At 59.6% G+C, this 57210-nt stretch carries 51 protein-coding genes and 1 tRNA gene; 18 read left to right on the top strand and 34 right to left on the bottom strand.

All coding sequences use genetic code 11. The features are described from left to right. Positions 1-21: 21 nt before the first annotated feature. The 10 genes from pqqA to rpsU form a co-directional block, all read right to left on the bottom strand. Positions 22-96, bottom strand: a complete 75-nt coding sequence (pqqA, locus tag JFT58_RS00255; RefSeq protein ID WP_003194766.1) for a pyrroloquinoline quinone precursor peptide PqqA — start codon at positions 94-96, stop codon at positions 22-24. 158 nt (positions 97-254) lie between these two features. After that, positions 255-2630 (bottom strand): pyrroloquinoline quinone biosynthesis protein PqqF, encoded by a 2376-nt coding sequence (gene pqqF, locus JFT58_RS00250; protein WP_080757750.1) that lies wholly within the window; start codon positions 2628-2630, stop codon positions 255-257. A 48-nt stretch (positions 2631-2678) separates the two neighbouring features. Continuing rightward, positions 2679-3473 carry a carbon-nitrogen hydrolase family protein gene (locus JFT58_RS00245; protein ID WP_054896786.1) on the bottom strand — a complete coding sequence of 265 codons (795 nt, stop codon included), beginning with the start codon at positions 3471-3473 and terminating at the stop codon, positions 2679-2681. Positions 3474-3483: 10 nt separating this feature from the next. Next, a complete protein-coding gene (locus JFT58_RS00240; protein WP_054896787.1) occupies positions 3484-5187 on the bottom strand; it encodes a flavin monoamine oxidase family protein in 1704 nt (567 codons plus the stop codon). A 147-nt stretch (positions 5188-5334) separates the two neighbouring features. Further along, on the bottom strand, positions 5335-5781 hold the full coding sequence (locus JFT58_RS00235) for an Lrp/AsnC family transcriptional regulator (RefSeq protein ID WP_054896788.1): 447 nt from the start codon (positions 5779-5781) through the stop codon (positions 5335-5337). A 109-nt stretch (positions 5782-5890) separates the two neighbouring features. After that, positions 5891-5967 (bottom strand) — tRNA-Ile (locus tag JFT58_RS00230). Between the two features lie 15 nt (positions 5968-5982). Continuing rightward, a complete protein-coding gene (locus JFT58_RS00225) occupies positions 5983-9726 on the bottom strand; it encodes a bifunctional diguanylate cyclase/phosphodiesterase (RefSeq protein ID WP_054896789.1) in 3744 nt (1247 codons plus the stop codon). Between the two features lie 134 nt (positions 9727-9860). Beyond that, complete coding sequence (gene rpoD / locus JFT58_RS00220) at positions 9861-11708, bottom strand: RNA polymerase sigma factor RpoD (protein ID WP_054896790.1); 1848 nt, start codon at positions 11706-11708, stop codon at positions 9861-9863. A gap of 67 nt (positions 11709-11775) precedes the next feature. Then, positions 11776-13746, bottom strand: coding sequence for a DNA primase (gene dnaG / locus JFT58_RS00215; protein WP_032895025.1), 1971 nt, complete (start codon positions 13744-13746; stop codon positions 11776-11778). A 442-nt stretch (positions 13747-14188) separates the two neighbouring features. Next, on the bottom strand, positions 14189-14404 hold the full coding sequence (rpsU, locus tag JFT58_RS00210) for a 30S ribosomal protein S21 (protein WP_002551877.1): 216 nt from the start codon (positions 14402-14404) through the stop codon (positions 14189-14191). 203 nt (positions 14405-14607) lie between these two features. On the opposite strand from rpsU, the gene tsaD reads away from it, so the two are divergent. Next, positions 14608-15633 carry a tRNA (adenosine(37)-N6)-threonylcarbamoyltransferase complex transferase subunit TsaD gene (tsaD, locus tag JFT58_RS00205; protein ID WP_003194748.1) on the top strand — a complete coding sequence of 342 codons (1026 nt, stop codon included), beginning with the start codon at positions 14608-14610 and terminating at the stop codon, positions 15631-15633. Positions 15634-15664: 31 nt separating this feature from the next. Here the strand turns inward: tsaD and plsY are convergent, their stop codons facing one another. Continuing rightward, positions 15665-16234: a glycerol-3-phosphate 1-O-acyltransferase PlsY gene (gene plsY, locus JFT58_RS00200; protein WP_054896791.1), complete on the bottom strand. Its 570-nt coding sequence runs from the start codon at positions 16232-16234 to the stop codon at positions 15665-15667. A gap of 74 nt (positions 16235-16308) precedes the next feature. On the opposite strand from plsY, the gene folB reads away from it, so the two are divergent. Beyond that, complete coding sequence (folB, locus tag JFT58_RS00195; RefSeq protein WP_054896792.1) at positions 16309-16662, top strand: dihydroneopterin aldolase; 354 nt, start codon at positions 16309-16311, stop codon at positions 16660-16662. After that, complete coding sequence (gene folK, locus JFT58_RS00190) at positions 16653-17171, top strand: 2-amino-4-hydroxy-6-hydroxymethyldihydropteridine diphosphokinase (protein WP_054896793.1); 519 nt, start codon at positions 16653-16655, stop codon at positions 17169-17171. The genes folB and folK overlap by 10 nt, the downstream gene beginning before the upstream one ends. Before the next feature lie 134 nt (positions 17172-17305). Here the strand turns inward: folK and JFT58_RS00185 are convergent, their stop codons facing one another. The 11 genes from JFT58_RS00185 to JFT58_RS00135 form a co-directional block, all read right to left on the bottom strand. After that, entirely contained in the window at positions 17306-18535 is a 1230-nt protein-coding gene (locus JFT58_RS00185; RefSeq protein ID WP_054896794.1) for a multifunctional CCA addition/repair protein, read from the bottom strand. 63 nt (positions 18536-18598) lie between these two features. Next, positions 18599-20164 (bottom strand): SpoVR family protein, encoded by a 1566-nt coding sequence (locus JFT58_RS00180; protein WP_003194736.1) that lies wholly within the window; start codon positions 20162-20164, stop codon positions 18599-18601. Then, a complete protein-coding gene (locus tag JFT58_RS00175; RefSeq protein ID WP_054896795.1) occupies positions 20161-21432 on the bottom strand; it encodes a YeaH/YhbH family protein in 1272 nt (423 codons plus the stop codon). Before JFT58_RS00175 ends, JFT58_RS00180 begins: the two co-directional genes overlap by 4 nt. A 113-nt stretch (positions 21433-21545) precedes the next feature. After that, positions 21546-23468 carry a PrkA family serine protein kinase gene (locus tag JFT58_RS00170; RefSeq protein WP_003194732.1) on the bottom strand — a complete coding sequence of 641 codons (1923 nt, stop codon included), beginning with the start codon at positions 23466-23468 and terminating at the stop codon, positions 21546-21548. Positions 23469-23753: 285 nt separating this feature from the next. Further along, positions 23754-24083 (bottom strand): thiosulfate sulfurtransferase GlpE, encoded by a 330-nt coding sequence (gene glpE, locus JFT58_RS00165; RefSeq protein ID WP_034128825.1) that lies wholly within the window; start codon positions 24081-24083, stop codon positions 23754-23756. A gap of 9 nt (positions 24084-24092) precedes the next feature. Further along, on the bottom strand, positions 24093-24944 hold the full coding sequence (locus tag JFT58_RS00160; protein ID WP_054896796.1) for a symmetrical bis(5'-nucleosyl)-tetraphosphatase: 852 nt from the start codon (positions 24942-24944) through the stop codon (positions 24093-24095). Continuing rightward, positions 24944-25324, bottom strand: coding sequence for a Co2+/Mg2+ efflux protein ApaG (gene apaG, locus JFT58_RS00155; RefSeq protein WP_003194726.1), 381 nt, complete (start codon positions 25322-25324; stop codon positions 24944-24946). The genes JFT58_RS00160 and apaG overlap by 1 nt, the downstream gene beginning before the upstream one ends. A gap of 232 nt (positions 25325-25556) precedes the next feature. Continuing rightward, positions 25557-26369 carry a 16S rRNA (adenine(1518)-N(6)/adenine(1519)-N(6))-dimethyltransferase RsmA gene (rsmA, locus tag JFT58_RS00150; RefSeq protein WP_034128823.1) on the bottom strand — a complete coding sequence of 271 codons (813 nt, stop codon included), beginning with the start codon at positions 26367-26369 and terminating at the stop codon, positions 25557-25559. Next, a complete protein-coding gene (gene pdxA, locus JFT58_RS00145; RefSeq protein WP_054896797.1) occupies positions 26366-27355 on the bottom strand; it encodes a 4-hydroxythreonine-4-phosphate dehydrogenase PdxA in 990 nt (329 codons plus the stop codon). The genes rsmA and pdxA overlap by 4 nt, the downstream gene beginning before the upstream one ends. After that, on the bottom strand, positions 27352-28686 hold the full coding sequence (locus JFT58_RS00140) for a peptidylprolyl isomerase (RefSeq protein ID WP_140915329.1): 1335 nt from the start codon (positions 28684-28686) through the stop codon (positions 27352-27354). The genes pdxA and JFT58_RS00140 overlap by 4 nt, the downstream gene beginning before the upstream one ends. After that, entirely contained in the window at positions 28667-31507 is a 2841-nt protein-coding gene (locus tag JFT58_RS00135) for an LPS-assembly protein LptD (RefSeq protein ID WP_054896799.1), read from the bottom strand. Before JFT58_RS00135 ends, JFT58_RS00140 begins: the two co-directional genes overlap by 20 nt. Before the next feature lie 130 nt (positions 31508-31637). Between JFT58_RS00135 and JFT58_RS00130 the strand changes: the two genes are divergently transcribed. Genes JFT58_RS00130 through JFT58_RS00120 form a run of 3 tightly spaced genes read left to right on the top strand, consistent with a single transcriptional unit; the run spans position 31638 to position 34103 of the window. Further along, entirely contained in the window at positions 31638-32663 is a 1026-nt protein-coding gene (locus JFT58_RS00130; protein ID WP_019817796.1) for an aminoglycoside phosphotransferase family protein, read from the top strand. After that, a complete protein-coding gene (gene murU / locus JFT58_RS00125) occupies positions 32660-33334 on the top strand; it encodes an N-acetylmuramate alpha-1-phosphate uridylyltransferase MurU (RefSeq protein WP_054896800.1) in 675 nt (224 codons plus the stop codon). The genes JFT58_RS00130 and murU overlap by 4 nt, the downstream gene beginning before the upstream one ends. 1 nt (position 33335) lies before the next feature. Then, complete coding sequence (locus tag JFT58_RS00120; RefSeq protein ID WP_054896801.1) at positions 33336-34103, top strand: TerB family tellurite resistance protein; 768 nt, start codon at positions 33336-33338, stop codon at positions 34101-34103. Between the two features lie 168 nt (positions 34104-34271). On the opposite strand, the gene JFT58_RS00115 is transcribed toward JFT58_RS00120, so the two are convergent. Beyond that, the gene (locus tag JFT58_RS00115) at positions 34272-35246 is read right to left on the bottom strand and encodes an alpha/beta hydrolase family protein (protein ID WP_054896802.1); all 975 of its coding nucleotides are present in this window, start codon (positions 35244-35246) and stop codon (positions 34272-34274) included. A 213-nt stretch (positions 35247-35459) separates the two neighbouring features. Here JFT58_RS00115 and JFT58_RS00110 point away from each other — a divergent pair, with 213 nt between their 5' ends. The 4 genes from JFT58_RS00110 (at position 35460) to trpE (ending at position 39733) form a co-directional block, all read left to right on the top strand. Further along, complete coding sequence (locus tag JFT58_RS00110) at positions 35460-36608, top strand: iron-containing alcohol dehydrogenase (protein ID WP_003194705.1); 1149 nt, start codon at positions 35460-35462, stop codon at positions 36606-36608. Positions 36609-36692: 84 nt separating this feature from the next. Next, a complete protein-coding gene (gene rpe / locus JFT58_RS00105) occupies positions 36693-37367 on the top strand; it encodes a ribulose-phosphate 3-epimerase (protein ID WP_003194703.1) in 675 nt (224 codons plus the stop codon). Next, positions 37364-38182 carry a phosphoglycolate phosphatase gene (locus JFT58_RS00100; protein WP_034128815.1) on the top strand — a complete coding sequence of 273 codons (819 nt, stop codon included), beginning with the start codon at positions 37364-37366 and terminating at the stop codon, positions 38180-38182. The genes rpe and JFT58_RS00100 overlap by 4 nt, the downstream gene beginning before the upstream one ends. Before the next feature lie 69 nt (positions 38183-38251). Beyond that, positions 38252-39733: an anthranilate synthase component I gene (gene trpE, locus JFT58_RS00095; protein ID WP_054896803.1), complete on the top strand. Its 1482-nt coding sequence runs from the start codon at positions 38252-38254 to the stop codon at positions 39731-39733. Between the two features lie 122 nt (positions 39734-39855). Here trpE and estP read toward each other — a convergent pair whose 3' ends face one another. Beyond that, positions 39856-41778, bottom strand: a complete 1923-nt coding sequence (gene estP / locus JFT58_RS00090) for an esterase EstP (protein ID WP_054896804.1) — start codon at positions 41776-41778, stop codon at positions 39856-39858. Between the two features lie 411 nt (positions 41779-42189). Here estP and JFT58_RS00085 point away from each other — a divergent pair, with 411 nt between their 5' ends. The 4 genes from JFT58_RS00085 (at position 42190) to JFT58_RS00070 (ending at position 45513) form a co-directional block, all read left to right on the top strand. Next, entirely contained in the window at positions 42190-42783 is a 594-nt protein-coding gene (locus JFT58_RS00085; protein ID WP_032895052.1) for an aminodeoxychorismate/anthranilate synthase component II, read from the top strand. 9 nt (positions 42784-42792) lie between these two features. Beyond that, positions 42793-43842, top strand: coding sequence for an anthranilate phosphoribosyltransferase (trpD, locus tag JFT58_RS00080; protein ID WP_003194694.1), 1050 nt, complete (start codon positions 42793-42795; stop codon positions 43840-43842). Next, entirely contained in the window at positions 43839-44675 is an 837-nt protein-coding gene (gene trpC / locus JFT58_RS00075) for an indole-3-glycerol phosphate synthase TrpC (RefSeq protein ID WP_034128811.1), read from the top strand. Before trpD ends, trpC begins: the two co-directional genes overlap by 4 nt. 142 nt (positions 44676-44817) lie before the next feature. Continuing rightward, complete coding sequence (locus JFT58_RS00070) at positions 44818-45513, top strand: lipoate--protein ligase family protein (RefSeq protein ID WP_054896806.1); 696 nt, start codon at positions 44818-44820, stop codon at positions 45511-45513. Here JFT58_RS00070 and crp read toward each other — a convergent pair. Further along, entirely contained in the window at positions 45510-46154 is a 645-nt protein-coding gene (gene crp, locus JFT58_RS00065; RefSeq protein WP_054896815.1) for a cAMP-activated global transcriptional regulator CRP, read from the bottom strand. The genes JFT58_RS00070 and crp overlap by 4 nt on opposite strands. 246 nt (positions 46155-46400) lie before the next feature. On the opposite strand from crp, the gene JFT58_RS00060 reads away from it, so the two are divergent. After that, on the top strand, positions 46401-46823 hold the full coding sequence (locus tag JFT58_RS00060) for an OsmC family protein (RefSeq protein ID WP_198834272.1): 423 nt from the start codon (positions 46401-46403) through the stop codon (positions 46821-46823). Positions 46824-46869: 46 nt separating this feature from the next. On the opposite strand, the gene coq7 is transcribed toward JFT58_RS00060, so the two are convergent. The 6 genes from coq7 to hemJ form a co-directional block, all read right to left on the bottom strand. Next, positions 46870-47517: a 2-polyprenyl-3-methyl-6-methoxy-1,4-benzoquinone monooxygenase gene (gene coq7 / locus JFT58_RS00055; RefSeq protein WP_034128808.1), complete on the bottom strand. Its 648-nt coding sequence runs from the start codon at positions 47515-47517 to the stop codon at positions 46870-46872. A gap of 85 nt (positions 47518-47602) precedes the next feature. Next, positions 47603-47941, bottom strand: a complete 339-nt coding sequence (locus JFT58_RS00050) for a histidine triad nucleotide-binding protein (RefSeq protein WP_003194682.1) — start codon at positions 47939-47941, stop codon at positions 47603-47605. 45 nt (positions 47942-47986) lie between these two features. Then, on the bottom strand, positions 47987-48775 hold the full coding sequence (locus JFT58_RS00045; protein WP_198834271.1) for an SDR family NAD(P)-dependent oxidoreductase: 789 nt from the start codon (positions 48773-48775) through the stop codon (positions 47987-47989). 61 nt (positions 48776-48836) lie between these two features. Further along, entirely contained in the window at positions 48837-49793 is a 957-nt protein-coding gene (locus tag JFT58_RS00040; RefSeq protein ID WP_054896807.1) for a DUF805 domain-containing protein, read from the bottom strand. Between the two features lie 68 nt (positions 49794-49861). Next, a complete protein-coding gene (locus tag JFT58_RS00035) occupies positions 49862-50824 on the bottom strand; it encodes an NAD(P)H-dependent flavin oxidoreductase (RefSeq protein ID WP_054896808.1) in 963 nt (320 codons plus the stop codon). Between the two features lie 24 nt (positions 50825-50848). Further along, positions 50849-51277: a protoporphyrinogen oxidase HemJ gene (gene hemJ, locus JFT58_RS00030; RefSeq protein ID WP_003194674.1), complete on the bottom strand. Its 429-nt coding sequence runs from the start codon at positions 51275-51277 to the stop codon at positions 50849-50851. 134 nt (positions 51278-51411) lie between these two features. On the opposite strand from hemJ, the gene argC reads away from it, so the two are divergent. Together argC and erpA are read left to right on the top strand one after the other, a co-directional pair. Further along, positions 51412-52446, top strand: coding sequence for an N-acetyl-gamma-glutamyl-phosphate reductase (gene argC / locus JFT58_RS00025; RefSeq protein ID WP_054896809.1), 1035 nt, complete (start codon positions 51412-51414; stop codon positions 52444-52446). A 165-nt stretch (positions 52447-52611) separates the two neighbouring features. Then, complete coding sequence (erpA, locus tag JFT58_RS00020) at positions 52612-52962, top strand: iron-sulfur cluster insertion protein ErpA (RefSeq protein WP_003176443.1); 351 nt, start codon at positions 52612-52614, stop codon at positions 52960-52962. Between the two features lie 64 nt (positions 52963-53026). On the opposite strand, the gene JFT58_RS00015 is transcribed toward erpA, so the two are convergent. Beyond that, entirely contained in the window at positions 53027-54118 is a 1092-nt protein-coding gene (locus JFT58_RS00015; protein ID WP_054896810.1) for an anhydro-N-acetylmuramic acid kinase, read from the bottom strand. 3 nt (positions 54119-54121) lie between these two features. Next, the gene (locus JFT58_RS00010) at positions 54122-55534 is read right to left on the bottom strand and encodes a peptidoglycan DD-metalloendopeptidase family protein (protein ID WP_054896811.1); all 1413 of its coding nucleotides are present in this window, start codon (positions 55532-55534) and stop codon (positions 54122-54124) included. A 209-nt stretch (positions 55535-55743) separates the two neighbouring features. On the opposite strand from JFT58_RS00010, the gene tyrS reads away from it, so the two are divergent. Beyond that, positions 55744-56949, top strand: a complete 1206-nt coding sequence (tyrS, locus tag JFT58_RS00005; protein ID WP_054896812.1) for a tyrosine--tRNA ligase — start codon at positions 55744-55746, stop codon at positions 56947-56949. Between the two features lie 30 nt (positions 56950-56979). Here tyrS and JFT58_RS30115 read toward each other — a convergent pair. Beyond that, the coding region (locus tag JFT58_RS30115; RefSeq protein WP_219858565.1) for a hypothetical protein at positions 56980-57210 on the bottom strand (231 nt) is incomplete at its 5' end.

The following is a 57210-nucleotide window of genomic DNA, read 5'->3' as shown; positions in this document are numbered from 1 at the left end:
GGCGTTGTGTCACTCAGCCAATTAACGGCTGGCGAAGTACATGGTGACTTCGAAACCAATACGCAGATCAGTGTAAGCAGGTTTGGACCAGGTCATATTCTTACTCCTATCAAGGGATGGGACGTTCACTACCAAGTAATACATATAGTCCACCTCCCATTGGAGATGTTCAGATATTGCTGCGCAATGTTACGCAATTTTATTCAAGTTAGCGCTGTCTCGGTGGAGAAAGCCTGTTGCAGGGTTGGCAACGATCACGGCGCTGCTTGCCAGTCGTCGCTGATGCGCGGCCCGTTGGCCACGCATTGCCAGCCGCCTGCGGCGTCATTGAGTCGTTGCGCGGCGCGCTGCACATCCTCGCGCGTGCACGCTTGGATCAACTGTTGAATCTGATCCAGATAACCCGACGAATGGCCTGCCAGGTGCGCATGCCAGAGCAAGTCGGCAGCTTCGTTGATAGGCAGCGTCTGGGCCGCGAACTGCTGTGCGAGGGCCTGGTTACCCAAGTCGGGACTGCGCTCGATCAACGACGGCAGTTGCCCCAGGAAGGCCTGCAACTGTTGGACGATGCCGTCTAGGGAGATGGTGGGCGACTGCACCCCAAACAACAGGCCTGTTTGGCCGTTGATCTGTCGGATGCCGCTGAACACGGCGTAGCCGATTTGCAGTTCGACTCTCAAGCGCTGGTAGAACGGCCCCTGGAGCACGTGCCCGAGCAACCGCCAGTTGGCTTCATCGGCTAGGGATTGAGTCGGCGTCGGGCAGAATAACAGTAGCGCTGCTTCGCTGGATTCGGTGCTGACTGCGTGCCAGCGCTTTTGTCCGTCAAGGACGTGAGGTGTATAAGGCACGCTTGCCGGTTGCCCAGGCAGCCGGGCCGCTGCGGCTTTGATCGCGGCTTCACTGGCGGGGGGTAGGCCAGCGCCCAGCGCCTGCCAGCGCGCGGTAGCCCATGATGCTGTTGTCTCCTGAGGCTGGGGCTGAACACCCGCGCAGCAAGCGGGCAACGCCTTGAGCAGTTCGCGGATGGCGATCATCGGCACGGGAGCGGTCGGTGGCAAAGGTTCATCCGAGTCACTCAGACACCGCGCCAACGCTTCGAGCACCGCCGGCATGGGCTCGTGGAGGCCGTGCATCTTCACTTGCCAGTCAGTGGCGATCGTTTCGCAAGACAACTCGACGCCGGCCTGGCGTGCCTGTTCGCGCAACGGCCGCAACAGGCTTTCCAGCCCGGTGGGTACCGCCGAGTCAAACCGCCACTGCAGGTACAGCGCGCCTTCGCCAGTGTCCTCCGCCAACGCCTGGCTGAAGGTCAACGCTGACAGCTCCCGTCGGCCCCGTGAGCGATCCTGGGCAAAGGTGCGCAAGCCACGGTGGGCGCTGGTTTGGCCACGAATCAGGCCCGCGCGTTCTTCCTTGGCGGGCGCACGAAGCAAAGGGTTATTGGGCGGCAGTTGCCAAGGGTGCCGGGAGGCGGGCAGGTGCAGTGAGTCGAGCATGGCCTTGAGGACTGCGGCGCCTTGTTCCGACAGGTCTTGGGCATCGTTGCGCGCCAACGCCAGGGCGCCTTGGACCTGTTGCTGGCGAGCATTGAGTAAGGCGAACTCTTCGCGTAATGCTGTCCAGTCGCTGTGTGCGAAGAAACTCAGCCAGTCGTGCAGCAACTCTTCGATCGACGTGGCCGGTTCGCGCGCGCTGCCGAGAGTGAAGTGGATATCCAGCACGGCTTGATCCGCGAATTGGTACAGCACGGACGCCTGCAGCGCGGTGGCCAGTCGTCGTGCTTGCAGCTCGGCGAGCAACCCACCGGCGGCCGAGGCGTTGAGCCAGGTGCAGAGAAACGCCAGCGCTTCCCGTGGCGCGTTACAGGTAATGACCTGATGCAGGTGTTGGCCGGCGACGTGCTGATAACGGTGTGCCGGGCCATGCATCAAGGCCGGTGGAGCGGCCTGGGGGTGCAATGGGCCGGGCGTCAGTTGGTCACTGAACTGCTGGGCCAAGGCCTGCAGGTCGGCCAGCGATTGTGGACCGGCGAGGCTCAAGGTCATCTGCCCGCTTTGATAAAAGCGTGCGTGGAACCCTCGCAAGGCATGCTGAAAGTCGTCGCTTTCCACCGGCAGGCTGTCGCGGTTGCCGGCATGAAAACCGCGCAGGGGATGATCCGCCGCCAAGCCTTGCAGCAGCGTCACTTGCTGTTGGGCCTTGGCATCCTGGGACCAGGCGATGAACTCCGCCTCCAGCACTTCGCGTTCACGTTGTTGATCGTCGAGGGCCAGGCGCGGGTGAGCCAGCATGTCCGCCAAACGCGCCAGCCCGTCTGCAAAAACCGGCACCGGCAGTTCAAAGAAGAACTCGGTGGTGCGCTCACGGGTGCTGGCGTTGACCTGCCCACCGTGGCGCTGCACGTAGGCCATCAGCCCTTCGCCGGCTGGAAAACGCTCGGTACCGAGAAACAACAAGTGCTCAAGAAAATGCGCCAGCCCAGGCCAGGCCAATGGCACGTCATGGCTGCCGGCAGCCACGTGTAAAACGGCGGCGCAGCGTTTCAAGCGTGGCGCATGGCGCAGGCAAACCCGCAGGCCATTGGCGAGGGTCAGGTGAAGGGGATGAGGGTGAACCGGCGCAGGCATGGGCACTTCCGAGGCGTGGGAAGTGCCTATGCTAGCAAACCCAATGGGTCAGGGCTTGTGCAGTGCGCCGTAGAGTTCGGCGCGACGGTCTTGCAGGTAGTGGTTGGCGGCGCGGGCGTCGACAATAGATTGGCGATCCAGGGTGCCGACGATCAAGGCTTCATCCAGGCCGGCCTGGGCAATTCGCTGGCCGTCCGGCGCGGCAATGCTGCTTTGCCCGCAGTAGCGAATCTCGCCTTCGTGCCCGCAGTAGTTGGCATAGGCTACAAAACACTGGTTTTCAAAGGCTCGCGCCCGCACGGTGACGTCCGCAACAAAGTCGAACGGCACCATATTGGCGGTGGGCACCAGAATCAGTTCGGCACCGGCGAGGGCCAGGCGCCGGGTGTTTTCCGGAAACTCCAGGTCGTAGCAAATCAGCATGCCCACCTTCCAACCGTTCAATTCCACCACCGGAAAATCATCGGAGCCGGCGCTGAACATCGAATGGTCAAGATCGCCAAACAAGTGGGTCTTGCGGTAGTTGCACAGGCGCGTGCCCTGGGCGTCGATCAACTGCACGGCGTTGTAGACCTGGCCGTCTTCGGCCCGTTCCGGGTAGCCATACAGGATCGCCAGCCCGGCACTTTGCGCCAGTTCGGCAATCGCCTGCGCCGATGGCCCATCCTGTGCCTCGGCCAGTGCGCCAACGGCTTCGGCGCCAATGTTATAGCCGGTGAGGAACATCTCTGGCAGCACCAGCACATCGGCGCCGTGTGCCTCATGGGCCAGTTGATGCAGGCGCTGCAGGTTGGCGGCCACATCCAGCGGCAGCGGCGGGCATTGGTACAGGGCGACACGCATGCTCAACTCCTTATTCTGCCAGGGCGATTGGCCCTATTTCATCGAACACGTCGCCTGGGCCTGGGTTCTCCGGGTGGGTGCTGCCACCGAAGTGGTTCATGATGCCCCATACCGCGTTGAGCGAGGTTTGTACCGCGCCTTCGACCCAGGCAGGCGTCCACGATACATCATCACCCGCGATGAAGATCCCGCGTTGTTCGGCGGGCATATCCTTCTGCATGAAGTGCGCATACATCCGTTGGTTGTAACGATAGTGACCGGGCAAGGCACCTTTGAAGGCCCCGAGGAAATGCGGGTCGGCCTCCCAGGACACGGTGATCGGGTCGCCGATGATGCGCGCCTTGATGTCGACCTTGGGGTAGATTTTCTTCAGTGCATCGAGGGCCAGTTTCACCCGCTTGTCGATAGGCTGGGGCAGCATCTTCAGCGCGTCGCTCATCCACGAGTAGGACAGGCAGATCACCCCCGGCTTGTCGTCACCGTTATCGAACAGGTAGGTGCCACGGGTAAGGCGGTCGGTGAGGGTCATGCTCATGAGGTCGCGCCCGGTTTGCGGGTCTTTGTTTTTCCAGAATGGGCGATCAACCATCACGAAGGTTTTCGAGGACTGCATGTAGCGAGTGCGATCCAGGGCCATCCACATTTTTTGTGAGAACAGGGTTTCGTCGCATTCGATCTGGGTGGTCAGCAGCCAGCTTTGGCAGGTGGTCAGCACCGCCGCGTATTCACGGGTGTCGCCATAGTTGTCAGTAACAGCAAAGCGGCCCTCGGCGGCGTGGGCAATGCGCTTCACGCCTGCCCGTGGTGCACCTCTATGCAGCGAGCTCAGGCTGGTACCGGCCGGCCAGTGGGCGCAGCGTTCCGGCACATGGCGCCAGATGCCCATGGGCACTTGGGCCACGCCACCGACGATCAAGTGTTGATGATCATCGCAGTTGGTCATCACCACGCGGAAGATTTCCAGCATGGAGTTGGGGAAGTCAGAGTCCCAGCCGCCGGTACCGAAACCGACCTGGCCAAACACCTCGCGGTGGTGGAACGACAATTTGGCGAAGGCTTTGGAGGTGGCGACGAAGTCGTAGAAGGTACGGTCATCCCACAGCGGCACGAGCTTGTTCCACAACTCTTTGAGGCGCGGCACGTCGCGGTCGCGGATCGCCTGCTGGATATCGCCGAACTGCGAACCGGCCTCCAAGGCGTCGGCCCAGGCATCGGCGACTTCCTGGAACAGTGCCGGTAAATCGGAGAGTTTTTGCGCGTAGTGAGTCTGGCCTTCCAGGTCGATCACAGTGCTGCCGGACGCCGGCGTCAGCGGGTTGGGAAAGGGCTTGGTTTCCAGTCCTAGCTTGTCCACGTAATGGTAGAACGCCGTGGACGACACCGGGAACCGCATGCCGCCCAGCTCGGCGATGATGCCTTCGGCGCCTTCAAAGGCCTGCGAGCGCAAGCGGCCACCCATCTTCGAGGCTTCATACACCACGGGCTTGAGCCCGAGTTTCATCAGCTCGTAGGCCGCCACCAGGCCCGCGATCCCGGCGCCGACGATCGCCACTTCGGCGCCGTGATTGGCCGCAGGAATACTGCCCAGCCCGGCGGGGTGTTCGATCCAGTCATCAAAGGCAAACGGGAAGTCCGGGCCGAAGATGGTGATGGGTTTCTTACCGTCGCCCGGGTGGCGATTGGGCTTGCTGAGAGTGCTGGACGGAATGCTCATGGCTGACCTTACTGACGGCTCGGCGGGAGGAGGGCCCGTTGAGTATAGGAAAAGATGGCAGCCAGTTTAGGGAACGTTGCGCGCGTTAATAAGGCGCAATATGTCGTCGGATTGCGCTAGTTTTAGTCAATGTGACGAGTTAAGCGGTCAGATTGGTTGTCCGCGATCCAATTTGTTACTGAGGATGATCGAGGTGGTGGTTTTCTCCACGCCGTCGACACTGCCGATCTGGTCCAGCAATTGGTCCAGTTGCTCCGGCGAATCGGTGCGCAGCCAAGCCACGTAATCGAACTCCCCACTCACCGCGCACAGCTGCTGCACTTGCGCCATGGCGCTCAGCCTGCGCAATACCTCTTTGCCGGAGCGGGGTTGCACGGTAACGCCCACGTAAGCCTGCAACCCACCATCCGCAACGCGCTGGCCCAGGCGCACGCCGTAACCGGTGATGACCTGGGTTTTCTCCAGGCGGGCCAGACGCGACGTGACGGTGGTGCGGGCGATGCCCAACTGCCTGGCGAGCATGGCCACGCTTTCACGGGCGTTGAGCTGCAGGGCGGCGATCAGTTGGCGGTCGATTTCGTCTAGGACGGGCAAGGGGGGGCTCCAGTGCGGGGGCAATGGGCAAGCATGGTACAGGCTTGGCCTGGCTGAAAGAACCGTGATGCCAGATACGCAAAAGCCGCGCAATGCGCGGCTTTGAGTGTGGTGGGCCCAGTAGGACTCGAACCTACGACCAAGGGATTATGAGTCCCCTGCTCTAACCAACTGAGCTATAGGCCCTCAGTAGGTCGCGGATTATAGCGATGGTTTGTTCACTGTGCCATCCGAAAAATCCTTGTGCCGTGTACGAAGGAAGCTGGCGGCAAAAAGCTCCGGCGGCAGGGGCAGGCTGACGATGTAGCCTTGCATCTGTTCACACCCCTCGCTTGCGAGGAATGCTTGTTGTGCCGGGGTTTCCACGCCTTCGGCGATGATGGTGAATTGCATGCTGTGGCCAAGGGCGATGATGGCGCGCACGATGGCTGCATCGTGAGGGTCGTCGGGCAAGCCGCGGACGAAGGATTGATCGATCTTGAGGAAGTCCAGGGGCAGGCGTTTGAGGTAGCTGAGGGACGAGTAGCCGGTGCCGAAATCATCGATTGCCAGCTGTACACCCAGGCGCTTGAGTTGGTGCAACACCGCCAGTGCTTCTTCGGCTTGGCTCATGATGAAGTTTTCGGTGATCTCCAGCTGCAGGCAGCCGGGTTCGAGGTGGTAATCGCGCAGCAGTTGTTCGATGCGTGACAGCAGGTTGGGGTGACGCAGTTGCGCGCCTGCAAGGTTGACCGACAGGGGGCCGAAATCCTCGAAAGCCGCTTGCCAGGCGTGCAACTGCCGGCAGGCCTGTTCCAGTACCCAGTCGCCGATTTGCAGGATCATGCCGTTCTCTTCGGCCAGGGCAATAAAGTGCTCGGGCGGGACCTCGCCCAAGGTCGGGTGGTGCCAACGGATCAAGGCTTCGGCGCCGATCAGTTGTTGGGTGACCAGGCTGCGTTTGGGTTGGTAATACAGGCTCAATTCTTCACGTTCGATGGCGCGGCGCAGTTCGTGCTCCAGCGCTACGCGTTCATTGGCCTGGGCGGTCAGGTCGCGGGTGTAGCGCTCGACCCGGTTGCGCCCCTTGGCTTTGGAGCGATACATCGCGGCGTCGGCATTTTTGACCAGGGTGGCGACGTCGGTACCGTCTTGCGGATACAGACTGGTGCCGATACTCGCGCTGATGAAGAACTCATGCTCGCCGGCCTGGAATGGCGGGGTAAAACAGTCGAGCAGTTTGTTCGCCAAGTGCTGGGCGTCGCTGGCCTGTTGCAAGCCGGGCAGCAGGATGATGAATTCGTCGCCGCCCAAGCGAGCAACGGTGTCCACGTCCCGCAACTGCTCCTTGAGGCGTACGGCGATGTCTTTGAGCAGCAGGTCGCCAACCGGGTGGCCGAGGCTGTCGTTGATGTGCTTGAAGCGGTCGAGGTCGAGAAACAGCACCGCGCCCTGTTTACCACTTTCCTGCTGGCCGTTGAGGGCGGCCTGCAGCCGGTTTTCAAACAGGGTGCGGTTGGGCAGGCCAGTCAATGGGTCGTGGTGGGCCTGATAATCCAGGCGGGCCTGGGCCAGCTTGAGGCTGGAGATGTCGGCAAACACAGCAACGAAGTGCGTGACCAATTGCTCGCGGTTACGCACAGCGCTGATGGTCAGCCAGCTCGGATACACCTCGCCATTCTTGCGGCGGTTGGAGATCTCTCCTTGCCAGTGGCCATAGGTCGTCAACTGGTGCCACATCGCCGCATAGAACGCGCTGTCGTGCAGGCCGGAGGCGAGCAGGCGCGGGGTATGGCCAAGGGCTTCAACCTCGCTGTAGCCGGTTATCTCCGTGAAGGCGCGGTTGACGGCGCTGATGTTCTGCCGTGTGTCGGTGATCAAGACGCCTTCGGCGGTGCTTTCGAACACCGTGGCGGCCTGCTGCAGTTTTTCCTGCATCAACTGGCGTTCGGTGATGTCCCGGGCGATGGTCAGCATGCAATCTTCGTCGCCAATCGGCAGTGGGCGGCTGGACACTTCGCACAGGCGAATCTGGCCGTCGGCACGACGGATATGACAGATGAAATCGCGGACAAAGCCGTCGCGCTGCATCAACTCCAGCATGTGTTTGCGTTCGTTGAGGTCGACCCAGATGCCTAGGTCCAGGGTTGATTGGTCAAGTGAGGAGGCGCTGGTGAAACCGGTCAGGTGGCTGAAACCTTCGTTCACTTCAATCAGCAGGCCATCTCTTTGGCGACTCAGTAGTAAACCGTCGGGGGAAGCATGGAATGCCTTGGCGAATTTCTCTTCGGAGGTTTGCAGCTGCTGTTGGGTTTCCTTGAGCTCGGTGATATCGCGCACCACTACCACCAAGGCTTCAGTGGTATCGAGTTGGAACGGCTCAGCTGAGATCAGCCCGGTAAATGCCTGACCATTGCTGCGCAGAAAGGACATTTCCAGGTTACGGATACTGGTGGTCTGTACCCGCTGCAGCAAATCCGGACCGACGCCCTGAATGCCCCATATATTCAGATCTGAGGCGGTTTTGCCCACGACCTCATCAAAGCTCAGGCCAATCTGGTCCTCGAATGCCTTGTTGACCTCCAGCAAACAACCATCAGACAACCGAGCAATCACCAGGATGTCCGGGCACTGCTGAAACACCGAGGCAAATTTCTGCTCGGACAGTTGCAGGGCTTCTTCGGTGCGCTTGGCTTCGCTGATGTCGATCATCAGGCCGCGCAGCACCGGCTCGTGGCCGTGTTCGATCAGGCTGACAATGTCACGTACCCACAGGCAGCGGCCATCAGCGGTGATGACCCGGTAATCAATACTGTGATCACGGTTGGCACGAGTTTCCCGATAGCAATAGGCCTCGGCGCGGGTCAGGTCAGCGGGATGGATGATGTTGCGCCAGAAGCCTGGAATCAGCCAGTGGGCGCGGGGATAGCCAAGCAGGTCTTCGGCATGGGGCGACACATAGCTGTAGGTGAAGTCGCTGATGCTTGCTTCCCAGGCGATGGCGGACAAGCTCTCCACCAAGCCGCGATAGTGGTACTCGCTGCTTCGCAGTTCTTGCTCAAGGGCGACCCGACGGGAAATTTCCGAGCTGAGCCGGCGATTGATCCGAATGACGATCGCCAGCACTGTACTCAACAGCAGCACCGCTGGCAGGCCGTACGTGAGCAGGTCAGCCCAGAAGGTGCGGTGATCGGTGAAGCTGCCGACCCAGTGTTGCTGGATCGCATCAGTTTCGGCTGAACTGAGATCGGCGAGGACTTTGTCCAGGATGCCCACCAGGATTTTTTCATCCCGCGGGACACCCATCGCCAGTTGGTAGCGGTAAGGCGTTTCGCCGCTGACGTACAGGCCGTCGAGCTTGAGTTGGCGCAGGCTCCAGACGCTGGAGGCGAGGTCGCCGACCACGGCATCCACTTCATCGGTGGCCAGGGCTTGCAGCGTCGAACTGACGTTGGGCAGGGCGACCAGATTCAGGTCCGGATGGTGGGTGCGGAGCAATTCATGGGGGGCGTAGTTCTCCACCACGGCAATTTTCAGCCCGTACAAATCCTTGAGGCTGCGTGGTTTCGCGCCGCCTTCATGGGCCAGGATGACGATGGGAAAGTCGAGATAGGGGCGTGTGAAGGCCAGGAAGTTTTGGCGTTCGGGGGTGGACATAATGCCCGGCAGCAGGTCGAGCTGATTATTGCGGGCTTGTTCAAGCACTGCGGTCCAGTTAACTGGTTCGATCAGTTTGATTCGCACACCCAGGCGGTCCTGGAGCAGGCGTACGTAATCGGCTGCCAAGCCCTGATATCGGCCATTTTCATCGCGATATTCAAAAGGTGGCCAAGACGCATCCACGCCTAGGCGCAGCTCCTGATGGTCCGCCAACCAGCTACGCTCATCATCCGTAAGAGTCAACGCGCCAGCCGTTGCGGTCCAGGTCAGCAGCGACAGCAGTATCACGGTCGGCAATCTGGGCATAACGGTCTCGTTATGGCACGGGGAATGTCTCGAGTGTAGACGGGCATTGCGAGGGTGGGGTGGTGCGGGGCAGTTAATCTGTCAAAGCAATCGGTAGAAAGCAAACCCCCCGGCCTGGGCCGGGGGTTCTGGTATCACTCGTCGAGGAAGGAGCGCAGATGCTCGCTTCGCGTCGGGTGGCGCAACTTGCGCAGCGCCTTGGCTTCGATCTGACGGATCCGCTCACGGGTCACGTCAAACTGCTTACCGACTTCCTCAAGGGTGTGGTCGGTATTCATGTCGATGCCGAAACGCATGCGCAGTACCTTGGCTTCACGGGCAGTGAGGCCGGACAGTACGTCGCGAGTCGCTTCTTTCAAGCTCTCAACAGTGGCGACATCGATTGGCGACTGCATGGTCGAGTCTTCGATGAAGTCGCCCAGATGGGAGTCTTCGTCATCACCAATCGGCGTTTCCATGGAGATCGGCTCTTTAGCGATCTTCAATACCTTGCGGATTTTATCCTCAGGCATTTCCATGCGTTCGCCCAGCTCTTCCGGAGTCGGTTCGCGACCCATTTCCTGCAACATCTGCCGGGAAATTCGGTTGAGCTTGTTGATGGTCTCGATCATGTGCACCGGAATACGGATGGTGCGGGCCTGGTCGGCGATCGAGCGAGTGATCGCCTGACGGATCCACCAGGTGGCATAAGTCGAGAACTTGTAGCCGCGACGGTATTCGAACTTGTCCACCGCCTTCATCAAGCCGATGTTGCCTTCCTGGATCAGATCAAGGAACTGCAGGCCACGGTTGGTGTACTTCTTGGCGATGGAGATCACCAGACGCAAGTTCGCTTCAACCATCTCTTTTTTCGCGCGGCGGGCCTTGGCCTCACCGATCGACATGCGACGGTTGATGTCTTTGATTTCTGCAATCGTCAGGCCGGTTTCGGTCTCAAGCGCGGTCAGCTTCTGCTGGCAACGGATGATATCGGGCTGCAGGCGACCTATGGCTTCGGCGTATTTCGCCTTGCCCTTGGCCAGTGCGTCGCTCCAGCTTTCGTCAACTTCGTTGCCCGGGAACTGGCGCAGGAAATCGGTACGCGGCATGCGCGCATCACGCACACAGAGCTGCATGATCGCACGCTCTTGGGCACGCAGACGCTCAAGAGCACTGCGAACACGCTCAACCAGGCCTTCGAATTGCTTGGGCACCAGCTTGATCGGCATGAACAGCTCAGCCAGGGCCACCAGCTCGGCAATTGCCTGCTTGTTGCCGCGACCGTGCTTCTTCAGGGCCTTGCGGGTGATTTCCATTTGATCGGAAACCGCACCGAAGCGCTGGGCCGCGATGACCGGGTCTGGACCGCTTTCGGCTTCTTCTTCGTCGTCGCTGCTTTCAGCTTCGTCGTCGTCGGAGTCGTCGTCCGCTTTTGCGGCTTTCGCATCAACAGGCGGCGGTACTTCGGCGGCAGGCGGCGCAATGCCGTCGTCCGGGTCGATATAACCGCTCAGGACGTCGGACAGGCGGCCACCTTCGGTGGTGACGCGGGTGTACTCGGCGAGAATGTGGTCAACCGTGCCAGGGAAGTGCGCAATGGCGCCCATCACTTCACGGATACCCTCTTCGATACGCTTGGCGATTTCGATCTCGCCTTCGCGTGTCAGCAGCTCGACGGTACCCATTTCGCGCATATACATGCGCACAGGGTCTGTCGTGCGGCCGATATCGGTCTCTACTGCAGCCAGCGCGGCAGCAGCTTCCTCAGCGGCGGCCTCGTCGGTATCAGCGTCGGCCAGCATAAGGGAATCCTTATCTGGCGCGACTTCGAATACGTTGATCCCCATGTCGTTAATCATGCGGATGATGTCTTCCACCTGCTCAGGATCTGAAATATCCTCAGGCAGGTGGTCGTTGACCTCCGCGTAAGTCAGGTAACCCTGCTCACGACCAAGAAGTATCAACTCTTTGATACGAGACTGCTGTTGCGCTTTTCCGGACATAACACCCTATCCACTGAAGGTCTTGGCGGGCAAAAAACAAGCCGAGGATTATACCCGAGCTATGACCTCACACGCCAGCTGAGGTCGGGTTTGATGCGTAAACATTCTGTTTTAAGAGGTCGCGCATCTGTTTTGCTATCTGAATCTGCTCTTCAGCCGATAATCCCGGCTGCCTTGCTCTCTTGATAAGTTCATCGAGGGTCTGAGTGTGTTGACCCGCGGATAACCTATTAATGGTGTCTAAAAACTGTTGTTCAAGGTTGTCGCCGTCAATTAGCCACTCCTTTTCCGCCAGTGCCCGCAATAAACGGCCCTGTTCCGTGCCATGCCAGCGAGCCATCAACTGGATTGAGTTTAGCTTAGGGTTTTTCTGCACGGCTTCGATCAGTGCGATAAGCACCTGAGCATAGGTATTGCTCTCGTTGGCAAAGTGGTCGGCACTTTCAACCTTACCGGCCAATTGCGGGTGATGAATCAGTGTGCGCAGTGCAATCAATGTGGGGGCTTCCACCGCTACGGGCGTGCGTGGTGCGTAGGCTTCATCGCGATCACCGCGTTTGCCGTTTTTGCTCCAGGGCTTTTTGTCCCACTTCTTGCCGCCGGCGCCGGGCTTCTTCGGCGTCCATTCCTGTTGGGGGGCGAAGGCCTCCTGAGGTTGGTGGAAGTCGGCATAGTCCGGCATGGCGTCGTAATCCATGCCGGGGTCGTAGGCTGGCGGTGCATCCTGCGGGGCGCTGTGCACCAGCTGGCTTACGGCTTCACCGCTTAAACCAGTGATCTCCAGCAGGCGCTGGCGCATCAGCGTGCGCAAATTAGCGCCCGGGACTTTGTCGATCAGCGGCGCCGCGAGGGTGGCCATATGGGCCTTGCCTTCGAGGGAGCGCGGGTCGGCTTCTTCGGTCAGCTGCTGGAAAAAATAATCCGCCAGCGGCTGCGCATGTTGATTGATACGTGCGCGGAACGCGTCGGTACCTTCCGAGCGCACCAGGGTGTCCGGGTCTTCGCCTTCAGGCAGGAACAGGAAGCGTGCGCGGCGCCCATCCTGCAGGCTCGACAGCGTGGCTTCGAGCGCGCGCCAGGCGGCGTTGCGGCCCGCCTGGTCGCCGTCGAAGCAAAACAGCACGCTGGGCACGACGCGGAACAGGCGCTTCAAATGTTCTTCGCTGGTGGCGGTGCCGAGGGTCGCGACCGCGTTGCGCAAGCCTTGTTGGGCCAGGGCGATCACGTCCATATAGCCTTCAACCACGATGATCTCGTCGAGGTTGCGGTTGTTCTTGCGCGCCTCGAACAGGCCGTAGAGTTCCTGGCCCTTGTGGAACACCGGGGTCTCCGGAGAGTTCAGGTACTTGGGCTTGTCGTCCCCGAGTACACGGCCGCCGAAGGCGATGATGCGGCCACGGCTGTCGCGGATCGGGAACATCACCCGGTCGCGGAAGCGGTCATAGCGCTTGCCGGTCTCGGCGTTTTCCACCAGCAGGCCGGCATCGATCATGGCCTTTTGCTGGAGGGTGTCGCTGCTCAGGTGTTTATACAGATTGTCCCAGCCCGGCGGAGCGAAGCCGAGGCCGAAGTCCCGAGCGATTTCGCCGGTGAGGCCGCGCCCTTTAAGGTAATCGACAGCGGCCTTGCGCTGCGGATGGCTCTTGAGTGCCTGGCGGTAAAAGTCGGCAGCAGCGGTGAGCAGCGGATACAGCGGCGAATCGGTGGGTTGCCGCGGTTTGTGCGGCCGGCCACTTTCTTCGCGGGGCACTTCCATGCCGGCGGCTTTCGCCAGGTCCTCGACAGCCTGGGGGAAGTCCAGGTTGTCGTGGTCCATCAGGAAGCCCAGGGCATTCCCGCCCGCCCCGCAACCGAAGCAGTAATAGAACTGCTTGTCGGGGCTGACGCTGAAGGATGGGGTTTTTTCTTTATGAAAAGGGCAGCAGGCGGTGTAGTTTTTGCCGGCTTTTTTCAGCTGTACGCGTGAGCTGACAACATCGACGATGTCGGTGCGGTTCAGAAGGTCGTCAATAAAGCTCTGGGGAATCAGCCCGGCCATGGCGTTCTCGTCATCACTGCGTGTAAATGAGGGCCCGTGACGTGTTCAAGCGCACGTAAGGAGTGCTCGATCATCATCGTCTGCATGGGTCATCAGGGAGTGTATCTGCCGAATATTTACTGAGGATAGTTTCTGATCAGTCTTCGGCATGGAAATGTTGCCCGGGCGTCCGGTCTAGGCCAATGGCGGCCTCGGAAACGCATCGTTGGGCACAGCCGATACAGTTGATCGTCTGTTTGAAGAATAGGTGTGCTCGTCAGTAGCCTTGTTAGGCTCGTCAGAAGAGACGTGCACCGCTGGCAAAAGAGCCAGCCCTGACGTGTGAAGCAGTGTCTCGGTCGCATGTGCGGCGTCGACGGTGAAGCATCAAGCGATATCCGCAAATGCCAACAGCCCGGCTGAGGGCCGGGCTTGGCAGAAGCTTGCTACGAACGTCTGTGTATTAGTACAGACGAACGGCGCGGCGCTGTTCGCGCTGAACTTTCTTAGCGTGACGCTTAACAGCGGCTGCTGCTTTGCGCTTACGCTCAGAAGTTGGCTTCTCATAAAATTCGCGGCTACGAACTTCAGCCAGAACACCGGCTTTTTCGCAGGAGCGCTTGAAACGACGCAGAGCTACGTCGAAGGGTTCGTTCTCTTTTACTTTGACGGCTGGCATCCAGAGCTACCTTCTTTCATTACCGGGAATCAACGTTCTCGTCGCAAAAAATTCGCGGCTGAGGTCGTCGGTTTTTAAGGGTTGCGGATGTTAACCCCTCATTGCCCGGAATGCAAAGCCTCTGATCGAAAACCGCTAGTCGGGAGGGGGAGTGGCGACTATTATGCGCGCCTTCGAATTCAGCCTCTACAAGGCGCAAACCCATGCTAGTACTGGGACTTGAAACCTCCTGCGACGAAACCGGAGTCGCACTATACGACAGTGAACGCGGGCTTTTGGCCGATGCACTGTTCAGTCAGATCGACCTGCATCGCGCCTATGGCGGCGTGGTGCCGGAGCTTGCCAGCCGCGATCACGTCAAGCGCATGCTGCCGTTGATCCGCCAGGTGCTGGATGAAGCCGGCTGTGTGGCAACCGAGATCGATGCCATCGCTTACACCGCCGGCCCCGGATTGGTCGGAGCCCTGCTGGTTGGGGCCTCTTGCGCCCAGGCGTTGGCGTTTGCCTGGGGTATTCCTGCCCTTGGTGTGCACCATATGGAAGGCCATTTGTTGGCGCCCATGCTGGAAAAAACACCGCCGGAGTTCCCGTTCGTCGCTTTGTTGGTTTCGGGGGGGCATACGCAGCTGGTTCAGGTGGACGGGATCGGCCAATACACACTGTTGGGCGAGTCGCTGGACGATGCCGCCGGTGAAGCGTTCGACAAAACCGCGAAGATGATGGGACTTAATTATCCGGGTGGTCCGGAAATCGCCCGCCTTGCCGAGAACGGCGTTGCCGGTCGCTACACCTTCCCGCGGCCGATGTGTGATCGTCCTGGCTTGATGTTCAGTTTCAGCGGCTTGAAAACCTCTGCCTTGAACACCTGGCAGCAGAGCGTCAGCGCCGGGGACGACGGCCAGCAAGCCCGTTGCGACATCGCGCTGGCGTTCCAGCAGGCTGTGGTGGAGACTTTGACCATCAAGTGCAAGCGCGCCCTGAAACAGGCGGGCATGAAGCGGCTGGTGATCGCGGGCGGCGTCAGCGCCAACAAGGCGTTGCGCAGTTCCCTGGAAAAAATGCTCGGCGACATGAATGGCAATGTGTTCTACGCACGCCCTGAGTTCTGCACTGACAACGGCGCAATGATCGCCTATGCCGGTTGCCAGCGCTTGCAGGCCGGACAGCACGAAAGCCTGGCGATCAGCGTGCAGGCGCGCTGGCCGATGGAACAATTGCCGCCGTTGTAAGGTTCAAGGGCGCCGAGTCCAGGCGGGATATTTAAAAATGCCGTTCGCGCCCGGCAAACAGGTCGCGTAGATTGCCGCGGTGGCGCCAGACGATCAGCAGTGTCAGCACGCTCATCGGTAACAGCGCTTGCGGTTCCTGCCAGGCCAGCAACGGCAGGGTCAGCGGCGTAGCAATCAGCGCGGCCAGCGAGCTGGTACGGGTCAGGTAGAACGTCAGCAGCCAGGCGAGCATGGCCAGTAACGCCGCAGGAGGGTAAATACCCAGCAGAATGCCGGCCGCCGTGGCTACGCCCTTGCCGCCGCGAAAGCGGAAGTACAACGGGAACAGGTGGCCCAGGACGGCACACAGGCCCACCCAGGCTTGCTGTTGCAAGCTAAGGCCGACGAGGCTGGCGATGAGCACGGGCAGCAGGCCCTTGCAGACGTCGCCCAGCAAGGTCAGGACGGCGAGTTTCTTGCCGGCCAGGCGCAACATATTGGTGGCGCCGGCATTGCCTGAGCCACTCATTCGCGGATCGGGGTTTCCCGTCAAGCGGCTGAGCAAAATGGCGAAGGACAGCGAGCCGAGCAGGTAGGCGAAAATCGCCAGTGACCAAAACATGCTAACTATTCCGGGCGAGGACGCCCTGATTCTAACGGGGCATCGCGCCCTTGTCGTGCTGCGGAGAAAAGTGCTTGGACAGAGTGTTTATCGAAGGCCTGGAAGTCGACACCGTGATCGGGGCTTACGACTGGGAGCGCGGAATCCGGCAATGCCTGCGCCTGGACCTGAGCTTCGCCTGGGATAATCGCCCAGCTGCGGCCGGTGATGACCTGACCCTGGCACTGGATTACGCCAGGGTGTCTGCGCGTATCCAGGCCTTTGCCGAGCAGTCCCAGTACCAACTGGTGGAAACCTTTGCCGAGCGTCTGGCCGAAGTGCTGATGAGTGAATTCCAGATTCCCTGGCTGCACCTCAAGTTGACCAAGCCCGGCGCGGTGCCGGCTGCCAAGGGCGTGGGCGTGGAGATCGAGCGCGGATGTCATTGACTCAGGTTTACCTCGGGCTTGGCAGCAATATCGACCGCGAGGCTCGTCTATGTGCCGGCTTGGATGCGTTGGCCGGTTTCTTGACGGATATGCGCTGTTCGGCGGTGTTCGAAAGCCAGCCGGTGGGGATCAAAAGTGGGCCGTTTTTCAATCTGGTGGTGTCGGCTTATACCGACCTGCCGTTGATGGAGTTGGATCGTCGTTTGAAATCCATCGAGGCTGACAATGGCCGATACGCGCCAGACCGCAAAGGCCTGCCGCTGGATATCGATGTGTTGTTGTATGGCGATCTGGTGGGCAATTTCGATGGCTTGATCTTGCCGCGAGCCGAAATCCTGAAAAACGCCTTTGTGTTGTGGCCGCTGTCGATGATGGCGCCGGACCGTATGCACCCTGAGGCTGGCAGGACAATGGCCGAATTATGGCGAGACGCGCAGATTGATCAGGTATTGGCACCGGTTGCGTTCGAATGGCAGGGTCAGCCACTCACGCCACGAGCTGTTTTGTAGGAGCCGAGCTTGTTATGGCGAGGGAGCTTGCTCCCGCTGGGCTGCGCAGCAGCCCCATTATCTTGGGAGCGCTTCGCACTGGAGCGCCAGCCCGGTCCCGCGGGAGCAAGCTCCCTCGCCACAACGGCCATCGCCTAAGGAGAGGGGTTTTCCTTGTAGGCTTTCAATGCGCTTAACCGTTCGCGCTTGAGCGCATCGCCCAGTTCGGGACCTTTGAAACCCTTTTCTAGCAGCGGCGCGACCGGCACTTCGCGTGCAGCCTTTGCCGCTCCGCGCAAATAATCGGCCTGTGGATAACTGCGCTGTTCAAAACCCTTGCGGCCACGGGCGTCCATTTCGCAGGCCACCACGAACTCTTCAAAGCGTTGTGGCCGACGGTACACGTCGAAGCTTTGCAGCAACTCCAGCAATGTCGAGGCCTTGAGCTCAAGCGCACGATGGCCGTGGGTATGATATTGCCCCACCAGCAAGGCCAACTCCTGGCAATCCCTCGGCACCTTGAAACGCTCGTTCACCGCTTTGATCAGCTTCAAGCCGCGATGTTCGTGGGCAATGTGCTGCGGCAACTTATCCACAGGTGTCAGGCCCTTGCCCAGGTCGTGCAGCAGGCAGGCCCAGCGCACGCTCAGCGGTTGCTTGTGCAGGGCAGCTTGTTCCAGCACGCTCAAGGTGTGCACGCCGGTGTCAATTTCCGGGTGGTGAGCTGCGGGCTGCGGCACGCCGAACAGCGCATCCACCTCCGGCATCAAGGTTTTCAGCGCGTCGCAGTCACGCAGTACTTGGATAAATACCTGGGGTTGATCTTCCATCAGCGCCCGTGAGATTTCCTTCCAGCTACGCTCGGGGGTAAGGGCCTCCAACTCGCCGGACTCACTGAGTTGGCGCATTAACTCCAGGGTCTCAGGGGCGACTGTGAAGCCAAGAGGCGCATAGCGCGCGGCGAAACGCGCAACGCGCAGTACACGGAGGGGATCTTCGGCGAACGCCGGAGAAACATGCCGTAAAATATGCGCTTCAAGGTCGCGTTGGCCCTGATAAGGATCGGTCAGGTTACCCTCGTCGTCCTCCGCCATGGCGTTGATGGTCAGGTCACGCCGAATCAGGTCTTCTTCCAGCGTAACGTCGGGGCTCGCATGGAATATAAAGCCGCCGTAACCCCGGCCATTCTTGCGTTCGGTGCGAGCAAGGGCGTATTCGTCACCGTTCTTCGGGTCGAGAAATACCGGGAAATCGGCGCCTACCGGTTTATAACCCTTGGCGAGCATCTCTTCGGCCGTCGCGCCAACGACGACGCGGTCTATATCGGTGACCTTGATGCCCAGTAGGCGATCACGCACGGCGCCGCCGACTTTGTAGATTTTCATGAAAAAGCCTCCATTAGCGGCACAGGATAACGCCTGAGCTTGGCCAATGGAGGCTTTGCTGTTTCAGAGATGAACGACGGCCATGTCGAGGCGGCCGTAGTCGTTGTCGTTATGATCGCTGCGCGGTGGCACATGATGGGTTTTCATCACTTGGTCGCCCTGAAGGGTTTCCAGATGAATATCAAAGCCCCAGAGCCGATGCAGATGCTTGAGCACTTCCTCAGTGGATTCGCCCAAGGGTTTGCGGTCGTGCTGCTGGTGACGCAAGGTCAGCGAACGGTCGCCACGCACATCGATGCTGTAGATCTGCACGTTAGGTTCGCGGTTACCGAGGTTGTATTGCGCGGCCAGGGTTTCGCGAATGATGCGGTAGCCGGGTTCGTCGTGGATGGCGGGTACGACCAGATCGTCCTTGAGGTCGTCGTCCAGGATACTGAACAGCTTGAGGTCGCGGATCACCTGGGGCGACAGGTACTGCAGGATGAAACTCTCATCCTTGAAGCTGCTCATGGCGAACTTGATGGTCGAGAGCCAGTCGCTGCCGGCGATTTCCGGGAACCAGCGGCGATCTTCCTCGGTGGGGTGCTCGCACATGCGGCGGATATCGCGGTACATGGCAAAACCCAGTGCATAGGGGTTGATGCCGTTGTAATACGGGCTGTCGAAGCCTGGCTGGAAGACCACGCTGGTATGGGACGTGAGGAACTCCATCATAAAGCCGTCAGTGACCAGGCCCTCGTCGTACAGGTCGTTCATCAGGGTGTAATGCCAGAAGGTTGCCCAGCCCTCGTTCATCACCTGGGTTTGGCGCTGTGGATAAAAATATTGCGCGATCTTGCGTACGATCCGCACGATTTCACGCTGCCAGGGCTCCAGCAGCGGTGCGTGTTTTTCCAGGAAATACAGGATGTTTTCCTGAGGTTCGGCGGGGAAGCGTGCATTGTCTTTGTCGCTGTTCTTGTCGGCGCGCTTGGGGATGGTGCGCCACAGGTCGTTGATCTGTTTCTGCAGGTGCTCCTCGCGTTCCTTCTGGCGCAGGCGCTCCTCTTCGGCGGAAATCGGATAGGGGCGTTTATAGCGGTCAACGCCGTAATTCATCAGCGCATGGCAGGAGTCCAACAGGTCTTCTACCGCATCGATACCGTGGCGCTCCTCGCACTGCATGATGTATTGCTTGGCGAACACCAGGTAATCAATGATCGAACTGGCATCGGTCCAGGTTCGAAACAGGTAGTTGCCCTTGAAGAAACTGTTATGCCCATAGCAGGCATGGGCTACTACCAGCGCCTGCATGCAGATGGTGTTTTCTTCCATCAGGTACGCGATGCACGGGTCGGAGTTGATCACGATCTCGTAGGCCAGGCCCATCTGGCCGCGTGTGTAGGACTTCTCGGTACTGAGGAAGTGTTTCCCGTAGGACCAATGGTGATAGCCCAAGGGCATGCCCACCGAGGCATAGGCATCCATCATCTGTTCAGCGGTGATGACTTCTATCTGGTTGGGATAAGTGTCCAGGGCATAACCCGCCGCGATACGGCTGATTTCCCGGTCATAGGCCTGGATCAGTTCGAAGGTCCACTCGGAGCCAGTGGAAATGGGTTGGCGCTTGTTCTCTTTTTTGGCGGTCATGTCACTAACCTGCGCTGGAAGAGTTCACGGAAGACCGGGTAGATATCGCCGGCCGAGACCAGTTGCTGCTGAGCGAACGTGTCGGCAAAGGCTTCGCCGATGCGCTCGTATTCGAACCACAGGGCCTGGTGCTCACGGGGGGTGATTTCGACGTAAGTGTAGTACTGCACGAACGGCATGATCTGGTTGATCAAAATGTCCCGGCAGATCGGCGAGTCGTCGTTCCAGTTATCGCCGTCGGAAGCCTGTGCGGCATAGATGTTCCACTCGCTGGCGGGGTAGCGCTCGGCCATGATCTCCTGCATCAGCTTCAGTGCGCTGGAAACAATGGTGCCGCCAGTTTCCCGCGAGTAGAAAAACTCCTCTTCGTCCACCTCTCGCGCGCTGGTGTGATGGCGGATGAACACTACGTCAATCTTGTCGTAGTTCCGTTTCAGGAACAGGTACAGCAGGATAAAGAAGCGCTTGGCGATGTCCTTGGTGGCCTGGGTCATGGAGCCGGAAACGTCCATCAGGCAGAACATCACAGCCTTGGAGCTGGGGTTGGGTTGCTTGACCAGCAGGTTGTATTTCAAGTCAAAGGTATCGAGGAACGGCACGCGGTGGATGCGCGCGCTGAGTTTTTCGATTTCCGCCTCTATTTCCTGGATATCGCCGAAGTTGTCCGGTTCTTCGCGCTTCAAGCGTGCCAACTCTTCCTTGGCCTGCTTGAGTTTGGCGCGGCTGCTGCCGGACAGGGCGATACGCCGTGCATGGGCTGAGCGCAGGGTGCGGATGATGTTGATGCGCGACGGGTTGCCCTCGTTGCTGATCCCTGCGCGTACGGTCTTGAAGGTATCGGTGCCGGTCAGGTTGCGTTTGACCAGGTTGGGCAGTTCGAGGTCTTCGAACATGAATTCGAGGAATTCTTCCTGAGTGATCTGGAATACGAATTCATCCATGCCTTCGCCAGAGTTGCCGGCTTTGCCCGGACCTTTGCCGCCGCCACCGCCTTGTGGGCGCTGGATATGTTCGCCGGTGGTGAATTCCTTGTTGCCGGGATGCACCACGGTCTGTTTGCCGCCGCGGCCATGGTGAAGCACCGGTTCGTCGATGTCCCGTCCGGGAATGCTGATTTGTTCGCCATGCTCCATATCGGTGATGGAGCGGCGGCTGACGGCCTCTTCTACCGCCTTTTTGATGTGGTCACGGTAACGCCGCAGGAAACGCTGACGGTTTACCGTGCTCTTGTTCTTGCCATTGAGGCGTCGGTCGATCACATAGCTCATGGGGAGCCCTCCGGGCAGCTTCACGTTACAAGCTTCAAGCCGCGGGCTGGAAGCTTAGAGACAAGCGGTCAACTGCCAGGCCGGATACCTGGCAGTGCGCGCTTGCCGCTGCCTTACTGCGATTTGCGAACCCGCAGGTACCACTCGGAGAGCAGTCGTACCTGTTTGTCGGTGTAGCCTCGCTCGACCATGCGTGTGACGAAGTCGTTGTGTTTTTGCTGATCCTCCTTGCTGGCCTTGGCGTTGAAGCTGATGACGGGCAGCAGGTCCTCGGTGTTGGAAAACATTTTCTTCTCAATGACCACCCGCAGCTTCTCGTAGCTGAGCCAAGTGGGGTTCTTGCCGTTGTTGTTGGCACGGGCGCGCAGTACGAAGTTGACGATTTCGTTGCGGAAATCCTTCGGATTGCTGATGCCGGCGGGTTTCTCGATTTTTTCCAGCTCTTCGTTGAGGGCCACGCGATTGAGGATTTCGCCGGTTTCCGGGTCGCGGTATTCCTGATCCTGGATCCAGAAATCGGCGTACAGGACATAGCGGTCGAAGATGTTCTGGCCGTATTCGCTGTAGGACTCCAGATAGGCGGTCTGGATTTCCTTGCCGATGAACTCGATGTAGCGCGGCGCCAGGTATTCCTTGAGGAAGCGCAGGTAGCGCTCACGGGTTTCGGCCTGGAACTGCTCTTGTTCAATCTGCTGTTCCAGCACGTAGAGCAAGTGCACCGGGTTGGCGGCAATCTCGTGGGGGTCGAAGTTGAAAACCTTGGACAGGATCTTGAACGCAAAGCGCGTCGACAGACCGTTCATGCCTTCGTCTACACCCGCCGTGTCACGGTATTCCTGGATCGACTTGGCCTTGGGATCGGTGTCCTTGAGGTTCTCGCCGTCATACACCCGCATTTTTGAGTAGATGTTCGAGTTCTCCGGCTCCTTGAGGCGCGACAGCACGGTAAACTGGGCAAGCATCTTCAGAGTGTCCGGCGCGCAATGGGCCTTGGCCAGGGAGCTGTTGAACAGCAGTTTGTCGTAGATCTTGATTTCGTCGCTGACCCGCAGGCAGTACGGCACCTTGACGATATAGATCCGGTCGATGAAGGCTTCGTTGTTCTTGTTGTTGCGGAAGGTATGCCATTCCGATTCGTTGGAGTGAGCCAGCAGGATCCCGGTAAACGGAATCGCCCCAAGGCCTTCGGTACTGTTGTAGTTACCTTCCTGGGTAGCGGTGAGCAGTGGGTGCAGCACCTTGATCGGGGCCTTGAACATCTCCACGAATTCCATCAGGCCCTGGTTGGCCCGGCACAGTGCGCCCGAATAGCTGTAGGCATCGGCGTCGTTCTGCGGGAATTCTTCCAGCTTGCGGATATCGACTTTGCCCACCAGCGCAGAAATGTCCTGGTTGTTTTCATCGCCCGGTTCGGTCTTGGCCACGCCGATCTGGTTGAGGATCGACGGGTAGAGTTTCACCACGCGGAACTGGCTGATATCACCGCCGAACTCGGCCAGGCGCTTGGTGGCCCAGGGCGACATGATGGTGTTGAGGTAGCGCCGCGGGATACCGAAGTCTTCCTCGAGGATCGCGCCATCTTCCGTGGCGTTGAACAGGCCCAAGGGGGACTCGAAGACGGGCGAGCCCTTGATCGCATAGAAGGGCACCTTTTCGATCAATTGCTTGAGTTTTTCCGCCAGGGACGACTTGCCGCCGCCGACCGGGCCCAGCAGATAGAGGATCTGCTTCTTCTCTTCCAGGCCTTGGGCGGCATGGCGGAAGTAGGAAACGATCTGGTCGATGCATTCTTCCATCCCATGGAAGTCTTCAAAGGCCGGATAGCGGCGGATCACCTTGTTGGAAAATATCCGCGACAGGCGCGAATTATTGGCGGTTTCCACCAGTTCTGGCTCGCCAATCGCCAGTAGCAGGCGTTCGGCGGCAGAGGCGTAGGTGCTGCGGTCCTGCTTGCACAGCTCGAGATACTCCTGAAGCGTGAGTTCTTCCTGCTGTGTGGACGCGAAGCGTTGTTGGAAGTGGCTAAAGATACTCATGACGTCGTCACCTCGCTCGATACGTGGAGCCGACGCCGGATCAATCAGTCGATGCTGGCAGTCATTGGCGCACGCCAATGGCTGTTTTCCCCCCAGAACACCCTGAAACGTTACCGATGACCCGTACGCCGGTGTACCGGCTCTCCCCTGATTCGGATGGCCTGCGCTTAAGGATAGTTCGGAATCCGGGAGGTCAAGGCGCGATGCGCAATTAGTTTGGCTGCGCCGTTCGTCAGAAACGGCGCAAGCCCAAGCGTCACGCGGGGTAGCGGGGTGTGAAAAAAATTATTGCGAATCGCCTGAAGAAATTTCCGCAGGATAGGTCGTACGCCACAGCTCAAACCCGCCGTCCAGGCTATAGACGTCAGAGAAACCCTGGCTGATCAAGTACGCGGCTGCGCTCTGGCTGGAATTGCCGTGGTAGCAGGCGACGATCAACGGCGCATCGAGGTCGGCGGCGCGTATGAAGTCGGCGATGTTGACGTTGTCCAGATGCTGCGCGCCGCTGATGTGGGCGGCGGCGTAAGTAGGCTGGTCGCGGATGTCGACGACTACAGCACCTTGCTCGCGCAGGGCCTGGGCTTGTTCGGGGGGGATACGTTTGAATTCGGTCATGGCGGGCTCCTATGGCTTGGTGGCGGCCGGCTGGGTAATGGAAAGGGGGGATTCGCACTGGCAGTCGTGGCGCTCGCCCGTGTCGATGTTCATCAGGGTCATGGCGCCGCCCCACACGCAACCGGTGTCGAGGGCGAACACGCCGGGCTCATCGCACTTGCCTTCCAGCGCGGCCCAATGACCAAAGATGATCTTCGTGTCACGGGTCTTGCGTTCCTTGTAGGCGAACCAGGGCTTATAGCCGGGGAGGGCGCTGTCGGCACCTTCCTTGCTCTTGAGGTCCAGTTTGCCTTCGGCCGTGCAGAAGCGCATGCGTGTGAAATAGTTGGTGATCACTCGCAGGCGGGCGACGCCGGTGAGCTCGTTGTCCCACTTCACCGGGTCGTTGCCATACATGCCGTCGAGGTAAGCGGTGTACAGGTTGTCATCGGCCAATGCACTTTCAACTTCGGCGGCGCACTTGAGGGCTTTTTTCAGCGTCCACTGCGGCGGGATACCGGCATGCACCAAGGCCATGTTGCGGTCCTCGTCGTAGTGCATGAGTTTTTGCCGGCGCAGCCAGTCGAGCAGTTGAGCGCGGTCCGGGGCTTCGAGGATTTCCCGCAGGGTGTCACCTTTTTTGAGGCGCTCGATGTTGTTGCCGGCGGCAAGCAAGTGCAGGTCATGGTTGCCCAGCACGCATACCAAAGAATCACGCAGGCTATAGAGGTAGCGCAGGGTTTCCAGGGACTGGGGGCCGCGGTTGACCAGGTCGCCCACCAACCACAAGCGATCATTTGCGGGGTCGAAGGCTACGCGATCCAGCAGGCGCTTGAGAGGGGCCAGGCAGCCTTGCAGGTCGCCGACAGCATACGTCGCCATCAGTGCAGGGCTCCTGGCACGGCCAGGCGGAAGGGCTTGATGATTGCATCGAACAGTTGGCCGTCAGTGGCCTTCATTTGATACGAGCCTTGCATGGTGCCGACCTTGGAGGTCATCACCGTGCCGCTGCTATAAGTGTGGCTGGCGCCGCTGTCGATCAACGGTTGCTGGCCGACAACGCCTGCCCCGCGCACTTCCTCGACCTGGCCGTCGCCATCGGTGATGACCCAGTGGCGCGACAGCAGCTTGGCCGGCACCAGCCCGTTGTTCTTCACTGTAATGGTGTAGGCAAAGGCAAAGCGGTTATGTTCGGGTTGCGACTGGTCCGCCAGGAAGCGGGTGACGACGCTGACGTCTATCTGATAGCGAGGGTCGGACATGCAAGAGGCCTTAAAAGCGAAGGACAGCAGATGCGGATCAGTCTAGGCCAAGAGGAGGGCGCTAGGCCAGACATGTGTCGGGCAGCCGGCAAGCGTTATCGGTATAACGCGGAGCAAATGTGAGAGCGGGCTTGCTCGCGAAGGCGGTGCATCAGTTACACATTTGGTGACTGATACTGCGCATTCGCGAGCAAGCCCGCTCCCACATTGGATTGCATCGAGTTCTTACGGCCTATTCCACTACGGATGCAGGCTGGATGGCAAGTTGGTCGGCCAGGCGTACGAACGCGGCCAGGTCCAGTTGCTCGGGGCGCAGGCTTCCATCAACGCCGGCAGCTTCGATCTCGGCATTGCTCAGCAGGGCCTTGAGGGTGTTACGCAAGGTCTTGCGGCGCTGGTTGAACGCTTCCCGCACCACTCGTTCCAGCAGTTTGTGGTCCTTGGCCGGGTGCGGCAGCACGGCATGCGGCACCAGGCGCACGATGGCCGAATCGACCTTCGGCGGCGGGTTGAACGCGCCCGGACCGACGTTGAACAGGTGCTCCACGCGGCAGTGATACTGGACCATGATCGACAAACGACCCCAATCACCACCGCCAGGGCCTGCGGCCAGGCGCTCCACCACTTCCTTTTGCAGCATGAAGTGCATGTCGCGGATGATTCCGGCGTTGTTCAGCAGGTGGAAAATCAGCGGCGTGGAAATGTTGTACGGCAGGTTACCCACCACCCGCAGGCTGTTGGGCGCAGCGCCAAGGCTGTTGAAGTCGAACTTCAGCGCGTCGCCCTGGTGCAGGTTGAAGTTGGCTTTGCCGGCGAACTGCTGGTTGAGGATCGGGATCAGGTCCTTGTCCAGTTCCACGACGTCCAGTTGCCCGCCGCTGGCCAGCAGGCCCTGGGTCAGCGCGCCCTGGCCTGGGCCGATTTCCAGCAGGCGGTCTTCTGGCTTGGCGTGGATTGAGCGCAGGATGCGATCGATCACGCCAGCGTCGTGCAGGAAGTTCTGCCCGAAACGCTTGCGCGCCCGGTGTTGGTAATGCTCAGTCATATACGGGTCTCGGCCATCTGATAGGCGGTTTCCAGGGCCACGTGCAGGCTGCCGGTATCGATCTTGCCGCTGCCTGCGAGGTCCAGGGCGGTGCCATGGTCGACGGAGGTGCGGATGATCGGCAGGCCCAGTGTCACGTTGACTGCGGCGCCGAAGCCTTTGTATTTCAGCACGGGCAGCCCCTGGTCGTGGTACATCGCCAGCACTGCATCGCAGTGCTCCAGATATTTGGGGGTGAACAGAGTGTCTGCAGGCAATGGGCCGCGTAGGTCCATGCCTTCTTGGCGCAGGCGCTCTAGTGTTGGTTCAATGATGTCGATTTCTTCATGGCCCAAGTGGCCGCCTTCACCGGCGTGGGGGTTGAGCCCGCAGACCAGGATGCGCGGTTGGGCAATGCCGAATTTGTGTTGCAGGTCGCTGTGCAGGATGCGCGTGACACGCTCCACACGCTCGGCAGTGATGGCATCGGCGATTTCACGCAGCGGCAAGTGGGTGGTCACCAGCGCCACACGCAGGCCACGGGTGGCGAGCATCATCACCACTTGAGCGGTATGGGTCAGTTCCGCGAGGAATTCGGTATGGCCGGAAAAGGCGATGCCGGATTCGTTGATCACGCCTTTGTGCACCGGTGCGGTGATCATGCCGGCAAAGTCGCCGTCGATGCAGCCTTGGCCCGCACGGGTCAACGTCTGCAGCACGAATGCCGCGTTGGCCGTGTTCAACTGCCCGGCCACCACCTTGGCCTGCAGCGGGGTGTCCCACACATACAGGCTGCCAGCGGGGGCCGCCAGGTCGGGCCAGTTGCCCGGCGCCACCTCCAGCAGGTTGACGGCCACACCCAGCTGCGCGGCCCGCTCAAGGAGCAGGTCGCGGCTGGTAATGGCAATCAGGGGGTGTGGCTGGGGTTGCGAGGCGAGCAGCAGGCACAGGTCTGGACCAATGCCGGCCGGCTCGCCGGGTGTCACTGCGAAACGCTGGGGTTTCACTGGGTTGCCTGGTCGGTGCCTGTTTGCTCGGCGCCTGGCAGCTTGTTCTCTACATACGCTTCGTCACGGATCTGACGCAGCCAGGTTTGCAGCTCTTCGTCGTATTTGCGGTTACGCAGTACGGTCAGGGCTTGCTGCTCGCGGGCCTGGGTGGTGTTATCCGTGGCGCGACGGCCAAGGACTTCCAAGACATGCCAACCGTATTGGGTCTTGAACGGCTTGGACAATACGCCTTGTGGCGTGTCGGCCATGACCTGCTGGAATTCGGGCACCAGTGCCCTCGGGTCGATCCAGTTCAGGTCGCCGCCGTTAAGGGCAGAGCCTGGGTCTTCCGAGAAGCTTTTAGCCAGGGTGGCGAAGTCTTCACCGCTTTCAATGCGGTCATAGATCTTCTGGGCCAGTTCCTTGGTTTGTGTTTCGGTGCGGATTTCGCTCGGTTTGACCAGGATGTGACGAACATGAACTTCGTCTTTCAACGAGGTTTCGCCGCCGCGACGTTCCAGTAGCTTGAGGATGATGAAACCACCCGGGGTTCGGGCTGGCTGGGTAATGCCGCCGACTTCCATGGCGCTCAATTCGCGATCAAACGGAGGTGGCAATTGAGCCGCTTTACGCCAGCCCATGTCACCGCCTTCGAGGGCGTTATCGCTGCCGGACTGAGCAATGGCCATCTGGGCAAAATCTGCACCCGCTTTCAGGCGCTCGTAGATCGCCTGGGTTTTAGCGGCGGCGGCATTGAGCTGCTCAGAGTTGGCCCCGTCCGGGGTTGGAATCAGGATATTGGCCAAGTGCAACTCTTCGGAGAGCTGCATCTTGCCCAGGTCCGAAGCCAGGAAGTTCTTCACTTCCTGCTCGGACACCTGAACCCGTTCGGCCACACGGCGCTGGCGCACACGGCTGATGATCATTTCGCGCTTGATCTGGTCACGGGCGTCCTCATAGGACAGGCCATCGTGGGCCAGGGCTGCGCGGAACTGATCAATGCTCATGTTGTTGCGTTGAGCAATGGTGCCAACAGCCTGGTTCAGTTCCTCGTCCGAAATACGGATGCCGGAACGTTCGCCAATCTGCAGTTGCAGGTTTTCGACGATCAGGCGTTCCAGTACCTGAGATTCCAGGACGCTGGTCGGTGGCACCCCACCGCCACGTTTGGCGATGGTCTGCTGAACTTCCTTGACCCGCTGGTCCAGCTGGCTCTGCATGATCACGTCGTTGTCGACGATGGCCGCTACTTTATCCAGCTGTTGAACTGCGGCGTGTGCCGAAACAGTACCCAGGAACAGCGCGCCCAGCACTAGCGGGCGCAAACACTCAGAAAGCTTTGTCTTCACGTTCACGATAACCTTCAATGCCTTTGTCGAGGAAGCTCTCTACCTTGGCGCCGGTCAGGCCGCCGAGTCCTTTGAGGACGATCTGGAAGAAGAGCCCGTGGTCACCCTTTTCGTTGAGCGGGGCGATCTGGCTGTACTCGTCGTTGGAAACCCAGTAGCGGTTGATGACGCGCAGTTTCCAGCAGCAGTTGTCGTACTCGAAACCACCGAAGGCTTCCAGGGTGCGGTTGCGTGCATAGTCATACTGCCAGCGAGTGATCAAATTCCACTGCGGAATGATCGGCCACATCATCGAGAAGTCGTGTTGCTGGATTTTGTAGTAATCCTTCACGTAGTTCTCTTGACCTGGCGTGCCGTAGTCCCCACCGAACTGCCATTTGCCGGTCAGTTGGTTGTAGACCACTTGGTCATTGCGGTAGCGATAGCCGAGGTTGACGACCTTGTTCGGGTTGTCTTCTGGCTGATAGTGGAACATCGCACTACCGGAGCGTGGGGCATGGCTTTCGGTGTCCCAGTTGTAGTCGGCCGTGGCGCGCCAATCGCGGTTGAAGCGGAAAGCGTATTCCAAAGCGATAGGCGAAACGTCGGAGCGTGCATCGTCGCGGTCAGCAGCCAATACACCCGGCAGTTGAACTTCGCGATCCTTGAAATACAGCGCCTGACCGACGGAAACTCGCTGGCGTTCAAAGCCGTTCTCTTCGATCCAACGGCTGGTTACGCCAAGGGATAGCTTGTTCTCATCACCGATTCTATCCGAACCGCTGAAACGATTATCGCGGAACAGGGAGGAGTAGCTGAACGAGTACTCACCCGTGTCGAAGACCGGAATATCGCTTTGATCTTTATTCGGAACATAAAGATAGTAGGCGCGAGGCTCAAGCGTCTGGTTGTAATCCTTGCCGAACCAATTGGTCGTGCGGTCAAAGTAGAGGCCGCTGTCGATGCTGGCAATCGGGACTGCACGGTCTTGTGAGCTTTTGAATACGCCGCCGGCGTAAGGAGCGGCCCCAGGCTGAGCTGCGGCCAGTTGCGCGGCGATAATGTCATTCTTGCCTTTGCTATCCAGGTCAAGGTCATATTTGGTGTAGACGTATTTGAGCTTCGGCGTAATAAAGCCATAGCTCCAGTTCATTGGGTACTCTACAGCGGGTGCTACGTTTAGGCGTGTACCGTTCGCACGGGTCAGGCCGCTTACGTAGTTATCCAGGCGCCGTTCACCGATAGTGCCATCGGAGTTGAACGGCCCGCCGTCTTCATTGACCACATTTCCGTTTCTGAGGTCCCGATCGAATCTTACGGCTTCTGTCTCGTAGGAGAAGTTGAGCCCCCCCGGATGATACGGCAGCTGACCATTAAAGGTGATCTGCGGCAAGCGGTCATACGGAGTAATCTGGGAAATCGTTGCCAGTTGATAGGACTGCAGGTTCACCCGAGCTTGATAGCTATCACCGCGGTAGGTAACCGAGCCTTGCTGGTTCAGGAAGTCCTGGCTCTCTACGCCTTCCTGGTACGACTTCAAATCCTGGAAGTAGAACGGATCACTGATCTTGGTGTAATCGACCTGGGTCGTCAGACGCGAATCCAGCCCACCTTTATGCTGCCAATTGAGCATATATCGGGTCTTTTCGTAATCAGTCTGCTTCTTCCGCTCGTCGCTATCATCATTGAGATACGCCCCACCAAACTGCCCTTCACTCGACTTGGTCAGATAGCGGAATTCGCCCTCCATCAACAAGCCGCGCTTGGTCATGTACTGCGGGTACAACGTGGCATCGTAGTTCGGTGCCAGGTTGAAGTAGTACGGCGTTACCAATGTAAAGCCAGTCTCACTGCCGGTGCTGAAGCTCGGCGGCAGGAAGCCGGATTGACGACGGTCATCGATCGGGAAGTAGATGTACGGGGTGTACAGGATCGGGATGTTCTTGACCCGCAACGTCGCGTTGGTCGCCGTACCGAAACCGGTGGCCGGGTTCAACGTAATGTTGTTGCCCTTGAGCTGCCAGGCGTTGCTGTCCGGCTCGCAGGTGGTGTACGTACCGTCCTTGAGACGGATGATCGCGTTTTCTGCACGCTTGGCGTACAGGGCGTTACCGCGGATGCGTGACTTGTGCATCACGTATTCGGCGTTGTCGATCTGGGCGGCACCGGTGTCGAGCTGGACCTGGGCATGGTCACCCACGATCAGGGCGCCGTTATCGCGCAGGCGCACCTTGCCATTCAGTTCGCCACGGTTCTCCGCCTGGTACAGGCTGGCTTCGTCCGATTCCAGCTGCATGCTGCCCTGGCGCATGACCACGTCACCGGCCAGGGTAGCGACCTGCTGCTCCTGCTCGTAACGAGAAGCCTTGGCGCCGATGAAGGTCGGCGCATCGCTCTTGTTCGTCTTGTCGTTCATGCCAGGACGAGTCGGCTCGATGTAGGCGCCGCCGCAGTAAGGGCCGGTTTCGGCCAGCTGTGCTGCGGTCAGCTTGTCGCGAGGTACCCAGTCAAGGTGGCTGTAGTCGGCACTGCGCGAACGCAGGCCACGGCCCTTGGCTTCGGTGACCAGCATGGTCTTGGGTTCGGCGTCGACGCTGCCGCCAGCTTTGCCTTGCGGCGTGCTGTTGGCCGAGCTGACGGCAGCACCGTCATGCACCGGGCGCGGTGGCAATGGGGCGGCGGCGGTCTTCGGCGCGCAATCCCAGGCACCCGAAGCAGAGACTGAGCAGTCATACTGTTCCGCGGCGACCACGAATGAGGTGGCGAAAGGTTGCAAGGCCAGCAGACTGCCGGTTACCAGCAACGGAAATTTTCTACGAAACGCGGGGGATTTCAATGCCATCTTATTAGTCCGGGCTTCCTGCGTGCCATCTGCCCGCGGTTTGGGCCGCACGCCTCTCGATGGTCTGAAAAAGATGCGTGATAATAAAGCATGCCCCGCTTGACGGCTAGCGCCGTCGGAGACCCTTGTAATGCCCGAGCAAGATCTACGTTTACAACAGCTGGAAGTCTGGCTGGATGAGCAGTTGCCGATCCTCTTCAACGCTCAGGACTGGGGCCCCGTGCCCCCGGCCACATTGACCGCGGCCAGCAGCGACGCGAGTTTCAGGCGTTATTTTCGATGGGAGGGCGGTGCCCATACGTTCGTCGTCATGGACGCGCCACCCCCCCAGGAAAACTGCAAACCTTTCGTCGATATTGCGCATTTGCTCGCGAAATCGGGAATAAATGTGCCAAAAATTTATGCAGAAGATTTGCCCCGTGGCTTTCTTTTGCTCAATGACCTGGGCAGAAAAACCTATCTGGACGTGATTGACGGTGAAAATGCTGATCAATTATTTGCCGATGCCATCGAAGCGCTGCTGGCTTTCCAGCAATTGCCGATGGATGCGCCGTTGCCCAGCTATGACGTGGCCTTATTGCGTCGCGAGCTGGAACTGTTCCCGGAATGGTACGTGCGTCGTCACCTGGGCATCGACCTCGACCCTGAGCAACAAGCCCTCTGGCAACGTGCCAGCCAGCAGTTGATCGACAGCGCCCTGGCCCAGCCCAAGGTGCTGGTACACCGCGACTACATGCCGCGCAACCTGATGATCAGTGAGCCGAGCCCCGGCGTGCTGGACTTTCAGGACGCGGTCTACGGCCCAGTGACCTACGACATCACCTGCCTGTTCAAGGACGCCTTCCTCAGTTGGCCCCAGGCCCGCGTGCGTGAATGGCAGCGCGGCTATTGGCAGCGCGCCGGGCAGTTGGGGATTCCCGTACAGGACGACTTTGAAGAGTTCCTGCGTGCCAGCGACCTGATGGGCGTGCAGCGTCACCTCAAGGTTATCGGCATTTTTTCGCGTATCTGCCACCGCGACGGCAAGCCACGCTACCTGGCCGACGTACCGCGTTTCTTTGCTTATATAGAAGCGGTGCTGGCCGACCGACCTGAGTTGAGTGACCTGGGCGAATTGCTCGCCAGCCTGCGCGAACCTGCTGAGGCCAGCGTATGAAGGCGATGATCCTGGCGGCGGGCAAGGGCGAGCGCATGCGCCCGCTCACCCTGCATACGCCCAAGCCGCTCGTGCAAGCCGGCGGCAAGCGGCTGATCGAGTATCACCTTGAAGCCTTGGCGAAGGCCGGTTTTACCGAGATCGTGATCAACCACGCCTGGCTCGGCGAGCAGATCGAAAGCTACTTGGGCGACGGTGCACAGTTCGGTCTGCGCATCCGCTACTCCCCGGAGGGTGAACCGCTGGAAACGGGGGGCGGCATATTCCAGGCATTGCCGCTGTTGGGCGACGAACCGTTTCTGGTGATCAATGGCGATATCTGGACGGACTACGATTTCACTCAGGTCAAGCAGCCGATCCGGGGCCTGGCGCACTTGGTGATGGTCGACAACCCTGCGCACCACCCGTCGGGCGGGGATTTCTACCTGGATCACGGTGTGCTTCATGATGCCGCGCCCGGTGCCGATAACCTGACCTTCAGTGGCATTTCAGTGCTCGACCCCAAGTTGTTCGCGGGTTGCAGCGCCGGTGCCTTCAAGCTGGCCCCGCTGTTGCGCGAGGCGATGGCCAAAGGTCTGGTAACGGGGGAGCACATGGCGGGACGCTGGGTGGATGTGGGGACGCTGGAGCGACTGGCGCAGGTCGAAACCTTGCTGACAGCGGGGCAGTAGGATGTTGTGGCCAGGGACGCTGATCGGCGCCGGAGCTGGCTTTGCCATTGCCAGTATTCCGGGGGCATTGTTGGGGGCATTGCTGGGGCAGGCCTTGGATCGTCGCTTGCAATTGCACAGTTGGGCGCAGTTACGTGAACGCCTGGGTGGGCGTCCGGCCTTGCGCAACGACGAACTGTTGTTCGTGCTGCTGGGACGCCTGGCCAAGAGTAATGGCCGGGTTGTCGATGGGCATATCCAGCAAGCGCGCCAGGAAATGCGCGCACTGGATATGAGTGAGCCGGCCCAGCGCCGCGCGATCAGCGCCTTCAACCGTGGCAAGTCCGGCAGTGACCGTGTACGCAGTTACCTGCGGGTGCTCAAGACGCAGCCCCATGCGGCGGAAGGCGTGCTGCGCGCCTGTTGGCGCATGGCGTGGGCGGACGGTCGGGCGGATGCTGCCGAGCGCGACCTGATCGACCAGTGGGGCAAGTGGCTGGGCTGGACGCCGCAACAGCTGCAGGCATTGGCGACCGATTACGCGCCGGAGCGCAAGCCAGTGGCCAATCGTGGGGGGGCCTATCAGGAGGCGTTGCGTATCCTGGGGGTGACGGCAACCACTGAGCCTTCGGTGATCAAGCACGCCTACCGCCGCCTGCTCAGCCGTCACCATCCGGACAAGATCGCCGGCACGGGAGCCAGCCCCGCGCAAGTGCGGGAAGCGACTGAACGAACCCGTGAGTTGCATAACGCCTATGCGCTGATTCGCGAGCGGCGCGATTTTCGTTGAGACTATCGCCACTCAACTCCATCTGGGAGGGGCAAGCCCTAATTGTAGGAGCGAGCTTGCTCGCGAAAAACTCCCAGGCGCCGCGTTTATTCAGGAAGCACGCATTATCGTTGACGTTTTCGCAAGTTCGCTCCTACAGAAAGCGATGTTGCCCCCGATAGCGGAGTGTCAGTCTGCGCCGCCCTGTGGGCTCAACCAGCCGCGAACCCTGCGGTATAACTGCTCTTGCTCTGCCGCGCTATTACCGGGCAACACCGTGAGCGACACCTGTTTATAGCTGTCATTCTTCGAGCGCTTGGCCGCCTGGCGTCGCTCCTGAGCGTTTTTGCGGTCCTGGGCGTCTTCTTGATAGAACACATCCGCCGTGGGCACCTTCAAGACCGGCGCCAGTTGTTGCAGGTCTGGTTGGCGAGCCGCAGGCGTCTTGCCGGCCACCATCACCAACCTCTGCACCTGGGAGGGTTGTTTCTCGCTCAGGTAGCGTGCCGCCCACCAGGCCCCGGTTCCATGGCCGAGCAACACCACACTGCGGGCGCTTTGGGTCTGGGCGAAGGCGACGGCGGCGTCGATACGGTCGAAGATGCGCTTGGCGTCGGTCTTGTCCTGCTCATCCGCCCCCGGCACCACCGCCGGGTCAGTGCCTTCGGCCTCGGCACTGGCGGCCTGTTCGACCGGCTTGGCAGCGGTGCTGCCTTCCTTGCTGCTGGTATCGACCGCCGCTTTCGGCGGTTCGATGAGCCGTGGCGGCAGGGTGTCCACACTGACGTCAGGCAATGACAGGCTGAGGGTGCCCCAGGCGGCGTCCGGCAACTTACGCCGCAGAGGCGCGATTGCTTGCGGCCAGTCCGCGTTCTCCCCTGCACCTGGTATGAGGATCACCACACCCTCGGCTTCGGCGCTGTTGGCGGGTTTCCACAGCGCCAGGAACGACTCGCTACCCGCCTGCAATTGCTGTTGCTCTTGCAGCGGCACCTGCCGTTCGAGCGCACTGGCTTCTTGCTGGCTACGCTCGGGCAAGGCCTGGCGTTCAGCCGGTTTTTCGACGGCAGGCGAGGGCGCATCCTCGGCCTGAACAGGCAAGACACTGGTAAACAGGAGTGACAGGCACAGTGCTGGCAGTGCCGAACGGTGAAGAAAAAGCATCGTTGATTCCCGGCCAGAAGTGATTCCAGCAGCCTAATGGGTTGGTCGGTATTTGTCAGGGGTATGAGGCGTGGTTCTCGTTACCAACAAGCTATCGGCGGTTTGTTGGCTGCCTTGATGGGCGCGGCGCGACCATTCAACCAGTGAATGGCAGACAACACGCCAGGTGCGGCTATTCTTGTGCCAGCCCATCATTCATAAGAGGCCGCGCACATGAGTACTTCCTCATTCAAGATCGCCCACAAACTGCTGACCGGTGCAGGTGCCATCGAACAACTGGCTGCCGAACTCACGCGCCTGGATGTGGATAATCCGTTGATCGTCACCGACGCCGCGCTGGTCCAGTCCGGTACCGTGGCGCTGGCCTTGGAGCATCTGGGTGACCGAGCCTACGAAATCTTCGACCGCGTGCTGCCCGATCCGGAAATTGCCATCGTCGAAGACTGCATGCGTGCGTACCGCGAAGGGGGGCATGACGGCCTGATCGGTGTGGGCGGCGGCAGTGCCATCGACATCGCCAAGAGCGTGGCGGCCTATGCCGGTTATCACGGCGCGCTGGCGGACTTGTTTGGCGTCGATCAGGTGCCGCGCAAAGGCCCGCCGTTGATCGCCATCCCCACCACGGCCGGTACCGGCTCGGAGGTGACCAATGTGGCGATACTGTCCGACAAGGCGGCACAGCTGAAAAAAGGCATCGTCAGCGATTACTTGCTGCCGGACGTTGCGCTGATCAGCCCGCAAATGACCTTGACCTGCCCACGCGGTGTCACGGCCGCCAGTGGCGTGGACGCCTTGGTGCACGCCATCGAGTCCTACCTGTCGCTGAATGCCTCGCCGATTACCGACGCCCTGGCCATCGGTGCGATCAAGCTGATTGCCAGCGCGTTGCCCAAGGCTTACGCCAACCCGGCCAACCTGCAGGCCCGTGACGACATGGCCACCGCCAGCCTGATGGCCGGCATGGCCTTTGGCAACGCTGGCGTCGGTGCCGTGCATGCGCTGGCGTACCCGTTGGGTGGGCGCTTCAACATTGCCCATGGCGTAAGCAATGCGCTGTTGTTGCCGTATGTGATGCACTGGAACAAATTGGCCTGCGTCGAGCGCATGCAGGACATCGCCCAGGCCATGGGCGTCAATATCGCCGGGCTGAGTGTGAATGACGCTGCTGACCAGGCTGTAGCGGCGATGACGCGGCTGTGTGCGGCGGTGGAGATCCCGTCCGGCCTGCGCAGTTTCGGCGTGCCCGAGGACGCCATCCCGGCCATGGCCAGTGAAGCCGCAGGCATTGAGCGCTTGATGCGCAACAACCCGCGCAAGCTCAGCGCCGCCGATATCGAAAAAATCTACCGCGCAGCTTACTAACCGTTGAGATAGGTCACGGTGCGCGCAGCAAAGCATGAGGTATACAATGCGCGCCATCGTGATTTAGCTCAAAAAAGGTGCGTCATGCAGCCCTTCGTCATTGCTCCATCGATTCTCTCTGCCGACTTCGCCCGCCTGGGTGAGGAAGTGGACAAGGTGTTGGCCGCCGGTGCCGACTTCGTGCACTTCGATGTCATGGACAACCACTACGTACCCAACCTGACCATCGGCCCGATGGTGTGCGCCGCGTTGCGCAAGTACGGCATCACTGCGCCGATTGATGCGCACCTGATGGTCAGCCCGGTGGACCGTATCGTCGGTGACTTCATCGAGGCGGGTGCGACTTACATCACCTTCCACCCAGAAGCTACGTTGCACGTTGACCGCACTTTGCAACTGATCCGCGAAGGCGGCTGCAAGGCGGGTTTGGTATTCAACCCGGCTACTCCGTTGAGCGTGCTTGAGTACGTGATGGACAAGGTCGACATGGTCTTGCTGATGAGCGTCAACCCAGGCTTCGGCGGGCAGAAGTTCATCCCTGGTACTTTGAACAAGCTGCGTGAGGCCCGTGCGCTGATCGATGCGTCGGGGCGTGACATTCGCCTGGAGATCGACGGCGGGGTCAACGTCAACAATATTCGTGAGATCGCCGCAGCGGGTGCCGATACCTTCGTGGCTGGCTCGGCGATCTTCAACGCCCCGGACTACCAGGCTGTCATCGACAAGATGCGTGCCGAACTGGCGCTGGCGCGTCCATGAGCGGTTTTGAGCAGTTGTTCCCCGGCAAATTGCCACGGCTGGTGATGTTCGATCTGGACGGTACCTTGATCGACTCGGTGCCTGACCTGGCGGCCGCGGTGGACCAGATGCTGCTCAAGCTGGGGCGCAAGCCGGCAGGGGTCGAGTCGGTGCGCGAATGGGTCGGCAATGGCGCACCGATGTTGGTGCGCCGGGCCCTGGCCAACGACATCGATGCCACGGGTGTGGATGAGGTAGAGGCAGAGCATGCCTTGGAACTGTTCAATGCCGCTTATGAAAGCAGCCACGAACTGACCGTGGTTTACCCCGGTGTGCGCGACACCCTCAAGTGGTTGAGCAAGCAGGGCGTGGAAATGGCCCTGATCACCAACAAGCCGGAGCGCTTCGTTGCGCCGTTGTTGGACCAGATGAAAATCGGTCGCTACTTCCGCTGGATCATCGGCGGCGATACCTTGCCGCAGAAAAAACCCGACCCTGCGGCGCTGTTTTTCGTAATGAAAATGGCCAATATTCCGGCATCTCAGTCGCTGTTTGTCGGCGATTCACGCAGTGATGTGCTGGCGGCCAAGGCGGCGGGCGTGCAGTGTGTGGCCTTGAGTTATGGTTACAACCATGGCCGGCCGATTGCGGAGGAGTCTCCAGCGTTGGTCATTGATGACCTGCGACTGCTAATCCCCGGTTGCTTGGGCGCTGGCGCTGAGATAACGTTGCCCGACATTGATTCGTCCCCTTCTGGAAATTCCATCGTGGTGGTCACTCGCAAACTCTGGATGAAAGTCATCAAGGCCCTGGCCCGCTGGCGTTGGCGCGCCTGACTGATCCTTGCCGCGTTTGCGGCACGTTTGCCTACCTGACTGTTTGACCCTCACACCACGAGGCACCTCATGACCCGCGAAGAATTCCTGCGTTTGGCCGCTGCCGGCTATAACCGTATCCCCATGGCTTGCGAAACCCTGGCCGACTTCGATACGCCACTGTCGATCTACTTGAAGCTGGCCGACGAGCCCAACTCCTACCTGCTCGAGTCGGTACAGGGCGGTGAGAAGTGGGGTCGTTACTCGATCATTGGCCTGCCATGCCGCACGGTGCTGCGGGTACACGACCATCATGTGAGCATCACCCATGATGGCGTGGAGATCGAAACCCATGACGTAGAAGATCCGCTGGCTTTTGTCGAAACCTTCAAGGCGCGCTACAACGTGCCGACCATCGCTGGCCTGCCGCGCTTCAATGGCGGCCTGGTGGGGTACTTCGGCTATGACTGCGTGCGCTATGTGGAGAAGCGCTTGGGCAAATGCCCGAACCCGGACCCGCTGGGCGTGCCGGATATTTTGCTGATGGTGTCCGACGCGGTGGTGGTGTTCGACAACCTCGCCGGCAAGATGCATGCGATTGTCCTTGCCGACCCTGCCCAGGCTGATGCCTTCGAGCAAGGCCAGGCCAACCTGGAAGCGCTGCTTGAGAAACTCCGCCAGCCGATCACCCCGCGTCGCGGCCTGGACCTCAGCCGCCCACCTGCGGCCGACCCGGTGTTCCGCTCAAGCTTTACCCAGGATGACTACGAGCGCGCCGTCGATACCATCAAGGAATACATCCTCGCCGGTGACTGCATGCAAGTAGTGCCGTCGCAACGCATGTCCATCGACTTCAAGGCGGCGCCGATTGATCTGTACCGCGCACTGCGTTGCTTCAACCCGACGCCATATATGTACTTCTTCAATTTTGGCGACTTCCACGTCGTCGGCAGTTCGCCGGAAGTGCTGGTGCGGGTTGAAGACAACCTGATCACCGTGCGCCCGATTGCCGGCACGCGCCCCCGTGGCGCGACCGAAGAAGCCGACGTGGCGCTGGAAGAAGACCTGCTCAGCGACGACAAGGAAATCGCCGAACACCTGATGCTGATCGATCTGGGGCGCAACGACACCGGGCGTGTCTCGGAAATCGGCTCGGTGAAACTGACCGAGAAGATGGTCATCGAGCGGTATTCCAATGTGATGCATATCGTGTCCAACGTCACCGGCGAGCTGAAGGCCGGGCTGACGGCGATGGACGCACTGCGGGCGATTTTGCCGGCGGGCACATTGTCGGGGGCGCCGAAGATCCGTGCGATGGAAATCATCGACGAACTGGAGCCGGTCAAGCGTGGTGTCTACGGCGGCGCCGTCGGGTATTTTGCCTGGAACGGCAATATGGACACCGCCATTGCGATCCGCACTGCCGTGATCAAGGATGGCGAACTGCATGTGCAGGCTGGCGGCGGGATTGTGGCGGACTCGGTGCCGGCCCTTGAATGGGAAGAAACCCTGAACAAGCGTCGTGCGATGTTCCGTGCCGTGGCATTGGCAGAGCAAACGCCACAAGACTGAAGCTGGAATAAAAAATGTGGGAGCGGGCTTGCCCGCGATGGCGGTGTGTCACTTGAGATATTCAGTGACTGATCCACCGCCATCGCAGGCAAGCCAGCTCCCACATTTGTTTTGCGCAGTATTTAGAAATCCAGACTGACCCCGACATTGATGCCTTGCTGGGTCAAATTGTCATCCTTCCTCAGGTTATACGCCGCGCGCAGTGCCAGGTCCTGAGTCAGCTTGTGGCTGACACCCAGGCTCAAGCGGTCAGAGTTACTGCGAGGCGTATAGCCGTCCAGCTTGAAGTCGATTCCCTGGACGCTGTTGAGCGAAATGTTCACCTTCTGGGTGTCATTTTCAAACTCATGCTCGTGTGCAACTTCGCCAAAAACCTGGGTTTGCGGCGCGATGCGGTAGCTGCCTTGCAGGCCGACGCCCAGGCGCTTGGAGTCGCGTTGTTGATCATCAAAGGTCAGGGCGGTGGAGCGGCTGTTTTTCTCCGAGTAACCATTGACTTCAACCCGCGCGTAATCGGCGCTGATGAACGGCGACAGGTGCCAGTCGCTGCCCGGTGTGGCGATGTCATACCCCACGCGGCCGCTCAGTGCCCAGAGCCAGCCATCGGTATCACCTTTCTCCGAGCCTTCACTGACACCCAGGGCGAACTTGCGCTTGAGGCTGTCGAAGTCCAGCTTGCCGCCGGTCAATGCGGCATCGGCCCACCAGTGATTTTGCTGATACTGAGCGAAAGCCGTGCCCATATAGCTGTTGAGCTTGTAGTCCGAATCATTGGCACCGGCTTCGAGGGTCTGCCGATACAGGCCAGCGGCAACGCCCACGCGCCAGTTTTCATCGAGCCGGTAGCTGCCACCGATATTCAGGTTGTAGCCGCTGCCGTCGCCACTGGCCGAGCTGCTCTGATCATCGAAATCCAGGCGTTGGCCGCCGCCGGCCACTATGGCGCGCCATTGGCCGACGGCTTGCCAACTGCCGTTGTCTGCTTGCCATTGGTTACGCACCTCGTCCTGGTGGGCGCGCAATGTGCCTTGGGCCATTTCCGGCAGCAAGGTCAGTTCCCACGGCGCGGCGAGTAGCGAATAGGCGTAGTCGGCAATCAAGCGTTGCCCGGCCACAGTCGGGTGGACCGAGTCGTTGTAGATCAGCTTGGTCGGGTCCGGATTGGTACCGCCGATGCCGTAGGTTGGGTTGGCGGTGCAACTGTTGCCGCTGAAGCAGGTGCCGGTCAGGTTCTGGCCGGTGGCGAGGCCGAAGCGGGCCGGATCGGCGAAAGCCTCGTTCAACAACAGCGGGATGTTCAGCGGAATAACCTGCGCATCCACTTGTGACAGGCGCTGTACCAGGGACTGGTTGAAAATATTGCTCAGGGCCGAGGTCGATGCTTGCTGTGGGGTGCCGTTGATGGCCGGCGTCAGCCCCAGGTCGGGTAGCATCCAGACCATGATGTAGCGTGCGCCGGCTTGTTGCAGGGCCTGGGCGCTGTCCGCCAGACGCCCACCTGCGGCGACCGCTTGAGCGGGGCTGAGTACCCGGCCTTGGAGGAAGTCGTTGCCCCCACCGGAAAGGAAGTAGAGCGCGTTCGGGTCAGCTCTCCCACCATTGGCCGGCAAATAGCCCTGCCGGCTGCGCAACACGGTGCCACCACCGGCATTGCCGGGGGGAATCGCAGCATCGGAGACTGAGGTAATAGAGTCGAGGATATTGTCTGTACGGTAACCACCCACTGCCCAGTTGTTCCCGTCTGGCAAACCTTGGGCTGCGCGAACGGGGGAGGTGGAGGCATTCAGGTCATTGGGGGCTACCCCCAATTTGGCACCCAATAGGGTTGAGGAGACCAGGCCGTACTCACCCTGGAAGTTCGCCCCGGTTCGATTGGTAAAGCGCAACGTGGCACCGGCCGAACCGTCGGGAAACTGGCCTGCATCAGCCAGGCTGTCGCCGAAAACCACCATGGTTGAATAAGGTGACGGGGCTGCGAACGCCTGGGCGCAGGCCAATGACAGGAGGCAGCCGGCAAGGGGCGTGAAAAACGCTGGTCTGAGCATGCAAGATTCCATTCGGTTGTTTTTATGTTGGAAGTGAAACACTAGCAAAATTTCTAGCATTTTCTGTAGGGAGATGTGGAATCTGCCTACGTTGGCCCCCGTATTTGCGGCTCCATATTGCACCGCTGGCGAGCCTACGTTACTGTGCCTGAACGTATGAATGAGACCCTCCCCGTGTTGATCATCAGCAAACTCTTGATGCGAGTAGTCAAGGCACACGCCCGTTGGCGTTGGCGCGCCTGACATTTTTCTCTGCCGGCCTGGCCGGACCTGTACCGATTTGCCTTCTTCACCCGTTGCCTGACGCCCCTTGCCAACTCACCCTGGCAACCGGAACGTGTGTCTGGCAGCGGGTCACACTCTTGGAAGGCGGTCATTTGAAATCAGTGAATTCAAGAGGTTTGAACCCACATGTTGCTGATGATTGATAACTACGACTCCTTTACCTACAACGTTGTGCAATACCTGGGCGAGCTGGGTGCCGAGGTCAAGGTGGTGCGCAACGATGAACTCACTGTTGCCGAAATCGCCGCGTTGAACCCCGAGCGCATCGTCGTCTCACCTGGCCCGTGCACGCCGACCGAGGCGGGCATCTCTCTGGAAGCTATCCAGTATTTCGCCGGCAAGCTGCCGATCCTGGGCGTCTGCCTGGGCCACCAGTCCATCGGCCAGGCGTTTGGCGGTGATGTGGTGCGCGCGCGGGAGGTCATGCACGGCAAGACCAGCCCGGTGTTCCATCGTGACCTGGGCGTGTTCCACGGCCTGAACCTGCCGGTGACCGTGACCCGTTACCACTCACTGGTGGTCAAGCGTGAAACCTTGCCCGAATGCCTGGAACTGACCGCCTGGACCCAATTGGAAGACGGCTCGGTCGACGAGATCATGGGCTTGCGTCACAAGACGCTGAACATCGAAGGGGTGCAATTTCACCCTGAATCAATCCTGACCGAGCAGGGCTACGAGCTGTTCGCCAACTTTCTCAAGCAGAGCGGCGGCACGCGCTAAGGACTTTTCATGGATATCAAGACTGCCCTGAGCCGTATCGTCGGCCATCTGGACCTTAGCACCGCGGAAATGAGCGATGTGATGCGCGAGATCATGACCGGCCAATGCACCGATGCCCAGATCGGCGCCTTTATGATGGCGATGCGCATGAAGAGCGAAAGCATCGACGAAATAGTCGGTGCGGTGTCGGTGATGCGTGAGCTGGCGGACAAGGTCGAGCTCAAGACTCTCGACGGCGTCGTCGATGTGGTGGGCACCGGCGGTGACGGTGCGAATATTTTCAACGTGTCGACCGCCTCATCTTTTGTGGTGGCCGCCGCTGGTTGCACCGTCGCCAAGCACGGTAACCGTGCAGTGTCTGGCAAGAGCGGCAGTGCCGACTTGCTGGAAGCGGCCGGTATTTACCTGAACCTCACGCCGGTGCAAGTAGCGCGCTGCATTGACAGCGTTGGTATCGGCTTCATGTTTGCCCAGTCCCATCATGGCGCAATGAAACACGCTGCCGGCCCGCGTAAGGACCTTGGCTTGCGTACCCTGTTCAACATGCTCGGCCCGCTTACGAATCCGGCCGGTGTGAAGCACCAGGTGGTAGGCGTGTTCAGCCAGGCGCTGTGCCGGCCGCTGGCCGAAGTCTTGCAACGCCTGGGCAGCAAGCATGTGCTGGTGGTGCATTCCAAGGATGGCCTCGACGAGTTCAGCCTGGCGGCGCCGACCTTCGTGGCGGAGCTGAAGAACGACGAGGTCACCGAATATTGGGTCGAGCCCGAAGACCTGGGTATGAAAAGCCAGAGCTTGCACGGCCTGGCGGTGGAAAGCCCGGCAGCTTCGTTGGAATTGATTCGTGATGCCCTGGGGCGTCGCAAGACCGAAAACGGTCAGAAAGCTGCGGAGATGATTGTGCTCAATGCTGGCGCAGCCCTTTACGCCGCTGACCATGCCTATAGTCTCAAGGAAGGTGTCGCCTTGGCCCACGATGCGCTGCACACCGGCCTGGCTCGTGAGAAGCTCGAAGAGCTGGGAGCATTCACCGCCGTATTCAAGATGGAGAATGAAGGATGAGTGTGCCAACTGTTCTGGAAAAGATCCTGGCCCGTAAGGCTGAAGAAGTGGCCGAGCGCCGTGCCCGGGTGAGCCTGGCCGAGTTGGAAGCGCAGGCGAAAAGCGCCGAGGCACCACGCGGCTTTGCCAATGCCTTGATCGCCCAGGCCAAGCTCAAGCAGCCGGCCGTGATCGCCGAGGTCAAGAAAGCCTCGCCGAGCAAAGGCGTGATTCGCGAACACTTCGTACCCGCTGAGATCGCCGTCAGTTACGAGAAGGGTGGGGCAACCTGCTTGTCTGTGCTGACGGATATTGACTACTTCCAGGGTTCCGACCCGTTCCTGCAACAGGCGCGCGCTGCGTGCAAGCTGCCGGTGATCCGCAAGGATTTCATGGTCGACCCGTACCAAATCGTCGAAGCTCGTGCCTTGGGTGCCGACTGCGTGTTGCTGATTGTCTCGGCATTGGATGACGTGAAGATGGCCGAGCTGGCGGCCGTGGCCAAGAGCGTCGGTCTGGACGTGCTGGTCGAAGTGCATGACGGCGACGAGCTGGAGCGCGCATTGAAGACCCTCGATACTCCGCTGGTAGGCGTCAACAACCGTAACCTGCATACCTTCGACGTCAGCCTGGAAACTACCCTCGACCTGCTGCCGCGTATTCCGCGCGATCGCTTGGTGATTACCGAGAGTGGCATCGTCAATCGCGCCGATGTGGAATTGATGGAAATCAGTGGTGTGTACTCGTTCCTGGTGGGCGAGACCTTTATGCGCGCCGAGAACCCGGGGGCGGAACTGCAGCGTTTGTTCTTCCCGGAGCGCGGTACGACGATCAGCGGTTCGACACTAGACTGATTTGAAATACGCTCGGAACTGTAGGAGCTGGCTTGTCTGGATAGCGGCGGGTCAGCCAACCTCTGTGTAGCTGACACACCGCTATCGCAGGCAAGCCAGCACCCACATTGGTTTTGTGTTTATTCAGGTAGGTAGGTGTTCGATGCTCCAGCCCGTGATCATGACTGTCGAAGCTGGCCTTGCCGCCGAGCAAGACCTATTGGCAGCCGTTTGCGCGGGTGAGCAGGCATTCGGATTGCTGTTCTGGCAGCCCAGTGACCAAGCACTGGTCATGCCGCGCCGTTTGAGCCGGCTGCCGGCATTCGCGGTGGCGAGCCAGGTTTCGGCCGATGCGGGTTGGCCGGTATTGCTGCGTGAAACCGGCGGTGAGCCGGTGCCGCAGTCCGGCGCCACGGTCAACATCGCCCTGGTCTATGCCCCACCGCGTAGCGAAGGCGACCAGGGGCGCATCGAAACCGGCTATCAGCGCTTGTGCCAACCGATCTGTGATCTGTTGATCGAGTTGGGTGGCGATGCGTCCGTCGGCGAAATTGACGGTGCTTTTTGCGACGGTCGTTACAACGTCAACCTCAATGGCCGCAAAATGGTGGGCACTGCCCAGCGTTGGCGACAAAGCGGTGGCCGCCCGGTCGGGTTGGTGCACGGGGCGATGTTGCTGGAGAATGATCGGGAGGAATTGATTGCGGCGGTCAACCGCTTCAATCAAGCCTGCGGCTTGGAGCAGCGGGTTCGCGCCGATAGCCATATCGCACTGCACGAAGCGTTTCCCGCGCCGGACGCGATCAGTCGGCTCGACACGTTGTACCGGCAGATGCTGACTGGCTTCCTGCCGGTTTAACGGGTACCAAATACCACCATTGTCTTGCCTTTGACATGCACCAGGTTGCGTTCTTCCAAATCCTTGAGCACGCGGCCGACCATTTCCCGCGAACACCCGACAATACGTCCGATCTCCTGGCGCGTGACTTTGATCTGCATGCCGTCGGGATGGGTCATGGCATCGGGTTGCTTGCATAGCTCCAGCAGGCAGCGAGCGACGCGGCCGGTGACATCAAAGAACGCCAGGTCGCCGACTTTGCGGGTGGTGTCACGCAGGCGCTGGGCGATCTGGCCGCTCAGGGCGTACAAGATGTCCGGATCATGCTGGGCCAATTCGCGAAATTTCGCATAGCTGATTTCGGCCACTTCGCACTCAACTTTGGCCCGTACCCAAGCACTACGTTCCTGCTCTTTGCCTGCTTGTTCAAACAAACCCAGCTCCCCGAAGAAGTCTCCGGCGTTGAGGTAGGCAATGATCATCTCACGGCCATCCTCATCCTCGATCAGAATGGTGACTGAGCCCTTGATGATGAAGAACAGGGTTTCTGAGCGCTCGCCGGCGCAGATGATGTTGTGCTTGGCCGGATGACGTCGGCGCTGGCAATGCAGCAACAGCTTGTCGAGGTTCTTGATCTTGGGTGTGGGAGTAAGAGCAACCATGGTTGTATCCCGAAAAGACTGCGCGGTGTCGTTGGCGTTGTTTTTATCCAGCGGCATCTCATTGATATACGCTGTACAAGTCATGGCAATGCGCCATTCATTTGGCGCCAGCTTACCAGACACCTTCTGTCGCGATTAGCCAATTTAGCGGGCAAACGCTGTCATTTATCGATTTTATGCAGGGCGCTGCTGTTTCAAGGCCCTGTGCTAAGCTGGCGACCCTTTTTTAGCAGTGGAGTCTGGGCGATGAAGGCACGCATCCAATGGGCGGGCGAAGCCATGTTCCTCGGTGAGTCGGGCAGCGGCCATGTGGTGGTCATGGATGGCCCGCCGGAAGCCGGCGGTCGGAACCTGGGTGTACGCCCCATGGAAATGTTGCTGCTGGGGGTGGGCGGTTGCAGCAATTTCGACGTGGTCAGCATCTTGAAGAAGTCCCGGCAAGCCGTGGAAAGCTGCGAAGCCTTCCTGGAGGCCGAGCGCGCCACTGAAGGCCCCAAGGTTTTCACCAAGATTCATATGCATTTCGTGGTCAAGGGCCGGGCGCTGAAAGAAGCCCAGGTCAAGCGTGCCATCGAGCTGTCGGCCGAGAAGTACTGCTCAGCATCGATCATGCTGGGGGCCGCGGGCGTGGTCATTACCCACGACTACGAAATCATCGAGCTGGGTTGATTGCAGCAGGCAAAAGAAAGGGCGCTTCGAGCGCCCTTTTTTCGGTTCAGATTCGATAGGTGCTTTTGGTCATGACCTTGGCCAACAGGCTCATGCCGAACCGTACCGGGGCTGGAAAGCGGAAGCCGCCCGCGTCCAGCGCGCTCTCTGCGTGGTGTTCTTCATCGATGCGCATCTGCTCAAGAATGGCCCGTGACTTTTCGTCTTCGGCCGGCAGTTGCTCCAGGTGTTCGTCCAGGTGCTTGCACACCTGATGTTCTGTCGCGGCCACAAACCCCAGGCTGACTTTGTCGCTGATCAGCCCGGCAGCCGCGCCGATACCAAACGACAAGCCATAAAACAGTGGGTTGAGCACGCTGGGATGGCTGCCCAACTGGCGGATGCGTTGTTCGCACCAGGCCAGATGGTCGATCTCTTCCTCGGCCGCATGCTCCATCGCCGTGCGTACCTGTGGCAACTTGGCGGTCAGCGCCTGGCCTTGGTACAACGCCTGGGCACAGACTTCGCCGGTATGGTTGATGCGCATCAGGCCAGCGACGTGACGGGTATCGGTGTCGCTCAGCTGTACATCCGGCTGCACGATGGCGGGCGAGGGACGGTAGGGCTGGCCGCTGAACGGCAGCAGGGTGCGCATGGCCATGTCGGCTTGCAGCAACAGACGGTCAATCGGCGAGTAGTGACGTTGGGTAGTCATGCTGACCTCCGGGAAGAATCTCGGCGGCCAGTTTACCGCAAGAGAGCGTCCAGCGTTTGTGCTGAGTCAATTTGCCCTTGTGCACTCAGCCCGGTGGCCAGTTCATCTGGCGCTGACCCAGCACGTGCATATGGATGTGGTAAACGGTTTGCCCGCCGTCTTCATTGCAATTCATCACCACACGAAAGCCTTTTTCGCAGCCTTGTTCCACGGCCAGGCGTTGGGCGGTGAACAGGATATGGCCGGCCAGCGCCTTATCGTCCTCGGTCAGGTCGTTGAGGGTACGAATGGGTTTTTTCGGGATAACCAGGAAATGCACTGGTGCCTGCGGGGCGATATCGTGAAAAGCCAGGACTTGGTCATCTTCATAGATGATCTTCGCCGGTATTTCCCTGTTGATGATCTTGGTGAACAGAGTATCCACAGCTGTATCTCCATCGTGAAAAGTGAGGTGAGTGTACGTAGGCCATCAGCGTGGGCAATAGGCCTTGTTGATGGCGCCGGCAATTTTGCGAGTGAGCCAGCGTGGGCTCAGGCGTGGGCTGAACGTCAGCCATCGATTGCGGCGCCCGGGAATGATAATGGCCTTGTTCTTTTCCAGCGCCCGCACGGTGTAGAGCGCGACTTCTTCCGGGCTCATCAGCTGCTGGCTGCGGTCGAGTTTCGCCGTATCCATCTGCGCGGTGCCGAAGAATGCGGTGCGCGTGGGGCCGGGGCACAGCACTGAAACCTTGATGCCGCAGGTCTTCAATTCTTCACGCAGCCCTTCGGAGAAGTGCAATACGTAGGCTTTGCTGGCGTAGTAGCTGCTCATCCACGGCCCAGGCTGGAAGGCGGCGACCGAAGCCACATTGAGGATTTGCCCGCCGCCATGCAGGGCCATGGCATTGCCCAGTGCGTGGCACATGCGGGTCAAGGCCAGGATGTTGACCTCGATGAGGTCCTGCTCGGTCATCCAGTCCTGGGCCAGGAACGGCCCGCTGGTGCCGATGCCGGCGCAGTTGACCAGCAGGTCGATCTGTCGCTCACCCTCTTCGAGATCCAGCAAAAAGCCGGACAAACGCAGCGGCTCGCCCAAATCACAGGCACGAAACAGCACCTCGACGCCGAAGCGTTGGGTCAACTCCAATGCAATGCTTTCCAACTGATCACGCTGGCGGGCCACCAGAATCAAGCTACGGCCGCGCCGTGCCAAGGCCTCGGCCAATGCCAGGCCGATGCCACTGGAGGCGCCGGTGATCAGAGCGTAACGGGTCATGCCTTTCTCCATCGCAACGCCACCGGCCTATGACAGTGCGTCACAGGCGGCGGGCGTTTCTTCACTGTTCTGGAGAGTCTACAGGTTCGGCTGCATCGTCAGCACTTTGCGCTTCGGCTTCGTCAACGATAGCGCTTTGATCGGCGTCTGCGTCGGAGGTAATGGAGCTGCTTTCGTAGCTGCTGTCCATGTTGGCTTCAAGCTGGTCCAGGTAGCCATTCATGCCCAGGGTGACGACGATGATGAGCATCAAGGGAATGAACGCCAGCCACAGCGAGGCCAGGATTTTCACCGCAGTGGAGTTGCGTGGTGGTGGCGCGCCGTACTGGTTGGCGCCCGTATTGCCTGGCAATACCAGCAACAACAGTGGGAATACGCTGTTTACCAGCGGAACCAGGTTGAGCAGGTACAGCCAGCCAGACCAGCCCAGGTCATGCAGGCGCTGCACGCCGATTTGCACGCTCACCACTACCAATGCCACAAACAGCGCGAAACCCAGCAGCGAGCCAATAATGATGGCGATGGTTGGCGAGGCTGTCGCCACCGCGAAGCCCACCGTACTGATGATGCCCGCTGCCACCAGCATCGCGACGGTCAGTGCCAGCGTCCAAGCCAGGTAGCGCAGGCGCCCGATGCGCCCGTGGATGGTGAACACCTTTAGGGTGGCGAACTCCGGCAGGTCGTCGCCAACTGCGGCGCGTGGCGGTGCATAAGGCGACGCAGCGGCGCGGTCAGAGGTTGACGAGTCCGTCTCGTGGGTTTCTGCAAGGTTGAACGCCACGGGTTGTTCGGCCTCGATGCGAGCGTCGATCCCGGCATTGTGCAGTGCCGTGAGGTAAGTTTGCGCGTCGGGCTGGGACAAGTCGCGCTTGAGCGCGACGGGGCGGCCGGTGAAGAGTTTTTCGATTGCTTCAACATCGCTTTTGAATAGTTCGGCGAGGTTCAGCTTGGCGGTGGTGCTTTCGACACCTGGGCGCAAGGCTCCGTCAAACACAATCTTGAAACGGCTGTCGCTCATGCGGGCATCCTTGTCACTTAATCAGGAAGAGTATGCAGGCCTGTCCAGTTGGCAGGCCCTGCAGTGGGTCAGCGTGGCCAGCGCAGTTGCGCGGCGTGCTCGCGTGCTTTGCGGTATTCGGCATCCAGGCGCGTTATGAGCTTATCCACAGTGGGTACATCATTGATCTCACCGACGCCTTGTCCAGCAGACCATACAGTTTTCCACGCTTTGGCCTCATCGCTCAATGGCTTGAGCTTGGAACCGAAATTGACTTCACCCTTGCCTTGAAGCGCAGCAAGGTCAAAACCGGCATTTTCCAGGCTCTGGCGCATAAAGCTTGCAGGTACGCCGGAGACTGCAGGAGTGTGCACGATGTCGGCAGCGCGGGATGTGAGCAGCATCTCCTTATAGGCATCCGGTGCCTGACTTTCGGTGGTGCCGATAAAGCGCGTACCGAAATATGCCAGGTCTGCCCCCAGCATCTGGGCGGCAAGAATTTCGTGCCCATGGTTAAGGCAGCCCGCCAGCAGCAGGGTTTTGTCGAAGAACTGGCGAATTTCGGCAATCAGCGAAAAGGGGCTCCAGGTGCCAGCGTGGCCACCCGCGCCAGCGGCTACGGCAATCAGGCCGTCTACGCCGGCTTCAGCGGCTTTTTCCGCATGGCGTCGGGTAGTAACGTCATGAAATACCAGGCCGCCGTAGCTATGAACCGCGTCCACCAGTTCCTTTACCGCACCGAGGCTGGTGATGACGATGGGCACCTTGTGCTCGACGCAGATCGCCAGGTCAGCCTCCAGCCGCGGGTTGCTGTTGTGCACGATCAGGTTCACGGCATAGGGCGCAGGATTGTCCAGCAGCGCCAAGCCCGCTTCGATTTCTTCCAGCCAGGCCTTGAAGCCGCTGCTTTCGCGTTGGTTGAGCGCCGGGAAACTTCCCACTACCCCGTTGCGACAGCAGGCCAGGACCAGTTGCGGATTTGAGATCAGAAACATCGGCGCGGCCACCACGGGCAGGCGCAGACGTTGTTCCAGCAGAGCGGGCAGCGACATTGGAGGTTCCCCGAGTAATTGACGTTAGAACGGTTTGACCACGACCAAAATTACGATAGCCAGCAATATCAGAACCGGGACCTCATTGAACCAGCGATAAAAGACATGGCTGCGGGTGTTTTCGCCACGGGCGAAGCGCTTTACCTGTGCGCCGCACATGTGGTGATAGCCAATCAGCAGGACGACCAGGGTCAGCTTGGCGTGGATCCAGGCCCCCGACTGGAAAATGCCGGGGTTGAGGGCCAGCATCCAGATGCCGAAGACCAGTGTGGCAACCATCGCCGGGCCCATGATGCCACGGTACAACTTGCGCTCCATGATGCTGAAGCGCTCCTTGCTGACGGTGTCTTCGCTTTGGGCGTGGTAGACGAACAGGCGCGGCAGGTAGAACAGCCCGGCAAACCAGCAAACGATGCTGACGATATGGAAGGCTTTGACCCATAGATAGAGCATTTTAGTTATTCCCAGGTTCACGGTAGCGAAGATAGTAGTGGCTCATGCGCCCGTACGTCACGTTGACGGTTGTCGCAGGACGATACGGCCCCTATTATCGACGGCTTTCCAGTGGGTTCGTTGAGGGCAGGTTTATGGTCAAGGTCGGTATCGTCGGCGGCACGGGTTACACCGGTGTCGAATTGCTGCGTCTGTTGGCTCAGCATCCGCAGGTTGAGGTGGTGGTCATCACTTCCCGATCCGAAGCCGGGCTGGCCGTGGCCGATATGTACCCGAACCTGCGAGGCCACTATGACGGTCTGGCGTTCAGTGTGCCGGACACCAAGACCCTGGGTGCCTGCGACGTGGTGTTCTTCGCCACGCCTCACGGTGTCGCCCATGCTCTGGCCGGTGAGCTGCTGGCGGCCGGTACCAAGGTTATCGACTTGTCGGCAGACTTCCGCCTGCAAGACGCCGATGAGTGGGCCAAGTGGTACGGCCAGCCCCATGGTGCGCCGCAGCTGTTGGAAGAGGCGGTTTACGGCCTGCCGGAAGTCAATCGCGAGCAGATCAAGCAAGCGCGCCTGATTGCCGTGCCGGGTTGCTATCCGACGGCGACGCAATTGGGCTTTCTGCCATTGCTGGAGGCTGGCTTGGCGGATGCGTCGCGCCTGATCGCGGACTGCAAGTCGGGCGTCAGTGGTGCGGGCCGTGGTGCGGCGGTAGGTTCGCTTTACTCCGAAACGTCGGAAAGCATGAAAGCCTATGCGGTAAAAGGTCATAGGCACTTGCCGGAAATCCGCCAGGGTTTGCGTCGCGCTGCCGGCCAGGATGTGGGGCTGACCTTCGTGCCGCACCTGACACCGATGATCCGCGGGATTCACTCCACGCTGTATGCGACCGTCACCGATCGCTCGGTAGACCTGCAGTCGCTGTTTGAAAAGCGTTATGCCAATGAGCCGTTCGTCGATGTGATGCCGGCCGGTAGCCATCCGGAAACGCGCAGCGTGCGTGGTGCCAATGTGTGCCGTATTGCGGTGCATCGTCCGCAGGATGGCGACCTGGTGGTGGTGTTGTCGGTGATCGACAACCTGGTCAAGGGCGCTTCGGGCCAGGCGGTGCAGAACATGAACATCCTGTTCGGCCTGGACGAGAAGTTGGGCCTGTCCCACGCGGGGATGTTGCCTTAACGCGGGCTCACCGTTGCGCAAAAGGCCCGTTGATCGGGCCTTTTGCATTTTTAATGGTCGCTGGGCGGATTGATATACCGTAACAATAGTTGACCGCTTTTCTAGGAGAAGCGGATAATACCGGCCATTACGCATATGGCGGCGCTACGCCGGGAGATTATCAGCATGAGCGTTGAATCCTTCACCCCCACGGCTTTGCAATTCACCCACGGTGCTGCGCACAAGGTGAAGAGCCTGGTCGATGAAGAGGGTAATGATCGCTTGAAGCTGCGCGTATTCGTTACGGGCGGCGGTTGTTCAGGGTTTCAGTACGGTTTTACCTTCGATGAAGATGTGGCCGATGACGACACTATCGTTGAGCGCGAGGGTGTGAGCCTGGTCGTGGATCCGATGAGCTTCCAATACCTGGCAGGTGCCGAGGTGGATTATCAGGAAGGTCTGGAAGGCTCGCGTTTCGTGATCAAGAACCCTAATGCCACCACGACATGTGGTTGCGGGTCTTCGTTCTCGATCTGATCGGTAGCAGATACAAAAACGCCGCTTGGCTTTTACGGGCCAAGCGGCGTTTTGCTGTCTGGGGTCAGGCGGGGTAGATCGCGCCAAGCACTCGAAGCCCACGTGCGCCAGTGACGCTGGGGCGATTGGCGGCGATGCCTTCCAGGCAGCAATGTGCCAGCCAGGCGAAGGCCATTGCTTCTACCCAGTCAGGATCTACGCCGTAGGCCGCTGTAGTGCTGACATGAGTGGAAGGCAGCAACGTTGTCAGCCGGCTCATCAGTGCCCCGTTATGGGCGCCGCCCCCGCAGATCAGCAAGGTTGTTGTGTCAATCTGGGCGCTTTGCAGGGACTCGACGATGGTCAGGGCGGTCAGCTCCAGCAGGGTGGCCTGTACGTCTTGGGGTTCAAAGGCGGGCAAACGGCCAAGGTGCTGCTGCAGCCAGGCCAGGTTGAACACTTCGCGGCCCGTACTTTTTGGGCCTTTGGTCATGAAGAACGGATCGCTGAGCAACGTATTGAGCAGTTGGGGTTGGACCTTGCCGCTGGCCGCCCATTGCCCGTCCCGATCAAAGTGTTCGCCGCGCTGCAGGTTAATCCAGGCATCGAGGAGGACGTTCCCCGGGCCGCAGTCGAAACCGGCGACAGGCTCGCCCGTCTCGATCAGGCTGAGGTTGCTGAACCCGCCGACATTCAATACCGCGCGATTGCCCGTCTGCTCGCCGAACAAGGCTTCATGAAAGGCTGGAACCAATGGAGCGCCTTGGCCGCCGGCAGCGACATCGCGGCTGCGGAAGTCGCTGACGACCGTGATGTCTGTCAGCTCGGTGAGAAGGGCGGGGTTGCCGATCTGAACGGTAAAGCCTCGGGCGGGTTCATGGCGAATCGTCTGGCCATGGCTGCCAATCGCCCGAATGTCCTGAGGCTTGAGGTTCTGTTGAGCCATCAAGGCGTGGATGCCTTGTGCAGCGAGCGTTACCCATTGTTGCTGGGCGATTGCCGAGCGGGCGATTTCATCCGGGCCGCTGGCGCATAGGCTCAGCAGTTCTGTGCGCAAGGCGTCAGGCATCGGGATGTAATGAGTGGCGATCAGATTGACCGCCGCGCCTTGTTCGATAAGGGCGATATCCAGGCCGTCGAGGCTGGTCCCGGACATCACACCGATATAGAGCGGCATACCTTAACGCTTCGCCGAAGCCAGCATGGTGGAGCGCTCTTGATCCATGCGTGCCATCAGCGGCTGGCTCTGCTGCATGAAGCGCGCGCGTTCGGCCTTGGCAATCGGGTCAGCCATCGGCAGCTTCTGGCCCAATGGGTCGACGTGTACGCCGTTGACCTGGAACTCGTAGTGCAAGTGCGGGCCGGTGGAGAGGCCGGTAGTGCCGATGTAGCCGATCACTTGCCCCTGTTTCACGTTGCCGCCAGTCTTGACGCCCTTGGCAAAGCCTTGCATGTGGCCGTACAGCGTGCGGTAAGTGTTGCCGTGCTGGATGATCACCGTATTGCCGTAGCCACCCCGGCGCCCTGCCAACAAGACCTTGCCGTCGCCCGCCGCTTTGATTGGCGTGCCACGCGGCGCGGCATAGTCGACGCCCTTGTGTGCGCGAATTTTGTTCAGAATTGGATGCTTGCGGCCCATGGAGAAACGCGAGCTAATACGAGCAAAGTCAACGGGGGTACGAATGAAAGCCTTGCGCATGCTGTTGCCATCAGCTGTGTAGTAGCTGCTGTTGCCTTGTTTGTTGGTGTAGCGCACGGCGGTGTAGGTTTTGCCGCGGTTGGTGAAGCGTGCAGACAGGATGTTACCAGTGCCCACGACTTTTCCGTTGGCTACTTTCTGCTCGTAGATCACGTCGAACTCATCGCCTTGACGGATGTCCTGGGCGAAGTCGATGTCGTAGCCAAAAACGCTGGCCATGTCCATGGTCATGCTGTGCGACAGGCCCGCACGCGCGGCCGATTGCGACAGGGAGCTGTTGATCACGCCATGTACGTAGGCGGAACGCATGACGGGTTTGGTGGTGATTCGGTTGAATGCGAAGCCTTTGGCGCCTTTGCTCAGGCTGATGCTTTCCAGGTCGCTGATACTGGTGTGCAGGTTGTTCAGCTGGCCGTCTGGCGTCAGCTCAAACTCGAGCTTTTGGCCACGTTTGAGCTGAGTGAATTGCTTGGCTTGCTTATCGCTGGCGAGCACTTCATTTACAGCAGCGGCAGGCAATCCAACCTTTTCGAACAGGGTAGATAGTGTGTCGCCTTTGCCCACGATGACTTCGCGGTGCTGGGGATTCTTGGCTGCGGCTGCCGCAGGTGCTTCCTGGGTGGCTTGTTGAGTGTCTTCTGGAGTGCTTTCGATCTGTGCGAAAGGTGATTCGGCCGGAGCATTTGTGGCTTGTTGAGCGTCGGAAGCGTCTTGATCTTGTGTCAGTTGTTCAACTGGGCTTTCCAGATCGAGGCTCAGGGATGTTCGTTTGGCTTCAACGTCACTGGAAGGGAATACCAGCAGTGCCAGGCTGAGAAGGGCGGCGATACCACTTGCGGCGAGCAGGTGGGTCTTCGGGTAAAGCGGCGGCGCTTTAGACGGTTCAGTGGTCATAAGTAATTTTGACTTTGAAGATGAAATGGAAAAGATGAATGACATGATGAAGATGAAATAACTGTATAAAATATAACCAAATCATCTGTGGCGCAAGCTCGCGAACGCTGGGCTTGCTGAACGGTGTCCGTGCGCAGGGCAAAACTTGTAATTAGTCCCTGATCTTGTATGGTTGGTTCCCTTTTGAATCTGAGCCTTGCGGGTCTGTTATGAAGTCGGTTGAAGAGCAGCTAGCGCTGATAAAACGTGGTGCGGAAGAACTGTTGGTCGAGGCCGAGCTGATCGAAAAGCTCAAGCGTGGCCAACCCCTGCGTATCAAGGCTGGCTTTGATCCGACTGCGCCGGATCTGCACCTGGGTCATACCGTGCTTATTAATAAGCTGCGTCAGTTTCAGGAGTTGGGCCATCAGGTCATCTTCCTTATAGGTGACTTCACTGGGATGATCGGTGATCCAAGCGGCAAGAGCGCTACGCGCCCGCCGCTGACTCGTGAGCAGGTGCTCGATAATGCCGAGACCTACAAGACCCAGGTATTCAAGATCCTTGATCCAGCCAAGACTGAGGTTGCGTTCAACTCCACTTGGATGGACAAAATGGGGCCGGCAGATTTCATTCGTCTGACGTCCCAGTACACCGTGGCACGCATGCTCGAGCGCGATGACTTCGACAAGCGCTACTCGACCAATCAGCCAATCGCCATCCATGAGTTCCTTTACCCGCTGGTTCAAGGGTACGACTCGGTGGCGCTGCGCGCGGACGTTGAGTTGGGTGGCACCGATCAGAAGTTCAACCTGCTGATGGGGCGTGAATTGCAACGCGCCTATGGTCAGGAGGCTCAGTGCATTCTGACCATGCCGCTGTTGGAAGGCTTGGATGGCGTCAAGAAGATGTCCAAGTCTCTGGGGAACTATGTCGGTATCCAGGAAGCACCAGGTGTGATGTACGGCAAGTTGGTGTCTATTCCGGATGCGCTGATGTGGCGCTACTTCGAGCTGTTGAGCTTCCGCTCGATGGACGAGATCAATGCGCTGCGTGCGGATGTCGAGGCGGGCGCTAATCCTCGCGATGTGAAGATTAAGCTGGCTGAAGAAATCGTTGCGCGTTTCCATGGTGAGGAGGCTGCGGCCAGCGCTCACCGCGCGGCAGGTAATCGCATGAAAGACGGCGAGCTGCCTGACGATCTGCCGGAAATTGAATTGACTGCTGCTGAGGCGATGCCGATTGCGGCTGTGCTTAATAAAGCTGGCTTAGTGAAGAATTCGGCGGTCGCGCGTGATCTCTTGGGTTCGGGCGGTGTACGTATAGATGGTGAGGTGGTTGATCGCACCTTTATATATGAGCTGGGCGCGACTCACGTTTGCCAGGCGGGGAAGAAGGCATTTGCGCGTATTACGCTCAAATCCGAACAAGTCTGAAAATAGGTGTTGACGGCGAATTATAACTGTCTATAATTCGCCCCACTTCCGGCGCAGTCGAAACGGAAAACTCTTTGGTAAACAATGAGTTATGAAGTTTTCGGCAGCAAATTGCTTCAGTTCATCGAAGCCAGAAGGAAGTTGAAAAAGAGGTGTTGACAGCAGCGTGTAACGCTGTAGAATTCGCCTCCCGCTTACGAGAGATCGCAAGCGCAAGTGGTTGAAGTTGTTGAAGAAATCTTCGAAAACTTCTGAAAATAA

This window comes from Pseudomonas sp. MF6767, from assembly GCF_016405475.1.
GTDB classification, from domain to species: domain Bacteria; phylum Pseudomonadota; class Gammaproteobacteria; order Pseudomonadales; family Pseudomonadaceae; genus Aquipseudomonas; species Aquipseudomonas paracarnis.
The sequence above is the reverse complement of the archived record's forward strand: the minus strand, read 5'-3'. Positions and strand labels throughout refer to the sequence as shown.

Coding starts and splice junctions, on each gene's coding strand:
- pqqF (WP_080757750.1), bottom strand. CDS start 2,630: ATGCCTGCGCCGGTTCACCCTCATCCCCTTCACCTGACCCTCGCCAAT.
- JFT58_RS00245 (WP_054896786.1), bottom strand. CDS start 3,473: ATGCGTGTCGCCCTGTACCAATGCCCGCCGCTGCCGCTGGATGTGGCC.
- JFT58_RS00240 (WP_054896787.1), bottom strand. CDS start 5,187: ATGAGCATTCCGTCCAGCACTCTCAGCAAGCCCAATCGCCACCCGGGC.
- JFT58_RS00225 (WP_054896789.1), bottom strand. CDS start 9,726: ATGCCCAGATTGCCGACCGTGATACTGCTGTCGCTGCTGACCTGGACC.
- rpoD (WP_054896790.1), bottom strand. CDS start 11,708: ATGTCCGGAAAAGCGCAACAGCAGTCTCGTATCAAAGAGTTGATACTT.
- dnaG (WP_032895025.1), bottom strand. CDS start 13,746: ATGGCCGGGCTGATTCCCCAGAGCTTTATTGACGACCTTCTGAACCGC.
- rpsU (WP_002551877.1), bottom strand. CDS start 14,404: ATGCCAGCCGTCAAAGTAAAAGAGAACGAACCCTTCGACGTAGCTCTG.
- tsaD (WP_003194748.1), top strand. CDS start 14,608: ATGCTAGTACTGGGACTTGAAACCTCCTGCGACGAAACCGGAGTCGCA.
- plsY (WP_054896791.1), bottom strand. CDS start 16,234: ATGTTTTGGTCACTGGCGATTTTCGCCTACCTGCTCGGCTCGCTGTCC.
- folK (WP_054896793.1), top strand. CDS start 16,653: ATGTCATTGACTCAGGTTTACCTCGGGCTTGGCAGCAATATCGACCGC.
- JFT58_RS00185 (WP_054896794.1), bottom strand. CDS start 18,535: ATGAAAATCTACAAAGTCGGCGGCGCCGTGCGTGATCGCCTACTGGGC.
- JFT58_RS00180 (WP_003194736.1), bottom strand. CDS start 20,164: ATGACCGCCAAAAAAGAGAACAAGCGCCAACCCATTTCCACTGGCTCC.
- JFT58_RS00175 (WP_054896795.1), bottom strand. CDS start 21,432: ATGAGCTATGTGATCGACCGACGCCTCAATGGCAAGAACAAGAGCACG.
- JFT58_RS00170 (WP_003194732.1), bottom strand. CDS start 23,468: ATGAGTATCTTTAGCCACTTCCAACAACGCTTCGCGTCCACACAGCAG.
- glpE (WP_034128825.1), bottom strand. CDS start 24,083: ATGACCGAATTCAAACGTATCCCCCCCGAACAAGCCCAGGCCCTGCGC.
- JFT58_RS00160 (WP_054896796.1), bottom strand. CDS start 24,944: ATGGCGACGTATGCTGTCGGCGACCTGCAAGGCTGCCTGGCCCCTCTC.
- apaG (WP_003194726.1), bottom strand. CDS start 25,324: ATGTCCGACCCTCGCTATCAGATAGACGTCAGCGTCGTCACCCGCTTC.
- rsmA (WP_034128823.1), bottom strand. CDS start 26,369: ATGACTGAGCATTACCAACACCGGGCGCGCAAGCGTTTCGGGCAGAAC.
- JFT58_RS00135 (WP_054896799.1), bottom strand. CDS start 31,507: ATGGCATTGAAATCCCCCGCGTTTCGTAGAAAATTTCCGTTGCTGGTA.
- JFT58_RS00130 (WP_019817796.1), top strand. CDS start 31,638: ATGCCCGAGCAAGATCTACGTTTACAACAGCTGGAAGTCTGGCTGGAT.
- murU (WP_054896800.1), top strand. CDS start 32,660: ATGAAGGCGATGATCCTGGCGGCGGGCAAGGGCGAGCGCATGCGCCCG.
- JFT58_RS00120 (WP_054896801.1), top strand. CDS start 33,336: ATGTTGTGGCCAGGGACGCTGATCGGCGCCGGAGCTGGCTTTGCCATT.
- JFT58_RS00115 (WP_054896802.1), bottom strand. CDS start 35,246: ATGCTTTTTCTTCACCGTTCGGCACTGCCAGCACTGTGCCTGTCACTC.
- JFT58_RS00110 (WP_003194705.1), top strand. CDS start 35,460: ATGAGTACTTCCTCATTCAAGATCGCCCACAAACTGCTGACCGGTGCA.
- rpe (WP_003194703.1), top strand. CDS start 36,693: ATGCAGCCCTTCGTCATTGCTCCATCGATTCTCTCTGCCGACTTCGCC.
- JFT58_RS00100 (WP_034128815.1), top strand. CDS start 37,364: ATGAGCGGTTTTGAGCAGTTGTTCCCCGGCAAATTGCCACGGCTGGTG.
- trpE (WP_054896803.1), top strand. CDS start 38,252: ATGACCCGCGAAGAATTCCTGCGTTTGGCCGCTGCCGGCTATAACCGT.
- estP (WP_054896804.1), bottom strand. CDS start 41,778: ATGCTCAGACCAGCGTTTTTCACGCCCCTTGCCGGCTGCCTCCTGTCA.
- JFT58_RS00085 (WP_032895052.1), top strand. CDS start 42,190: ATGTTGCTGATGATTGATAACTACGACTCCTTTACCTACAACGTTGTG.
- trpD (WP_003194694.1), top strand. CDS start 42,793: ATGGATATCAAGACTGCCCTGAGCCGTATCGTCGGCCATCTGGACCTT.
- trpC (WP_034128811.1), top strand. CDS start 43,839: ATGAGTGTGCCAACTGTTCTGGAAAAGATCCTGGCCCGTAAGGCTGAA.
- JFT58_RS00070 (WP_054896806.1), top strand. CDS start 44,818: ATGCTCCAGCCCGTGATCATGACTGTCGAAGCTGGCCTTGCCGCCGAG.
- crp (WP_054896815.1), bottom strand. CDS start 46,154: ATGGTTGCTCTTACTCCCACACCCAAGATCAAGAACCTCGACAAGCTG.
- JFT58_RS00060 (WP_198834272.1), top strand. CDS start 46,401: ATGAAGGCACGCATCCAATGGGCGGGCGAAGCCATGTTCCTCGGTGAG.
- coq7 (WP_034128808.1), bottom strand. CDS start 47,517: ATGACTACCCAACGTCACTACTCGCCGATTGACCGTCTGTTGCTGCAA.
- JFT58_RS00045 (WP_198834271.1), bottom strand. CDS start 48,775: ATGACCCGTTACGCTCTGATCACCGGCGCCTCCAGTGGCATCGGCCTG.
- JFT58_RS00040 (WP_054896807.1), bottom strand. CDS start 49,793: ATGAGCGACAGCCGTTTCAAGATTGTGTTTGACGGAGCCTTGCGCCCA.
- JFT58_RS00035 (WP_054896808.1), bottom strand. CDS start 50,824: ATGTCGCTGCCCGCTCTGCTGGAACAACGTCTGCGCCTGCCCGTGGTG.
- hemJ (WP_003194674.1), bottom strand. CDS start 51,277: ATGCTCTATCTATGGGTCAAAGCCTTCCATATCGTCAGCATCGTTTGC.
- argC (WP_054896809.1), top strand. CDS start 51,412: ATGGTCAAGGTCGGTATCGTCGGCGGCACGGGTTACACCGGTGTCGAA.
- erpA (WP_003176443.1), top strand. CDS start 52,612: ATGAGCGTTGAATCCTTCACCCCCACGGCTTTGCAATTCACCCACGGT.
- JFT58_RS00015 (WP_054896810.1), bottom strand. CDS start 54,118: ATGCCGCTCTATATCGGTGTGATGTCCGGGACCAGCCTCGACGGCCTG.
- JFT58_RS00010 (WP_054896811.1), bottom strand. CDS start 55,534: ATGACCACTGAACCGTCTAAAGCGCCGCCGCTTTACCCGAAGACCCAC.
- tyrS (WP_054896812.1), top strand. CDS start 55,744: ATGAAGTCGGTTGAAGAGCAGCTAGCGCTGATAAAACGTGGTGCGGAA.